This is a genomic window from Flavobacterium sp. CR10, assembly GCF_055814415.1.
Genome location: NZ_CP185985.1, coordinates 4,438,480 through 4,496,150, shown reverse-complemented (window position 1 = coordinate 4,496,150; position 57,671 = coordinate 4,438,480). Strand labels below are relative to the sequence as shown.

Here is a 57,671-nt window from a genome sequence, read left to right as displayed (position 1 = left end):
AACCTGGATTTGTTTTCTTTTTTAAATCATCCAACATTTGATGTCCGTGATCTGGACGCATTGGCAAAGTGCTGTTGTTTCTTTTTTCAACTTCTAAAATTGCTTTTACAACTTCGTACATATCAACGTCGCCTTCCAAATGGTTTGCTTCATAGAAACTTCCTTCTTCGTCGCGTTGTGTACTTCTTAAGTGAATAAAATTCATTTTATCGCCATGACGTCTTACCATTCCAGGCAAATCATTATCAGCGCGAACGCCATAAGAACCTGTACACATTGTAAATCCGTTTGATTTAGAAGGAGCAGCGTTCATTAATTCCATCAAATCTTCTTCTGTACTAACCACTCTCGGCAAGCCTAAAATAGGATAAGGAGGATCGTCTGGATGAATCGCCATCAAAACGCCTTTGCTTTCAGCAACTGGAATAATTTCTTTTAAAAAGTGAAAAAGATTATTTTTTAATGCTTGTCTATCAATATGATTGTAAGCACTTAAGGTTACCAAGAAATCTTCAACAGTATAAGCTTCTTCAGCTCCTGGAAGTCCCGCTAAAATATTTTGTTGCAATTTTACTTTATCTTCTGGAGTCATGGCTTCAAAATAGCTTTTTGCTTTTTGTTTTTGTGCATCAGAATATTCGTTTTCAGCACCTGGTCTTTTTAAAATAAACAATTCAAAAGCTGCGAAAGCATTGATGTCAAAACGTAAAGCTTTAGAACCATCTTCAACCGTATAAGACAAATCGGTTCTAGACCAATCTAAAACAGGCATAAAGTTGTAGCAAACGCATTTGATGCCGCACAAAGCCAGATTGCGAATACTTTCTTTATAATTTTCAATGTATTGAAGATAATTTCCAGTCTGTTTTTTGATGTCTTCATGAACTGGAATACTTTCTACAACCGACCAAGTCAATCCAGAAGCCCCTTTTTTAGGATCACCGTTTTCGTGTTCGATTTCAACTTTACGCTTGATAATTTCATCAATGCTCCAAACTTCTCCATTTGGAATATGATGTAAAGCTGTTACAATTCCAGTTGCGCCAGTTTGTTTGATATCTTGTAAAGAAACAGGGTCATTTGGTCCGAACCATCTTAATGTTTGTTCCATTTTGTATTATGTTGTTTTGTGAGTTAGTTTTTAAATACTTGTTGCGGCAAATCCGCCATCAACTTTTAAGATTGTCCCTGTTACGAATTTTGACATATCGCTGCATAAAAATAAAAGAGCGCCGTCAATATCTTCTGGACTTCCAAATCTTCCCATCGGTGTGTGATCGATGATTTTTTCTCCTCTTGGAGTCAATTTTCCTTCTGGAGTTAGCAATAAAGCACGGTTTTGTTCTCCAATGAAAAATCCAGGAGAAATAGCATTTACACGAAGTCCTTCGCCATATTTTTGAGCCAATTCAACCGCCATCCATTGTGTGAAATTGTCGATTGCCGCTTTTGAAGCAGAATAGCCTACAACTCTCGTTAAAGGTCTTTGCGCCGAAGCTGACGAAATGTTGATGATATTTCCTGATTTCTGTTTAGCGAAAAGCTCAGCAAAAACCTGAGTTGGAAGCATAGTTCCAATAATGTTCAAATCGACAACTTTTTGCAGATCATCACTTTTCATATCATAAATTGCTTGATCAGGCTGAATTGTTGCACCCGGCATATTTCCGCCTGCGGCATTGATTAGAATATCAAGACGTCCGTATTTTTCAACAATAAAATCTTTGGCTTTTTCTAATTCTTCTTTGTTTAAAACATTTGCCTGAACAGCAAAACCTTGTCCGCCGTTTGCTTCGATTGCTTTTACTGTGTTTTCAGCTTTTTCCAATGATTGCGAAACGATTCCGACCACAACGCCTTGCTGTGCCAAAACATCTGCAAATCGGCTTCCTAAAACACCTGCACCACCAGTTATTAATGCAATTTTTCCTTTTAAATTAAATATTGAATCCATTTTAATTTTTAATTTTCAATACTTTAAATCCTAAATTCCAATTTGGAAATAAAGTACATTTTTGTATAATTAATTTTTACTTTTTTTGATTTAGTTAGTCTCTCAGTTCAAACTGGGTTTTCAAATTTGGAATTTATTTTCTGATAGTTTCTATCAAATCCAAAACCCTTTTAGTTTCTTTTTCGATGGTTTCGTAAGCAGCGTATTCCATTACTTCTTTGCTAATTAATTTGCTTCCCATTCCAACAGCAGAAACGCCGGCGTTGAACCATGTTTCAATGCTTTGTTTCGTAGTGTCAACGCCACCTGTTGGCATAAAAATTAAATCTGGAAAAACATCTCTGATACCGCTCATAAAGTCAGGTCCTAATATATTTCCAGGGAAAAGCTTGATGAATTTTATTCCAGCATTTTCAGCAGCAATAATTTCTGTCGGAGTCATACAGCCAGGAGCATATAGAACTTCTTTTGCAATTAAAAACGAAGCTATTTCAGGTACAAATCCAGGACTTATAAAAAAATCAGCACCAGTTAAATAATAGGTTTCTGCCTGTGCTAGATTTTTAATTGTACCGATTCCTAAAAGCATTTCAGGCATTTCAGCATTTCTAACTTCAATCATTTTTTTGAAGTTTGAAAGTGCTTCAGAGCCACGGCTTGTATATTCTACAGCTCTGATTCCTGCATTATAAAGTGTTTTTAGAATAGCGATACTTTTGCTTTCGTCAGCATTAAAATAGAGCGGAAGCATTCCCTGTTTTAAAATGACATCTATAGAGTTCTGAATGGTGCTCATGATTCTATTTTTACTTTAATAACAATTTTTTTCAGTGGACCGCTTCCAATCATAGCAGAATGAACATCTTCTGGAAACAGAATAGCAAATTGCTTTTCTTTTATTTCAAAAAACATATCTGGTTTGTCATGAAAGAAACGAACATCTCTTTCGTCGCTATAATCTCCATTTGGACTGATGCATTTTTCTCTAGGTTTCCATGCAAAGGTTTCTGGACCAATAATAGAAATCTGAATATCGATGTTTTTATCGTGGCATTCAAAACCTTTAATGCTTTCTTCCCTTGTGTTTCCTTCACCAACAATTACGATAAGTTTTAAACCTTCGCCAATTTCATAAGTGCCTTCTTCAAGATTGGCAATATCATTTTGGTTTACATAATCAAAAGCTTTTTTGAAATTGGGATGCAGACCGTAGTATTTTGCTGCATTATGCAATGAATCTATTATCATTTTGTACGGTTTTTATTTTGGTTTTTTAAGGTTATGTGTATATTTGCGTGTGCGTACACGGTATTTTACAAATGTATGCAAAATGTAATGTAAAACAACTTATTTTTGATAAAATAAATTAATTTTACCCAACTGCTTTTATATTTTTAACTTAAAAAGAATCAATATCATAACAATTAAAAAAATTGCCGAATTAGCCAATGTCTCTGCCGGAACAGTAGATAGGATTATACACAAACGCGGACAAGTGGCTCAGGAAACCGTTGACAAGGTTAATGCGATTATTGAAGAATTTGGCTATACGCGAAATATTCTGGCAAGTAATCTAGCGCTGAATAAGAAATTTCATTTTGCAGTTTTCCTTCCAAAATCTGAAACATTAGAATATTGGAAAAGTCAGGCGGAAGGTATTGAAAAAGCAGCTTTGGAGTTTAGCAAATTTGGAATCGTATTGGACTATTTTTTTTACGATTACAATCTGGCATCTTTTAAGGAAACGGCTCAGAAAATAATGAAGTTTGATTGTGACGGTTTGCTATTTGCTCCAATTTTTTATGAGGATTCGGTTCGATTTTTAAAAGAATATGAAAAGAAAAATATTCCAGTTGTAATGATCGATTCGAATATATCTGAAGAAAACGAACATGCTTATGTGGGGCAGGATGCTTTTCAGAGCGGATATTTGGCAGGAAGATTAATCAGTTTTGCTGTGAAAAATGAAAGACAAGTTCTGATTTTTAAAATTACCCGCGAGATTGAAAGCACTTCGGTTTATCAGCAGCGCATCAAAGGTTTTTATTCTTATTTTGAAGATCATAACGAATTAACCAATTTCAAGTTTTCAGAAGTAACTTTAAAAGATTCTGGAATTGATCAGTTGAGTTTGGAAATGTTTTCCGGAATAAATAGTGTTTTTGTGCCTAATTCCAGAGCTTATATTGTGGCTGAATTTTTAAATAAAAACAATATAAAAGGTGTCCGAATAATCGGTTTTGATTTGCTAAAAGAAAATATTGAATATCTAAACAAAGGTGTAATTGATTTTTTAATTAATCAAAGACCAGAAGAGCAGGGATATTTGGGAATCAATTATTTGTATAAAAAACTAGTTCTTCAAGAAGAAACGGAACGAACACATTATATTCCGCTGGAGATTATTTTGAAGGAAAATTATTTTCCAGTAAAGCGATAGTTGGTTTGCCACGAAGACGCTAAGGCGCGAAGATTTTTTAGGCTTTGTGTTTTTTAATCTCACAATCGCGATAGCTATCGGGAGCTGAGGCAAAAAGCTCTTTTTGTTTCACGCAGATTTAAAAGGATTTAAGAAGCAAATTTGTTTAAATTAAAAATCTGAATAATCTGCTGCAATCAGCAATATCTGCGTGCAATAAAATCATTTTAATCTTATAATCTGTGGCTTTAAAAAACTTCGAGCCTTCGCGTCTTAGCAGCAAAAAAAAAATCACTTCTTAACCTTCACAACCAAAGGATTATTGATCTTCTCAGCAAAAGAATTCAAATACTTTTCCCATTCCTGCTTAGTTTGAAACGGACTTCCTTTTTTCCATCCAAAACCAACATAATAAATGGCTTTATTATTTTTTACTGAAATATTTCCATAGAGATTGCTTAAATCTTTTTCATCAGTAATATGATTGTCAAAACTTAACAAAGTGTTTTTTGGAGCAACTAAACCTATTCCAATTTCGGAATCGTCAATGGGTTCCCAATAGCTCAACCAGCCTTCTTTTAGATTTGTGCCAATAGTTCCTTTTTTATCGTGAAGCGTTAATCCAGCAGCAATTTGTTTGGTTCCTGTAATATTGATTTCAAAACGCGAAAGCTGGCTTCCGTAATCTATACTGATTAATTTCGATTCCGTTATTTTATTTCCTTTTGCATCCCAATCTGCATAAGTCAAAATAAAACTGGTTCTGATTGGTCCCGTTGTAATAGTTTTCCAACTGATGAAATTTTTAGAAAAATAATATTTTCCGTCCACATTTACTGCAATTCCCCCCACACCGCGACTGTCGCCAACGTGAAAATTATCCAAACCTTCACCAGTATCTTTATGATACGTTCCTGTTCCGTTAGTGGCTTTTTCGTACCATTTATTAATGATTGGATAATCGACTCTTTTTAGCCACGCATCAATTCCGCTGGTTAGCGTTCCGCCTGGAATTTTATCTTCAACCATTTTTTGAGCTACAGGACCGTAAGTCCTAAATGCGACTTTATTGTTCTCCCAAGCATAATCGTCTGTACGCTCTGGAACAAAACGAGAATAACAGCTGATTACTTTTGAAGCTGAAGGATTTGTTCCAACTAAAACTTCAAAATCCTGTTTTGAAGAAGCTTTTATTTTAGGCTGAAAAAGCAATACATCTGCTTTTCCGTCGCCATCATTATCTACTGTTTGTGTTTCTAAGAAAGTATTGCTGCCAATTTCTTTTACGGCATAATTTTCAAGTTTCGAATCTGCATTTAACCCAAGTGACTTTTTAGTCAATTCGATAGTTTCAAATTCTCTGTCAACTTTTAAATTGTTGGCAACGGTAATGATTTTATTCTGAGAAAAAGCAGTAAAATTAGCTGTCAGAATGGTTATGATAAAAAGATGTTTTTTCAAAATTCTTCGATTTTTAATATTTCAAAAATTAGGTTTGATAGGATTATAAAAGTACAAATCAAAACGGAATTGAAAATACAGAATAGGAGTAATTCTGTACAGAAGTTTGAAAATGAGCAGAAAAGCTTTGAAAATGAAATAGATTATTTTTCGTAATTTACATTTCCTGATTTTGATTTCGGGAGATTATATAATTAAATGAAAATCAACAAAATGGTTAAATGTATTATTTTCGATTGTGACGGAGTATTGGTCGATACAGAAAAAATAGGCAACGGAATATTGCTTTCAATGGCACAGGAACATGGATTTGAAATGGAATTGGAAGATGCTTATCGTCATTTTAATGGTCGAAACTTGAAAGATTGTTTCAGGCATATTGAAGAAGCAATTGATCAGAAACTTCCAGAGAATTTTGAAACAGAATATCGAGAAAAGAGTTTTGAGGCTTTTAAAACTCAGGTAAAACCAATGAAAGGTATTATAGATTTTATCGAAAATATAGAAAAATTAGAAATTCCGTATTGCGTTGCATCGAGCGGACCAGTAGATAAAATTCGTTTGAATCTTGAAGTAGCAGGATTGCTGGATAGATTTGAAAGTAAAATATTTAGTTCGTATCAAATTGACAGCTGGAAACCAGAGCCCGGAATATTTCTTCATGCAGCTGCAATAATGGGGTTTGAAGTAAAAGAATGTATCGTGGTTGAAGATAGTAAAGCTGGCGTAAAGGCAGGAGTAAGTGGCGGATTTAAAGTGTATGGCTTTGCAAATGGTTTCAATAATGAGGATTTAAAAGAAGAAGGAGCGGAGCTTTTTATTTCTTATGAAGAGTTAAGTGAAAAACTTGGAGTTTAAGATGTAATTGTTTTGTTTTAAGTTTTGGGTTTCAAGTTTTAAATTAAACCCAAACAGGTTTTTAAAAGCTGTCGGGTTTGTTTTTACGATTAAATTATTCCGTTAGGAATATTTGGTCGGTAGAAAAATAAAAACGCATTTACATAGTGTCCTGTAGGGACACCTGTTTTTGCGTAAAGAATGTTATACGTATGTTCAAACGTTCCTAAGGAACGTATCGTGATAAATCCAATTAAAAATCTACCAACCAAACGTTCCTACGGAACGTGTAACTCTGAATCTAATTCGAAAATCTACCAACTAGACATTCCTACGGAATGAAGAACATCTTTTTGCACTTTGACAAAGTTTAATTTTCTAATTGCCACATTTCTTAATTATCAAATTCTCTCATTAAAATGTAATTTGTTGCATTAAAATAAAATTTTATATATTTGAGTTTCGACATTCTCTTTTTTGCTTTGATAATAATGAATAATTGTTATTAATACATTTAATAGAAAGAATGTTTTTGTCTAGAAAATGACTTTTCCCAAAGAAGTATTTTCTGGATTGTGATTGCAAAAAATCACAAAACTAACCTACAGACCCGCGACAGAATGATGAAATTTAAAACCAGAATTTTACTTCTATTTCTATTATTTTTTTCGATTACCAACTCCCAAATCAAAAAGATTGGAGTTCCCTTTATAGCCAATTATAGTCCGAAAGCTTATAAAGCTGCATCAGAAAATTGGGATGTTTTGCAAGATTCTAACGGCATGATGTTTTTTGCCAATCATTTCGGAATTATGCAGTTTGATGGTGTTCGCTGGGCGATTGTGACGCAGCCAGAAAATCGAAGCATGGTTCGTTCTATGGCAATTGACAGAAAGGATAAAATATATGTTGGCGCTCAAGGCGATTTCGGATTTGTGATCCAGCTCCCAAACGGGCAATATCAATACACTTCTTTAGTAAAACTGCTTCCTAAATCGGCTCGTAATTTTGGTGATGTGCTGCATACGGTCATTCGAAATGACGAAGTGATTTTTTTCTCCTATGAAAGGGTTTTTATTTATAAGAACAATACAATCAAGGTAATAAATGCAAAAAAAGCTTTTGATGATTTCTTCGAAGTTGGGAAAGAAATTTATGTTTCGGATAACGAGAAAGGATTATTAAAACTAAAAAACGATACTTTAGTTCCAGTAGAAAATGGTCAAAAGTTTGTTGGAATGCAGGTTCGAAAGATTTTTCAAGCCAAAAACGGACTTTTGCTATTCACTCAAAAAAATGGCCTTTTCATTTTCGATGAAAATCAAATTAAACCATTTACAACAGAAGTGGATCATTTGCTGAAGCAGAATCAGATTTCGGCAGGAATTCAGCTTTCTGATGGCTATTTCGGAATCGGAACCCGTCAATCGGGGTTGATAGTTATAGACGGTGAAGGACATTTGATTCAGCATATTGACAAACAAATGGGACTTCAGAATGAATATGTGACCAACTTTAAAATTGATAAGGAAGGCAATTTATGGGTGACGCTCAAAGGCGGAATTTCACTGATTCAGATTTCATCTCCTTTGTCTAAAATTATTGACAGCACTAATTCTGAAACCAAAATCTATTGCAGTCAGATTTACCAAAATAAATTATATATCGGCACGGACAACGGTTTATTTTGGCTGGATTGGGAAGCTTATAAAAGCGGAAAAAGAGAAAACGTAACTTTTCAGCATATTGCTGGAATGTCTGAAAATGTTTGGAATGTGGGAGTTTTTGGCAATTCATTATTGGCTTTTGAGAAAAACGGAATATTTGAAATCAATGGAAATTCCGCGAAAGCGTTGGCAAAAATTGATGGCGCTTGGCAAGGAATCCTAATTCCAAATCATTCAGATTTACTGCTTGTTGGAGGTTATACAGGATTGTATCTTTTGAAAAAAATAAATGGTTCTTGGGTTTTTCAGCATCTTATAAAAGGTTTTGATGAAAGCAGCAGAATTATGGAAACCGATAAACAAGGAAACATTTGGATTGCGCACGGTTATAAAGGAATTTACAAACTTAAATTCAATGAGTTATTTGATTCGGTTATTGATATTCAGTTTTATAACGATAAAAATGGTTTTCCGTCGAGTTTGTTTTTGAATACATTTAAAGTGAATAATCAGATTTTATTTGGAACAACAAAAGGCGTTTACAGACAGGATTTGTCTTCTAAAAAAATGATTCCAGATCCTGTTTTCAAAAAATATCTGGGGTTAGAAAATCATATTCGATTATTAAAACCGGACCATCAGGATAATATCTGGTACATTTCCGGTGAAAATACGGGTAAAATGAGCAGGCAGAAAAATGGAAGCTTTAAGATTGAAGAGCTTCCTTTTCGAAAGCTTCGCTACATATATGTTCCAGGTTTTGAAAATATTCAGACCACAAAAAGCGGTGATGTTTTTTTTGGAACTCAAGAAGGTTTGATCCATTACAGCTCCATTAAAAACAAGAAATATCAAACAAAATATAAAGCTGTTATTTCTGAAGTAAAATGCATTTTTCCAAAAGACAGTCTGTTGTTTTCGAGCCGTTATGATGTTCTGCCAAACAAAACAGGATCTGTAAATGATAAACTTTCGACAGTTTTGCCGTATTCTAATAATGCACTTCATTTTTCTTTTGCGTCACTTTGTTTTGAAGATGCCGATGCGACAAAATATGAATATTGGCTAGAAGGTTTTGAGCCAACTTGGTCAGATTATAGTCTTCAGACCGAGAAAGAATATACCAATTTGCCCGAAAACGAATATGTCTTTCACGTAAGGGCAAAAAATATGTATGATGTAGTGAGCGAAGAAGCTGTTTTTCGTTTTGAAGTTTTGCCCCCTTGGTATAGAACTTTTTGGGCTTACTTAGTTTATTTTGCACTTTATAGCATTGTAATTTATTTAATTGTTAGATATCAGAAATCTGTTGCGGAGCACCAACGCCGTCAATTAATAGAGAATCAGGAAAAAGAATTGCTTCGAAGCCGTGCTGAACTTAACGAACAAAAACTCACATTGGAACAGCAGAATATGGCTATTGTTCGAGAAAATCTTGAAACGACCATAAATCTCAAGAATGCTAAGGTGGCTTCAAATACCGTCAATTTGATTCATTTAAATGAAATTTTGCTTTCGATTAAGGATTTGATTGGACAGATTGATAAGAAAAATGATCCAAATGTAAACTTCAGCCTGCTGACTAAAATCAATAAATTAATTGATCACGAATTGCAGGGAGACAAGCATTGGAATGAATTTGAAGCAATTTTCAATCAGCTGCACGATAATTTTATGCAGCGGTTAAAATCGACTTATCCAGAATTGACTCCGCGTGATATGCGTTTGTGTGCTTATTTGCGAATGAATTTTAATACGAAGGAAATTGCACCGCTTTTAGGAATTTCTGTTCGCGGTGTCGAAGATACCCGTTATCGTATTCGTAAAAAATTACAGCTTCCGTCTGATACTAATATCACCGAATTCATTCTTAATTTTTAATTTTTCTTGTAAAAGTGAAATTTAAAGTGATTTTGTGCATTTCATCGATGATTTGTTACATTTCTTCGATAGTACCGTAGTCAAACCGTACTCCAAAATGTAAGTCTTGCCTGATTTTTTAGTTAATATTGCGCTGTTATTGTCGGAAAATACGATCTGTTTTTTCAAAGATGATGTATTGATGAAATAACATTTACTAACTAAAAACCTATCAAAAATGAAGCAAAATGACTTTTTTTTCGGCCGACCACCGAAAAGCAATTCTTATTTATTTAAACTATTTTGTCTGGCAGTTTTATTCTTACTGCTACCATTTATTAAAGCCCAAGCCCAATGTAATACGCTTGTCTGGTCTGATGAATTTAATGGCACTACGGTAGATTTAACCAAATGGCAAAGCATCTCAGGAAATGGATGTCCATCGCTTTGCGGATTTGGAAACGCTGAGGCACAGCGCTACGACCCGAATCAGGCAACAATTGTAAAAGAAGGAACAAACAGCTACTTAAATATTGAAGCAAAATATGCGCCGAGTTCACAATTTCCAGATCAGCCGTATGCTTCTTCAAAATTGACTACAGAAGGAAAGTATTCTTTAAAATACGGTAGAGTAGAAGCTCGTATGAAATTATCTAACGGACAAGGAGCTTGGCCAGCTTTTTGGATGCTTCCTGTAAATGGAAACTGGCCGTATACTGGTGAAATTGATATTATGGAAGCCAAACACAGAAATCCACAATCTGTGGACGGAACGATTCATTATGATGGAAACGGATATCATTTTACAGGTAGAAGCTACAGTTCGCCAACAGATTTATCTTCCGATTTTCATGTGTATGCGGTAGAATGGGGACCAAACTTTATAAAATGGTTTGTTGATGATGTTTTGTTTCATACAGCAACACCAAATACGACAGTTAACGGCGGATGGCCTTTTAACGATAGTCAGTTCTATATCATTTTAAATCTTGCTGTTGGTAGTGCAGGAACGCCTTACACCAGTGTAAATGGAGCTGGAGTGGCGCCAGTTCCGGGTGATTTCCCAGCTAAATTACAAGTCGATTATGTTCGTGTTTACGATGGGAGTTTTAAATATGCGGTAACAGGCGATAACAAAGTGTACCAAAATGAAACTAGTAAAACCTATTCTGTAAATGCAATTGCGGGGGCGACCTACAACTGGACTGTTCCAGCAGGAGCAACAATTGCATCAGGGCAGGGAACAAATTCGATTACTGTAAATTGGGGAACTTCTGGAGGAGATGTTTCTGTAGCTGCAACAGTTTCGGGTTGTAATGTTAATACCTACAAACTAGCGGTTACAACCGAACCAGCATTACCAGTTGAAAAAATACATGAAGATTTTCAAAGCAATCGAAATGTATTGTATCCTGTAAAAACTGGAGTTTTGACAGAAGCTGTTGCGAATCCTTCTGCTACAGGAATTAACACATCGGCTTTGGTTGGAAAATACGTTAGAAATTCAAGCGAATTGTATGACGTTTTGAATATCAGAAACGTAACGATTACTAATGCGAACGATTATGTTTACGGAAGAAAAAGGCTTTCGTTTGATATTTATACTTCGGCTCCTGTTGGAACAAAAATATCCATGCAATTAGAAAACAGCAATGTAACGACTGCAACCAATTATCCGTTAGGAAGACATAGCGGTTTTAAAGCAACAACAACAGTTCAGAACAAATGGGAAACAATAGAATTTGAGTTCGAAAAAGTAATCGATCCAAATACAAGTGCTTTGGCGATTAATAATGTGGTGATTCTTTTTGAATCGAATTCTAATTCGGGTGCGACTTATTATTTTGATAATTTGCTGACAAAAGCAGCGCCAGAAAAACCGATTATTGCAACAGATGTTCTGCAAAACTATGATGGAGCAAACAAAATCATAAAAGGAACCACTACTGGAACGTATTCTGTTGTGGCAAATCCAGGAACGAATTCGGTTAACTCTTCTGCAAATGTGGCAAAGTACGTTAGAAATGCATCAGAACAATACGATGTTCTTTTCTTTAATACACAAACTTCAATCGAAGATGCTGGTTTATTTAAAAATCAGACCAATAAAATCATGATCGATGTATACACAACAGCACCAATTGGTACGGTTGTAAGCATGAATTTTGAAAATAGCGCGACTTCGCTTCCAGCCAATTATCCGACAGGAAGAAATAGTAATTATGTAGCCATTACAACCAAACAAAATCAATGGGAAACATTAACTTTTTACTATAATTCCAGTCCGGATGCTGGAACTTCAAACTTAGCTGTGAACCAAATGGTTTTATTGTTTAATTCAGGTTCGTACACAAGCGATACCTATTATTTTGACAATATTAGAATTGGTTCGACTAAGCTTCCAGATACTTTTACACCTGGTGTAGTGTATGAAGATTATCAAACGATTCACAATATTACTTTTAGAGATGCGATTGGGACTTATACGCCAAATACAGCAAATCCAAATGCTAGCGGAATCAATACTTCTTCGAATGTTGGAAAATATGTTCGTAAATCAACAGAATTGTATGATAATTTCTCATTCAATACAACATTAAATAACATTGGAGATTTTAAAGCTGGAACAAAAAAGTTTGCAATGGATGTTTATACTTCCGCGCCAGTTGGTTCTATTATTTCTTGGCAAGCAGAAAGCAGTGCTTCGGTTCCGTCCAACTATCCTGTTGGAAGACACAGTATTTATCAGGGAGTTGTAAAACAAAGTAACGCTTGGCATACCATTACTTTTACCTATGTAAGCACACCAGATGCTTCAACACCAGATAATGATGTCAACCGTTTTGTTTTCTTGTTTGAACCGGGAACCAATTCTGGAAATACCTATTATTTTGATAATCTGAGAGCTCTAAATTTAGTCTCTACAGAAACGCCAAATGTGAATTTAGCTTTGAATAAAACAGTAACGGCCTCGACATTAGAAAATACGACTTTTACTGCAAACCAAGCAACAGACGGAGACGGAGGTACAAGATGGGCGAGTTCTTTTGCGAATGCAACCGAATGGATTTATGTGGATTTAGGAAGTAATTATACTCTTAATCGTGTGGTGTTAAAATGGGAAGCAGCTTATGCAACTCAGTACAAAGTGCAGCTTTCGACAGATAATGTTTTCACAGAAAATGAAACCATCAGCACACAAACGACAAGTGATGGAGGAACTGACGATTTAGCGGTAAGCGGAACAGGAAGATATTTACGCATTTTATGTACAGCAAAAGCTTTGGCTCCTTATGGATATTCATTGTTTGAAATTGAAGCTTACGGATCATCATCAACGGCTAGAATGGCTTTGAATGTTGAGGAAGAAGCTCAGACAGAGGAAGCTGTTTTTGCAGTATATCCGAATCCGACAACTAATTATGTTCAAGTTTCATCTCCTGAAAACTTAAACAATAAAGTCATTACGATTTACGACAATACAGGAAATCTGGTTCTGCAAAATAAACCTCAAGGAAATGAAAGTGTAATTGATGTAAGCAGACTTCGTCGAGGAATCTACATTTTAAATTTTAAATCAGACCAAAAAAGCTGGAGCAAAAAGCTTATTAAGAAATAATTTTAAATCCGTTGGGTGCAATTCAAGGAGGGCATACCAGTTGCACCTGGCGGATCATTTAGTCATTTGAAAATGACTTTGGTTTTAGAATCTAATTATTATGTAACCCCAAAATTATTTAGATATGAAAAACAATAAAATTCAAAGATTTTCTATTCTGACCGCACTGTTTTTAGTGTTTTCGACTTTTATGTACGGTCAGGGACCAGTTCCTTTTACGATAAGCAATAATTCCACTTTTGCAGACAGCGATCTTTATGTTGCCATTGTCGGAATCGATTATACTACAGGAAACCATGTTTGGGTAAATGCCAAAACAAGTCAGGTTTTGCCAATGAGCGCTTCTTACAACACGGTTACAGGGCCAACTTATGGAGGAAATACAGGGCCTGGGCAAAACTCAAAATATGCGGCATGTTTTACAAAACTGAGTGAAATTCCAAACAAAACCTTCACTTTGCCATTAATCGCAGGATGCCGAGTTTTTATTTCTAAAGGATCACAATTGTACTTTTACTTTTTTGGAGCTAGCGGAGCGCCTTCGGGATATGCTTCGCCAAATCCGCAGAATGCTACAGATCCAAATCAGGGCATTTTGTATGAAATGATCGAGTTGACCAACAATCAATATGGTTTTTTCGGAAATCCAACACGTGTAGATTCATACAAATATCCAATGGGATTGGAATTGTTTGGGGCAAACGGTTACCAAAAGAAAGTGGGAGATTTGAAAAAACATGCTGATATCGTTGCCGCTTTTAAAGCCAATGTTCCAGCAGAGTTTCAAGGTTGTGTAAACGATGCAACAGGAGAAATTACAGCTCCGTCTAAAACACCAGCTTACGCACAAGGAGGACCATACGAAAACTATTTAAAATCTTATATTGATGCCATTTGGAACAAATACAAAAATGAAGATTTAATTTTCTATGCAGGAGATGCAGGAGTTTTTAAAGGTCGAGTTATTGGAGAACAATTAGAAATGGTTGGGCAATCTGGTGCTTTTGTGGGAAGAACTGGACGTGTTCAAAACCGACCAACAACGCAAGAAGCTCTTGAAGGAAAAGGCGTCTTGGACAGAAGATTGGTTGACGGAGATCTGGATTTAGTAATTCAAGCTCAATTAACGGCTGCGATTAACCGACATGTGGTAAACACTACAACGGCAAATCCAGGGCAGCAAAATTGGTATGATGCTTCAAAATATTATCAAGTAAATCCAACAAACCATTATTCTAAATTTTGGCATTTGCCAGGAATTAATATCGATAATCTAGCTTACGGTTTTGCTTATGATGATGTTGCAGATCAGTCGCCATCACTTCATTCGCCACAACCGACAAAAGTTATTGCTACGTTTGGAGGTTATTACGGACTTACAACACCTTCGGTTCCAGCATCGACAGATGTAATCACAGTTTATAAAGATTGCAATTATACAGGATTCTCAGGCGGCTTAACGATTGGAGATTATAATCTGGCTCGTTTGAATTCGTTGGGAGTTTTGAATGATGATATTTCTTCACTAAAAATTACTCAAGGTTATCAGGCGATTTTATATCAAGATGATAATTTTGGCGGAGCTTCAACGGTAATCAATTCTGATAATTCTTGTTTGAATACGACTTGGAATGATAAAGTGAGTTCGATCAGAGTTATTGCAAATGGAACGGCAACTTTAGGAAATCAGACTTTCTTTCTTCAAAACAGAAACAGTGGTTTATATATGGATGTTTGGAATTCTAGTATGTCAAACGGAGCTGGAATCAATCAAGGCGCTTTGAATTCTGGAAACAATCAGAAATTTACTTTTACGCATTTAGGAGACGGAATGTATAAAATCATTGCTAACCACAGCGGTATGTCAATGGATATCAATAATTTTAATAAAGCCAATGGTGCAAGAGTAGAGCAGTATCCGTACAATGCAACGACAAATCAGCAGTTTATTTTGGTTTCTACGGGAGATGGCTATTATAAAATTGTTGCCCGTCACAGCGGAAGAATTGTTGAGGTTGCAGGAGCAAGTACAGCTTCGGGCGCTATTGTGCAGCAGTGGGATAATAATAACCAGACTTGCGGACAATGGAAACTGGTTCCAGCTACAAGTTCACAAACTTCAGTATTGATTCAAGCAGAAGATTATTCAGCCATGAGCGGAATTCAAGTAGAAGCAACTACAGACACAGGCGGCGGTTCAAATGTTGGTTATACAGAAACGGGAGATTGGTTGGCGTATAATAGCATTAATTTCCCAACAACGGGTTCTTATTTAATTGAATACCGAGTAGCAAGCGCAGTTACAGGCGGAAGATTATCTGCAGATTTAAATGCTGGAGCTATTGTTTTAGGAAATGTTGATATACCAAATACAGGAGGTTGGCAGAACTGGCAAACTGTTTCGCAAACTGTAAATGTAAATGCAGGAACGTATAATTTTGGAATTTACATTCAGAATACGGGAATGAATATTAACTGGATTAAAATCACAAAAGTGGCAGGAACAGCAAGAATGGCGGCAGCTGAAACGGTAGAAGAACCAGAAGAAACGGTTTTAAATGTTTATCCAAGTCCTGTAGAAAACACTCTTTTTGTTACAACAGATCTTTCTGGAGGAACTGCAAAAATTTTAGATTCTCAAACGGGCGCTACTGTAGTTTCACAAAAAATCAACAACAATAGTTTTGATGTTTCGCATCTTAGAAAAGGAATCTATTTTATAGTTTTTGAAAAAGATGGCAAACAAACCATCAAGCGATTCATAAAGAAATAGTTTTAAAAAGTGATCTCAGGCTTTAGATTTAGATCATAATTTACGTAGTGTTAGTTCTGCGAAATTAAATTATAGATCAAATCAAAAATCTAAAGTCTGAAATCTAAAATCAGAAATATTTAACTCAAATAACCGTCCCATGTTTACGAGTTTATTAATCTATTAAAACAATTATTATGAAAAACAATTACCGAAGAATGCTGCAGAAATGCATGATTATTTTAGTGTTGGGTGCTTTTAATTTAGTTTCGGCACAAAAGAAAGTAATAGCTTATGTTCCCAATTGGATAGATTTGAATGCCTTTTCAAGCACAATCCAGTACAGTAAATTGACGCATATTAATATTGCGTTCGAAAATCCTGATGCTAATGGTTATTTAAGCTTTAATTCAGGAAGTAATGCCATTATCAATGCGGCGCACGCCCAAAACGTAAAAGTATTTGTATCGCTTGGAGGAGGTTCTGTTTCAGAAGGCGGAGCAATTCGTGACAATTATTTTAATCTGATTACGCCAGCCAACAGAACGGCTTTTATCCAGAAAATCTACGATTACGTTGTGGCTCATAATTTTGATGGAGTAGATGTTGATTTGGAAGGTCCTGCAATTAATGGAGATTACGGCGGATTTGTAATCGCTTTGGCTAATAAATTGCATGCTAATGGAAAATTGATTTCAGCAGCGCTTTCAGAAGGATATGGTGGTGCCAATGTACCTTCATCAACTTTTGCGGCTTATGACTGGATCAATATCATGGCTTATGATGCAACTGGGCCTTGGGCGCCAAACAATCCGGGTCAGCATTCTCCTTACAGTATGGCAGTAAATCAGTTCAATTATTGGACAGGAAGAGGATTGCCAGCAAGCAAAGCCATTATAGGACTTCCGTTTTATGGCTATGGTTTTGGCGCTTCTGCCAATCAGGGAATTTCTTATGCGAATATTGTAGCTCAATATCCAGGAGCTGAAAACTTGGATCAGGTTGGAAATACAATTTATTATAACGGAATTCCAACCATCAAACAAAAAACAACTTTTGCGATTCAGAACGCAGGCGGAGTTATGATTTGGGAATTGTCTCAGGATGCAACAGGAACAAAATCTTTGTTAAATGCCATTAATCAGGTAATTACTGGAGGTACTTCTCCAGGAACAGGAACTTTAATTCAAGCTGAAAATTACAATACGATGAGCGGAGTTCAAACCGAAGCAACAACTGATACAGGTGGAGGTTTAAACGTTGGATATTGCGATACAGGCGACTGGATGGCGTATTACAATATTAATTTTCCAACTTCTGGTTCTTATCAAATAGAATATCGCGTTTCAAGTGCGGTTACAGGAGGTAGATTATCATCAGATTTAAATGCAGGGACGATTCAGCTTGGCGCCATAAATGTTCCAAATACAGGAGGATGGCAAAACTGGCAGACCATTACGCAAACCGTAAACGTAAATGCAGGAACGTACAATTTTGGAATTTATGTTCAAAATACTGGTTTTAATATCAATTGGTTTAGAATAACAAAATCGGGCTCAACGGCAAGAACAGCTGCGCCAACTACAGAACAATCCATTGCGAGTTTAGAAGTTTATCCGAACCCAACTGAAAGTCAGCTTTTCTTTAGCACAGAGGTTTCTGGCGGAAATGTAAATGTCATCAACACAGAAGGTGGTGCAACTGTTTTTTCTCAAACTGTAAACAATAACAGTATTGATGTTTCTACTTTAAAAACAGGAATTTATCTGATTTCAGTTGAGAAAAACGGAATCAAAACGGTAAGACGTTTTATTAAAAAATAATCATAACCCATTTGCCATAATGGTTTTAGATACATTAAATTTTAGGTTTTAATGTGATAAAGGCTGTCAGAAATGATGGCTTTTTTTTTACCGCAAAGAGCGCTAAGGTTTACGCAAAGAGCGCTAAGTTTTTTTTGAGCTAAATTTTTATAAAATGAAAAGTTCGCAAAGCTTTATCCATATAGCTTTGCGAACTTTGCGTTTTTAAGCGTATTCAAATAATAAAAAAACTTTGCGCTCTTTGCGGTTAAATTACAAAGTTATTTCAAGCTTTTAACTTCACCATTTTTCAAATCAACTGTAAAATGATCTGCTGGAACTTCGTGCATGAATTTATTGAAGATGATAAGAAATAATTTCATCTGTTTTTGCAACGGATTATCTTTTGAAAGATCAGTTTTTGAATCTTCTAAAAATAAATGAGACAAGACTTTATATTCTTTTGCTCTTTCAATTCCAACATCGGCTAAAGCCAATTCATCTGCACTTCTAAATCGATAAAAATCTACTAGAAGATCGTAGCCAGTCCAATTAAAGTTTTCTTTTTTGAGATTGTTTTTAGCTAGAACTTTTTCTGATTTAGCTTCAGCTTCATTCCATTGTTTTTGAAATTGATCTTTGTTTTTAAGAATAAAATCAAAATCTTTATCCGATTGCATATTGGCTAAAACTAGCAAATCTTTTGCAGAAACATTCAATATAAAATCTTTGAAAGCAGAAGGCCAATCGTCTTTTAAGAATCTAAGGCGAACTAATTCTTTCAAATGAAAATCGGTAAAATCATGATAGTTTTTTGTTTTTAAAATATCGATATTCCAAATGTCTTGTGCGTTCTGACTTTCCAAAAACTGATATTCCATTTTATACAAATCAAAAAGTTCGTTGTATCTCGGAACATCATCAATAGTAATAGTTTGAATATCTACAAGATTATCTTTTTTGAAAGTCAATAATTTATAAGCTGGAATATAAGCCGCAAGCGACGGCGTCTGAATATTAACCAAAGTATTTCCTTTTGCAGAAGTTCTCACACCCGTATCGTTGATATGCATATGTCCGCCAAAATGAATTTTTAATCCCGCATCTGCAAAAACTTGTGCTACTTCTTCGACAGGAACACGATTTAACTGCCATTTGTTTGGACCGAGTAATTCTTTTATTTCTACCGAGGCATCATCATTAAAATCAATCATAGGGAAATGGCTGAAAGAGATCAAGGTTTTTCCTTGTTTTTTGGCTTCCGCCGAAATCGTTTCAACCCATTTTATGAGATGTTTTTTGTTAGAAAGCACATTATTGTAACCTGTACTAGCTTCATTGTAATTCTTAGAATCTTTTTCAGCAGAAGCATTTTTTTTCGGCATATAAACATTTCCGTCAATAGCCATTAGCCAAAGTCCGTCGATAGGTTCTACGACATAACTAACATCTGGAACTTCATAACCTGGCGCTACTTCATACACACGATTTGCCAATTTAGCGCTTTCTAAAGCCTTTTCAAATGTATAGTTTTTACTTGTATAAGAAGAAAATGGAGTAGACCAGAATTTGTATTTTTTATTCGGATGAAAACCAAAATCATGAAGCTGATCTGTAATTCCTAAATAACCCATTTTAGCAATATCGGCTGTGACAACTACTGGCTGTTCGATGTTTAAATTGGGCTTATAAAGGCCGTCTTTGCTAAAAATGGGCTGACTTTTACCATCATTTCCTAAGAAATCTTCTTTTCCAGATTCTTGAGCAAAAGGCCCAACTGGATCGTGATTTCCTGTGGTGATGAAGAATTCTATTCCGTATTTTTTGGTGTATTGTTCTAATATTGTGGCTAATCCGCGAACGTGAATTGGTTGTCCGTCATCAGTATAATCTCCGGGAAGCGCCACGTATTTGATTTTTCGCTTTGCGATATCTTCTAAAGCGGCTATAAATGCAAAATAGTTTTCATTGAAAATTCGTGTAGAATGTAGCTGAGATGACATGGTTCGCAATAAGGTATATTGCCCCGTTTTCGGATTCAAAACGCCTTTGTAATCAGAGTCTGAAAAACTGCCGAATAAATCCTGTAGATGTACATCTGAAAGAAATGCGATTTGCGTTCTGTTGAGGTTTTTTACTTTTTGTGCTGAAATCGTATAATTGAAAAAAATAAAAAGAGCTATTATCGTAAATTTTGAATTCATAGGTTTTGTTTTTTACCGCAAAGAACGCAAAGGTTTCTCGCAGAGAACGCAAAGATTTTAAGTATGATTTATAAAATAAATAAGTTCACAAAGCTTTGCGAACTTTGCGGTTAAGAAAAAAATTTAAGGTACGTTTACAGGATTATTTCTAACATAACTTCCATCATCATATTTAATTTGATAAGGAGAATTAAAGAAAGTGCTTGGCAGATAATAATCGGTTGTGATGATTTGCGCGCCTGATTTTTTAGCGGCTTCAAAATGAGAATAATCGTTTTTACGGGCTTCTTTTGTATCTGAATCGGCTCTAGTTCTTATTAAATAGCCTTTTTTAACTAATTCTTCGATTTGCGGATCTTCAGAATTGTTTCTGAACAAAGCTGCTGCTTCAGGTTTTCCTGGTTCGGCGTTAATAAAAACGGCGCGTCCCTTAAGGGACGGATGATTCAATGCGTACAAATCTCTTTTTGCGCCGTTGTTATCTAATAAGAATAAAAATCTTCCTTTTGCTTCTTTTAGGGTTGGCCAATTGTTGTTTAATACTGCTTCTTCGAGTGTTTTATATTTTCCGCGAACCATGTCTGGCGTAATCAATTTGTCTTTTCCTAATTCTTTACGGATTACTTTGTCCATTTCGTCAAAAACAGCAACAGTAAAATCTTCTGGTTTTGTTCCGAAGAAATTGGCATCGCCATCTTTTGGTTCTAAAGTGATGAAAACAGGAACGTAATTCGGATTGGCGTCTGACCATTTTTTCAATTCCTGAAGACAGATTTCGAAAGTATAGCAAGAAGTTCTAAAATCGATATCTGGCATATGAAAAACCTTGAAACCTGTTTTTTTCATTAATCCGTTTGGGTCGTAAGCTTCTTCAGATTTAGCAATATCCAAACCTTTCGGGTGTGCATATTTTCCGCCTTTCGCGTCAGCAAAAATATCAATTTCCAGATTTCGCAAGCCTTTGTTTAATTGATCGGTAATGCTAATGTGAGTGTATTGTAAACCTTTAAGCGAACGAGAAGTATCTCTAGCCTGAATAAGATTGTATAAGTCAGTTTCAATCGCGTGACGATAACTGTTATGCGATCCGATAACCTGAAGCTGGTTAATTTTCAGATTGTCGTTTTGCATTTGAGCACTTAAATTTAAAGTACTGGCAAATAATAAAGTGAATAAAAATGGTTTCATGATTCTAAAATGTAATTAATGTTTGACTGGGACGCATCAAAAGAAAATTCCATTTTTTGAAAGTCACTAAATTAAATGTCATGCTCGATTTTGATGTTAGATTAAAAAAAAGAAATCGCAAAGGCATTCCTATTTCTGCTTGAAAAAAGTAGTATTTCTACATCAAATGTGTTTATTTTTTAATTTAAACATAACATTGACGCAAAAAGTATTGGAGTTTCATTTCCTTATTTTACGATATTAAAAAGCCTGTAATTGCCGTATGAATAATCCTGAAATTTTTGAACAAACGTATAACCAATATTGGAAAAAGCTCAACGCATTTTCTTATACGATGACTCAGGACAAAGACTTGGCACAGAACATTGTTCAGGATGTTTTTGTTGATTTATGGGAGAGAAAAGAAGAGCTGAATATTCATGCGATTGAACCTTTTTTGTTTCGCGCCGTAAAGAATCAGGTTTTCAAACATTATCAGAACAATCGTTTTGATAAGACGATTTTAGAAGAAAAATTTGAAGACTACATTATAGATAATTTTTCGACAATAGATCCAGAAGTGATGGATTTACTTTATTCTCTGTTAGACAAACTTCCAGAAAAAAGAAAAGAAGTTTTGCTGATGTATAAATTTCAAGATATGACAATCGACCAGATTGCAGAAGAACTTGGAATTTCTAAACAAACCGTAAAAAATCAAATTTCATCTGCGGTGAAACAACTTCGCGAAGGCTTAAAAGACTTGGCTTGGCTGGCTCCATTCCTTATTTTCAATCAAAAATTTTAAAATAACTTTCGCTTGATGTTTTCATAATATTTGGCGATAGTACGATTTGTGGTTTCTGGTACTTATTCATAACAATAAGTATTTATGATAAAAAGAATCAAACATAGTTTAGAATATCTGCTGGATAAAAGTTCGCGAGGAAAAACTTCATTGGCAGAAGAAAATTTATTGAATGATTTTGCCTTTAGCGAATATCAGAATTCAAAATGGGATAATGATTTTATGGGAAACCCAGAAATCGAATCTCAAAATATCTATGAAGAAATTCAATTAAGAATTGGAAAGAAAAGATCTTTCCGTCCTTATTTAAAATATATAGCTGCTGCCAGTATTCTTTTTCTGCTTGGTTTAGGATTTTTCTTGAGACCAAATGTTTTAAACCAAAAACAAATCACATTTAAAACGTCATCGATTCCCAAATCTATCCAATTAAGTGACGGTTCGAAAATTTATCTGGCAGCAAACTCATCATTTCAGTATCCTGAAAAATTTGAAGGCGATCAAAGAACGGTTTCCTTACTAAAAGGAAATGCGTTTTTTGAGGTTGCCAAAGACAAACAGCACCCTTTTATTATTCATTCTGGCGAAATAAAAACCAGAGTTGTGGGAACTTCATTTCACATTCAATTATCAAAATTAAACTGTAAGGTAATCGTAGTAACCGGAAAAGTAAATGTTTCTGGAAAAGGGCAGAGTGTTGATTTAATGCCGAATCAGGAAGCTTTATTTGAGTCTCAAAAATTGACCAAACAAATGGCTGATAAAGCTTTTTTGATCAATTGGTATAATGAAGATGTAACGTTGGAACAAACTACTTTAAAACAAGTAATTGCCATTTTACAATATAAATACGGAGTTTCATTTGAGTATGATGACAAACACGTATTAGCAACGCCGTTAACGGTATTCATCAAGAAGGACGCGACATTAGAAAATGTTTTGGAACAAATAAATTATATCACAAACCTAAAATTCAAAGTTTATGGCGAAATAGTAAAAGTGGATTAAAAACAAAAAAAGCAGTTGCGGGAACAACTGCTATTAATAATTAAGCATCGTAAAAACAATTACTTAAATCATGTATTTTAAACCTTCTTATTTAAATCTAAAGAGTTTTGTCTTTTTAGTTCTAGCTTTACTAGCCTTTCAGAGCGGTTATAGTAAAACTAATTTGCTAAAAGAGTCAAAAGTAGCAAATAAAATAGAAAAAGCTACCCTTGTTTCTATTTTTTCAAAATTAACACAACAAACCGATTACAAATTTAGCTACGGACAAGCTGTAATTGCTGATAACACAGCTTATGCGGTAAATTATAGCAATGAGTCTATTACGGCGATTTTGAATGATCTTTCGCAAAAAGCAAATTTCAATTATAACATTAACGGAAAATTGATTTTAATTCAAAAAACAGCTGCGCCAAAAGCAGTTAATACTAAAGCGGTTGACAGAATTAAAGTAAAAGGAAAAGTGGTCGATGAAAATAAACTGCCGATTCCTAGAGCAACAATTACAGAAACAAGTTCGTCAAATTCAACGGTAACTAATTTCGATGGAGAATTTGAAATTACAGTTGGGGAAGGAAAAACGATTGACATTTCTTATATGGGTTATAAAACTAAAACAGTTGCCGTACAAACTGGTTTTATGACGATTCAATTAGATCCAAATACAGCGGAATTAAATGAAGTTTTGGTTGTAGGTTACGGAAAACAATCTAAAAAAGACGTTACTGGTGCGGTTACGCAGTTGGAAGCAGGAAACTTTAAACAAGGTGTAAATGTTTCTGTAGATAATTTAATGCAGGGAAAAGTGGCTGGTGTGCGTGTTGTAAATACAAGCGGTGAGCCAGGAGCGGGAGTAAACGTGACCATTCGTGGAGTTGGATCTATCAGAAGCGGAAGTACGCCTTTGTTTGTTGTAGACGGTGTGCCTTTGTCTAATGATGATGTGAGTCCGTCGGGAAGTAATGTTGGATTTGGAACTTCTTCGGCTAAAAATCCATTGAACTTTTTGAATACAAGCGATATCGAATCGATTACGGTTTTGAAAGATGCATCGGCTTCTGCAATTTATGGAGCGAGAGGATCTAACGGAGTGGTTTTGGTAACGACTAAAAAAGGTTCTAAAGGCGAAGGAACATTAACTTTTGATACTTATACTGGAGTTGCAACTGTGGCTAACAAACTTGACGTTTTAAGCGCAAGCGAATATAGAAATGCCATTAAAGATAAAGCGTTTGATCACGGTGGAAATACAGATTGGCAAGATGTAATTTACAGAACAGCTATTACAACAAACAATTCGCTTTCTTTTTCTAAACAGACAGAATCTGGAAACTACTATGCTTCGATTGCGCAAATGGATCAGGAAGGTGTGGTTCGCAACAGTAATTTCAAACGTCTTTCTGGAAGAATCAATGCGGCAGAATCGTTTTTAGATAACAAACGTTTGAAAGTAAAAATGAATCTTACGGCGAGTGAAACTAAAGATGATGGAGTTCCAACAAGTGATGACGGTGGTTCTAACGGACAATTGATTGTGCATACTTTAATGGCAAACCCGACACGTTCTGTTTTTGATGCCAATGGAAATTATACCAACTTCAATATGAATGCGCATTACAATCCAGCATATTTGTTGAGCATTTACCAAGACCAGACTAGAACGTTGAGAGTTTTAGGAAACTTAGAAGCGTCTCTTAGAATTATTGACGGATTAGAATATAAATTGAACATTGGTGTCGATCGTTCGATGGCGGAGAGAAACACAACCATTTTTCCAAACTTAACCGATTTGAATCCAAAAGGGAAATATGTTCAGAATAATTTAGATTCTAAAAACTCTTTAGTTGAGCATTATCTAACTTACAATTTGAATTTAGATAAACATAAAATTGAAGCTTTAGGAGGTTTCTCATACCAAAAATTTGAAAGATCGGGTACAAGTTTTAGCATTGACGGAATCGCAAATCAAGGCGAGGGAGTTCCACCTTCAATTAATCCTGGCTTTAAAGGCACACAATCTGGAACAACAGGTTATGCGCAGGAAAACGAATTGCAGTCTTATTTTGGAAGATTGAATTACAGTTTTGATAACAGATATCTTTTAACAGCTTCTATGAGAGGTGATGGTTCTACTCGTTTTGGTAAAAATAATAAATATGGTTATTTCCCATCATTTGCCTTAGGATGGAATATTGCGAATGAAAGTTTCTTAAAAGATTCTTCGACATTAAACAATTTAAAACTAAGAGCGAGCTGGGGACAGACAGGAAACCAAGAAGTTGAAAACAAAATTACGCAAGCAAGCTACTCTTTATCTGGAGCTGATGGATATTATTTATACGATGATTTAAATCTAGTGAACGGAGTTTCGGTAAACAGAACGCCAAATCCTGATTTGAAATGGGAAGTTGTAACGCAATACAACGTTGGTTTAGATTTCAATTTATGGAATGATAAATTGTACGGAACATTAGATTATTTCAATAAAACGACTACCGATGCGATTTTAAATGTTCCTTCTCAAGCTTTGAGCCCAACGACTACAATTTGGACGAATATTGACGGTAAAATCATCAATAAAGGTATCGAGTTTATGTTAGGTTCAAAAATTGTGGACACGAAGAATTTCTCTTGGAATATTGATATGAACGGAGCAACGCTTCATAATAAAATTGAAGATCTTCCGGTTTCAGAAATTTTGACAGGAACAATTTCTGGTCCTGGACAATCGGGTGTAAATGCGAATATCTACAAAAGCGGATACGCAGCTGGATCATTCTATTTGTTAGAACATATTGGTTTTGATGCAAATGGAGCAAACATCTTTAAAGACCAAAACGGAGACGGTAAAATTGACAATAGTGACAGAATTATTATTGAAGGAGCTTTACCAACTTTCTATTACGGATTTAATAGTGATATGAGATACAAAAACTTTACATTCTCATTTTCTATCATCGGGCAAACGGGAGGTTATTTGTTGAACAACACAGGTTTAAATGCATTAAATATCAATAACCTTGCATCAGACCGTAACGTGGCAACGGGTTATTATGAGTCTGGAGCAAATCCTGCAAACTCTCCAATCTTGTCAACTTTATTCTTAGAAAAATCAGATTTTATCCGATTGAATACAGCTCGTATTGGTTACAATTTTGACTTAAAAGGATTAAACTGGATCAACGGATTAACGCTTTATGTTACAGGTCAAAACTTAATTACGATTACCAATTATACAGGTTACGATCCGTTAATCAACAGTCCGAAATCAAACGGAGGAAATCAATCTATCGGTATCGATTATGCGAGTTATCCAACTTCTAGAACATTCAGTTTTGGAGCAACTTTAAAACTATAATTATTATGAAGACAAATACAATTTTTAATATTAAAACATTAGCAATATTCTCTTTTATATGGCTTTTTGCAAGCTGTACCAATCTTGACGAAGTTGTTCTGGATGAGGTTTTAGGAGAAGACGCTTCAAACCCAGCTGGAGCTTTGGCTGCAGCTTATGACCGTTTGGGAGATGGAACTTTTGTAGATCATGGCGGTGTTTTCTCTTTACAAGAATATACGACAGATGAGGCTATCCTGCCAACTCGCGGAAGTGACTGGGGAGACGGAGGAAAATGGAGAGACATGCATGAGTTTAGTTGGAAATCGGATAATGCCATTGTGGTAGATAACTGGAATAAATTGACAAACGGAATTACACGTTCATTAACAGCTATTCAATCGGTTGAAGAAAGTTCAATTCCAGAGAAGAAATTGTTTTTAGCAGAAGCGAAAGGACTTTTAGCGTATTATTTATATACCACTTTAGATTTGTACGGACAAGCGCCTTACAGAGATCCGATGAATCCAAATGCGCCTTTACAGATTTTAAAAGCCGATACGCAAATCGATCAATTGATAAAAGATGTTGAAGCTTTACTGCCAGATTTGGCAGAAATGGGAACACAGCAAACGCATCACGGTAGATTTACAAAAGAAGCAGCGTATGGATTTTTAGCGCAGATGTATTTGAATCGTGCTGTTTTTAAAGATCGTTTTAATGCATCTTCAACCTTTAATTTTACTGAAGCTGCTGCAACGGGTACAGGAACAGATATGGATCGTGTAATTTATTATACTTCTTTGCTGATTGATTCTGGAAAATATTCTTTAGAAAGTGATTATTTCAAAAACTTCGCAAGAGACAATGACAAAGGAAAAGAATTGATTTTTGCTATTTCTCAGAAGATTGATTATATCAGAAACGGTTCAAACAGTTTTGCTTATGTGTGTATGGAGCGCAACCAGAGAACTTCTGCTGCAAATAGAGGAACCAATGCGGCTTGTACAACTCCTGAGTTTTTTGCAACATGGGATGGGAATCATGACGATCCGAGATTTCAGCAAAAATATCAATATACTGATGGAACATGGTTTATGAATGATGGAACAGATATTAGTGTTCCAGCAACTGATATTGTACCGAAAAGTGCCAATTTGCCTTGGTTTCATTTTAATAGAGGAATTCAGTATGGACCACAATATGGACCAATCTTATTGTCATCTGGTTCATTGGAAATGGTTAACGGACGTATAAAAGTTTCTCCGTTATACATGGAAAAAAGCACAACAACGAGAATGGATTTTACGCCTTCTTTAACCTTCAAAAATCCAGCTCAAGCAGTTTTTGCTCAAAACGAAATCAATCAAGGAGCACGTGTTTTTAAATATGAATTTGATCCAGAAGGAGGAAACGGAAACAGTAATGTTGATATTCCATTATTCCGTTTAGGAGGAATTTATACCATGAGAGCCGAAGCTTATTTTAGAAAAGGAAATACTGGTGCTGCAATGGATGATTTGAACAAATTGCGTACAAACAGAAAAAGAGAATCTTTATTTGGAAGTACACCAGGAAAAGCTTTGACTGCAATTGATCAAACAGTTTTATACAATGAAATTGGTTTTGAATTGTATTGGGAATTATACAGAAGACCGCAGATGATCCGTTTCGGGAAATTTGATCTTGCCGGAACAGCAAAAGCCGCTTCGCAACCTTACAGAAGAGTTTTCCCAATACCGCAGTCAACAATTGACGTGACAAAAGAATTCAAACAAAATCAAGGATATAATTAAGTTTGTTTTTTAGAGTAACAAAGTGACAGAGGTGCAAAGGCACTAAATCTAGCACTAAATATTAACAATGAATTTTTTAGCAATTAAAAAACTTTGTCACTTAAAAACTTTAAAGTTTGTGTGTTAGTTTATTTTTTATTTTTTTTCAAAAAGCCTGTTTTCAAAAAAAAGCAGGCTTTTTTTTTAGATGCTAAGGTTCTGAGATGCTAAGATTCTAAGTTTTTTTCTGCATGCAGTGTATAGATGCACTGCAGTGCATCTAACCCAAAGTTTTTCCTCTCTAACTAATAAAATTTAAGGCTGTAAAAAGAAACTTAGAATCTTAGCATCTCAGAATCTTAGTATCTTTAAAAAGAACTTAAAAAAATATAATAAACGAATAGTTAAATGTAATCTGTATCTGGTTGATAATAAGTAAATTTGAATTAGAATTTTGCATTTTCAAATGTCTCAAATAAAAACATCATTAATAACTCAAAAAGTATAAAAATCATGATACATCAAATCGATACCACAGATAATATTGTTGCCTTTAGAGCATTGGCAGAAGTGACAAAAGATGATTTTGTAACTGCAGTGGCTCCAGCCGTTGAGCATTTGGTAAAACAGACAAATGAGATTAATTTCTTATTGGTTCTGGATACCGATATTGAGAATTTTACAGCGGGAGCGTGGCTGCAAGATGCTCTTCTTGGTTTGAAAAATCTTGGAAAATGGAATAGGGCAGCAATTGTTACTGATACAGATGAAATCATTTCTTTCACCAATGGTTTCAGCTATATTGTTCCGGGAGAGTTTCGCGGATATAAAAAAGTTGATTTTAATAAAGCATTAAATTGGGTTGAAGGAAATATTTCTTAACCAAATCTTCTCAAAAAAAAGAAAAAGAGCGCTTATAGAAAATAAGCGCTCTTTTTTATGATAGTTTAAAACGATTAGTGATTGTATTCGATACCGCTGCTTGATTGAGCATCAATTTTATCTTTAGATACCTGACTATATTTTTTATAACATGCCGATGCTAAAATTGGCAATGCAAGACTTCCTACAACAGCACTTATTTTTGGATGCCCCGTTTTCTTCAAAACTGCCGATGCTAAAAGAGCACCAACGCCAGCACATACCATTTGTTTTACTGACAGATTTAATGGTTTACTTTCAGGTTTAATTCCGTGTAATAATGGGTCTATAAAATTCAAATTCTCCATAATGCCAATTAATTTTAATTATACTTATTTGTTATTTTTTTAATTTTTACTGTTTTCAGTGTCAGTTTCACTTTCAATTTTCTCAATTTCGACCTTTTCTTTCTTTATCGCTTGACGCAATAAAGCAAAAAGACTCATGTAAACGTTTGCCATAAAAACCAGAGAAAACCCTGCCAAAATATATCCTCTCCAATCATTTAACAAAAGTTTATAATCGCATATAATCAGAAAGGCAATTGTAACATAATGGCTAAAGCAATATTCACATGTGAGAAGATAAAAAAACTTTCTGGATAGGATGTATCTGTCATTTTTAGAATGTCTGACACACCATTCATGCGGTTCTCTAAAAATTTCTTCGTGTGTGACAGTCCAGCTGATACAAGCAATCGGAATTGCTAATACAAAAAGCCAGACAATTTGAACTGCTATAGTCATCAATTTAATACTTTACAATTTACGATAATTTTTGCTATTCTCTAGGGTGGTTTTCTGGATAATGTTCTGCATCAAAATCGTCCAATTCTTCATCTTCATCCAGATCGACGTCATTTTCAAGATCATTTTCGTAATCCAAATCAGGATCATATTCATCATTTAAATCATCTTCAGTGTCATCGTTTGTAATAGCATCATCTTCATTGATGATTCTTTCCTGATTCGGAATGTTCTCTGAACGGATATTTGTATTCGGTTCAAAATCTCCTTTTGGATGCGAAGGATCTTCAATAAACTCTTCCTGATATTGATACGGATCTTCATCACGCGCATAATTGTCATTGTCAATCAGCGTATTTTGTTCATAATAATCAGGATCGCTTTCGCCAAATTCTCGATTGTCATGTTTTTTCAAAACTTGTTTAAACTCGTCTTCATTAGAGTAAGTTCCGTCAACGAGAGTATTTTGTTCGATATAATCAGGATCAAATTGACCATAATCATGGTTGTGTTGCTTTTCCATAATACTATTTTTTAGATTATTACTTTTTTCAAGATTGAATCTTCATAAAGAAGACCTGCAAATTCTTTACAGTTTACTGTAATTGTCTTATCGTAGCTTTTAAAAGTCATGGCATTTTGGCTTTTATATTTTTTCGGATTGTACTAAATGACTTTAAAAAGCTGTATTTACAAATTTACTGCGTTATGAAAAGGAAGTTCTTATAAAAAAATAAACGATAGTTGCATAATTAACAGTTACTTATAATATAAATATTGTAAGAAATTATGTAAGTTTACTATGCTCGAACAATCTACATTTGAGGTTGAAATTAATGTATAATTAAATTTTAAATCAATATGGCGTCAGATAAGGTAACCGCATGCTGTCAGAGTTTAATAGAAAAGAACTTAACAATATCATTTGCAGAAAGCGCTTCAGCAGGAAAAATGTGTTATGAGTTTTCGACAGTTGTTAATTCAGGAAGAATTCTCATAGGAGGAATAGTATGTTATCATTCTTCGATGAAAGAAGATTTATTGCATATTCCGTGGGGAACTATTGAGCAATACAGTGCCGAATCTGCTGAGGTTACCAAGTTAATGGCACAAAACTTTTACCGATATATCAATTCAGATATTTGTGTTGGTTTAACAGGATTAACAACACCGGGAGGAAGCGAAAGCGAGTCAAAACCTGTCGGAACTATTTTTATCCATATCATTGTTGGCGAAAAGCAAATTGCCAAACGTTTTGAATTTAAAGGGACTCCAGAAAGTATAATTGATCAGGCAATAGATGTTGTAGCCGATTTGATTTTGAGGGAGATTTAAACCAATCAAACGTCCCTACGGGACGAAACACCAAAAACATTTTTTTTCTACCGATGAGATGTTCCTAGCGGAACATTTTTTCAAATTCTTTCTATTCCAGAAAAAAACTTTCCTCCGAACATTTTGTCTTAAAATAATACTCTAAAGACTTTTAGAAGGCATATTAAAGGCGATTATTTTTAAAATTCGTATTGGTGAAAAAAGAAATGTTCCGTTAGGAACATCTCATCGGTAGAACTTTAATTAATTATGTTTTTTCGTTCCGTAGGAACGTTTGGTTGGTAATGGCAAATACATACACACAATTGCATATACAATTTGTATTTGCAGTGAAATACAGAAAAGCATTAATTGCAAAGGAGTGGAAAGACAAATTACATCAATATATTACGGGCATAATTCAAGCCAATAGTCATAAAATGTTATGTATTAATAGCATGCCAGATCATATACATATTTTTATAGGAATGCGTCCCACACAATCTATTTCTGCGTTGGTTCAAAATGTAAAAACAGAAACCAGCAAATGGATTAAAGAACAAAAATTGTCACAAGATTTCTCTTGGCAAGAAGGTTACGGAGCATTTTCATATTCAATAAGCCATGTGCCTAATGTCATTCAATATATTCAAAATCAAGAACAGCATCATAAAAAAGAAACATTTTTAGAGGAGTATCAAAAATTATTGAAAGCATTTGAAATAGAGTTCGATTATCAATACATTTTTAAAGAACCACTTTTATAATGTCAAACGTCCCTACAGGACGAAATGAACAATCTCATTTATTTTTTTTACCAATGAAATGTTCCGATGGAACATGTTTTTAATAATTTAAGAAATTATTTTCTAATATATAAAGAACCATTTTTAATCGTCTTTTTATCTAATAAACCTTGCAGATATAATTTCTCTAAAATGGAAGTCGCTTCAGAAGTTGATTTTTCTAATATCACAGCATACTCTTTTGGAGCCAATGTTGGGAAAATCTCGAATAAATCTAACGGATTTTCATTTTTAATATTCTTCTTTTTTGCTTTTGGAAACAACGTTAATAGGGCATTTTCGTAAGAAGAATAAGGTTTAGAACCATAAACTGTTAATTGATTATTATCGGCATCAGCCAAAAATAAAGTCGGAAAACCACGCACGCCAAGAGTTTTTGCTAAGTTTAAATCTTCTTGGAAAAGTTCTTCGGCGTCATCATAATCTGCTTTTAGTTTCTGAACATCTAAACCTGAAATTTTTGCAGCTTCTGCAATGTTCTCCCATTTTGCAATATTCTTTTTATCTAGATATAGCTTTTCGCGAAGAATGCGCATAAATTTCACAGCCTTTTCTTTACTCTGCATTTGGGCTCCTTTCATGGCAATGCAGGAAGGATAAGAAGAATCTAACGGATCTTCAAGCCAAACATTTCCATCAATTGGCATTTCGTAATACAAACTCGCCTCGTCCCAATGATGCGCAACGTCAGAAGGTTTGCTTATTCCGCCGCTGTTATAGCTCCAATCAGGCAATAAACCGCCCATTCGGTAATCAATTTCGAAATAATCGCCGTATTCCAGTTTTAATTTTCTAAGCTGAGGTTCAATTCCCCAACAAGAAGAACAAATGGGATCGGTATAGTAAATTATCTTAACAGGTTTATTTTCTACAGGAATGGCTGTTTTTGCATTCGTTTTTTCGCCAGCAGGCATTTCGCACATTCCATTCACAGGATCGCATAATAGCGGATTTGTTTTTTCTTCACTCATTCTAGAATTCGTTTGTGACTGGCAGCTTACACTGCAAATCAAGATTAATAGTATCGATAGTATTTTCATAGTTATGTTTAAAAGGTACTCTCGAGGTTTTGAATTGATACAAATTTCGAATGAATTTAGCTGCCAGTCAATTAGTCAAAAAAATATGACTAGGAAATACATGTTGGTTTTAAAAATTACCTCTGTTTTAAAAGTGAGATTATCATTACAAGGTGTAATTAATTGTTTATTTTTGCTTTACATAAAATAGAAGCCTCAGATGAATTATATTCAAAAAATTAAACGCCTTTACAACCTATCTGAAAATGAAAACTATGGATTTTCAGAAAAACAGATTCTCGATCTTGAGAAAACATTAAACGTAAAACTTCCTTCAAAACTCAAAGAATATTATTTAGAATTAGGAAAAGAAGAAAACCTTAATTACTGCTTTAACAGACTTTTGATACCTGAAAACGAGATCGGATTTTCTGATGATGATTTTCTGGTTTTTTACGAAGAAAATCAGAACGTCGCTTTTTGGGGAATTAAAAAAGAAGATTTATCACAGGAAAACCCGCCCGTATATGGCAATTACGACACAATAGAAAAATCGGATTGGGAAATAGAAACTGAAACAACAGATAACTTTTTTCTGCTGATGGCAGTTTTCAACGGGACTTTGGGCGGACTTCAATTTAACGGAAATTATTTAGGAGAAATCGATTCTGGAATTGTAAAACTTGTTGAAGAAAACTATGTGCTTGTTCCCGAAATCAGCAGGGAAAATCAAAAGATATATACAGATGATTTTTATGATGTAATTAGTTTGTCATTCGATCAGGAAAACAATTGCACAGGAGCTTTTATTGGATCAAGCGATCAGGAACGATTTGATGCCATTCTTGATCTTGTTGATATTGATTGGTCTTATCTGTCTTATGATGATGAAGAATATGATGAGGACGATGAAGAATAATCAAGTTTAAAAGTGATAATAAAATAAAGAATGAGAGAATTAAATTATTTAGTAAAGATAGAAGGTAACGAAGCGCTTTTAGAAAAATTCATTGAAGCGATTGATAACAATACAGTTAAAATAGATAGAGCATATCCAAATCCTTATGTATTAGATTCGGGTGAAAAATTTCTGCTATCGCCTATAATTGAATATTTTTTCCAGACTAGACCTTTCTCAAAAGAGTTTTATATTTCATTTGTTGAAAAACTAAGAAAGCTTACTGGATTTGAAAGTTACCGCTATTCATTAGGATTACAGGCTGAGGAATTAATTTTTAATAGTTTTGAAAGAGTAAAAAAAGGCAAATACAAGATTTTTATACCCAAAACAAAAGAAGAGCTTCCGAAACCCATATTGACAGAAGAACAAAAAGAACTTTTAAGTTTTATATGTTATATCGCTGTCTCTCATATTAAATACGGTCCAAGTTATGCCACAGTTACTGCAAATGAGTATTTTGATGTGGTGACCGAATTGGGTTCTGATGAAGTAGAACAGCTTAAGAAAAACGGAACAGGCAAAATTCCAAAAGAGCTTACCGAATATAAAGACAAAGATTTTACAGGAAAAGCAAATGATGTTTTCGCCAAAATAAATCTTAAACTGACCACGGAAACAGAAGAAAGCTACGCAAAAGCACTACACTTCGTGAATAACCTTCTAAAATCTGATTTTCCTAAAAGCTTCGAGATTAGTTTTTCATCAAAAGAAAAAGAATTGCTTCCTATAAAAGGACTTCCGAAATGCGGACAGAATTACTTTTTTGCCGGAGCGGTGAAGTATCCAAATCTGCATAAAAGCATTTTAGAATATATTGATCTTACTAAAAAGAAATACGAATGGTACACCAATCTTGAAGCTGAAAATTGTGCGATGCCTTCAACTTTTGCTGTTTTTGCTTTAGGATTACAAGACGAAAAGTATTTTGAAACATTGATAGATTATTATCAAACAATAGATGGTGAACATCAGTCTATTCAGCAGAAATTTACACCTGTGTTTTTGGAGAAATTCGGACTAAATGAAAAATCAATAAAAGTCTATATGAATGCTGTTTTATCAATGCAGGAACATCCGCATAATAAAGCGTTCATTTCTTATTTTACAAATGAAAATAGCTTGAAGTTATTGTTGGACAGTAAAGAGAATTTTGTTTCGTATTATTTTACAGACGAAGATTTAAAAGACTATTCGGATAGTGGTACTAATGTTCAGGAAATGGCAAATTATTGTTGGGAAGGTGTGATGTATACTACGTTTGGACAAAGCAAAGGTTTCTCTAAAATTAGCAAACAACTTACAGATGCAGAAAGAAAAATCTTTGAAAAACTTTTGTAATAAAACGTTATGAATAGGAAAATATAGATTGAAGAATTCAGCAATAATATCTTTTTACTTGAAGTATTATTTCTGATATTTAATAGATTATGATTGAATGAACAAAGGAATATTTATGAAATTACGAAAAGAAATAGAACCTCAATTTGATGTTGCAAAAAAACATTATCCAGAAATTTTAAAACTGATTCTGGATTATACTGACTTTTGTGATGAAAATGGAGATGAAGAAAACCTGGAGTACAAAATACTCGAAGATAAATTACATCGAATATCAGGAAAAGAAATGTCTCAATTTAATCTTTGTGAATGGTGGGAAGAAGAAGGAGCAGAAGTTTTAGCATTTAATATTTCACTTCCAAATCCTGAAAAAACTGAAAATATTTCAAAAGATGAATTATACGAAGTAATAAGAAGACTAAAATCTTTTGAGGAACCAAAAGATCTTTCAGATTTTGCTGTTTCTTTTTATATTAACGTCGTCTCTGGAAACGGCTATTTTATGAAATGGTTACAGATGAATTTTAGCTCATTCAAGTTAAATTTATTTCAAAGAAATAAAGATAAAAAAGGTAAATATTTTGAATATTCAATTGACGAAGTTGTAGAAATTCTTTGGAATAATGGCAAATAAATTGTTATGAATAAACAAATACAAATTGAAGAGCTCAGTAATAACACTTTTTTCTGGAAGTATTATTTCTGCTGGTCACGCGGTTATGATGAAAAAGAAGAACTCAATATCGATGAGGTTCTAGAAGTTGTAAAAATTAATGAAACTGAAGCTTATGAGTGGGAATGGAAGTTTTTCAATCAGAATGATATAGCAGAAAACCCAAGATATGTTGCTGAGAAAATTAATGATGATTTAAACTATGCCGTTGAATTTGCCGAATATGAAATCAATTTTTTTCTAAATGATATTTACATTGGCAATCTGGGAGGACATTTTGAAGCTTGGTTTTTTACTTTGGATGAATTATTGTCTTTTGAAAAATATCCAAATTTGTTTCTTCTTTTTCTTCCAATGGCAGGAATACAAGAAATTGAAAAAGCTATTTTAAAACCCATAATTGTAAAACATTTAAATGCAATTCCAAAGTTTGAAGTACATTCAGAATATATTTCAGATTGTATTTTAAATGGATTAGTGATGCAATCTCCATTTATAGAAGTAAATGACATTGGATTGACAAATACAGAAAATCACAGCGTAAGAAACATAACAGATTACCCACGTTACAAAGAAGATGTATCAGTATTGAATAAAATTTTAGTTTCTTTTATAAATGAGCAACGATAGTAAACTTTGTTCCTTCAACTCTGAACCTTTGTTCCTTAAAACACTCATTAAACTTTCATTAACAAAAAGTAAGATTTCATTATTTTATATTTGTAAGACACAAATTAATCCTAAAGCATTCTTCTCATGAAAATTAAGCCTTTTTTCTATATATTTTTATTCGGTATTATTTCGGTTTCGGCGTATAGTCAGAATGTGAAACTGATTAATATCAATCAGCTTAATGAGAGAATCAAAAACGGAAAAGACAGCACTTATGTCGTGAATTTTTGGGCAACATGGTGTGCGCCATGCATAAAAGAATTACCGCATTTTGAGAAATTGGGAGCAGAACACAAATCAGAAAAACTGGCTGTTTTATTGGTAAGTTTAGATTTTAAATCGAAACTAGAATCAAATGTAATTCCGTTTGTGAAAAGGAAGAATTTAAAGAATGAAGTCTTTTTGTTAAATGAAAGCAGTCCACAAGAATTTATTGATAGAATTGATCCAAGCTGGTCGGGAAGTATTCCAGCAACGCTTTTCATCAAAGGAGATAAAAGAAAATTTGTCGAAAGCGAATTTACCTATGAACAATTATTAACTGAATATAAAAAACTGTAAACCATTATGAAGAAAATAATCTTATTACTAGCATTAGCATTTTCTGCTTTTCTATCTCACGCACAAAATGCAGTTACACTTAAAGCGGGCGATGCGGCTCCAGATTTCAAACTGAAAAATGTAGACAACAAAGAAGTTTCTTTCGGAACTTTTAAAGATGCAAAAGGATATATTGTAGTTTTTACGTGCAATACATGTCCGTACGCAATTGGATACGAACAGCGAATTATCGATTTGGATAAAAAATTCAAATCTCAAGGATATCCTGTAATTGCAATCAATCCAAATGATCCAGAAGCTTCTAACGCAGATACTTTTGCAAAAATGCAAGATTTGGCAAAAGATAAAAAATACTCTTTCCCATATTTATTTGATCCAGGACAAAAAATTACAGATGAGTACGGAGCAAAACGTACGCCTCATATTTTTATCGTTTCTAAAACTGCAAAAGGAAATGTTGTAGAATATGTTGGAGCAATCGATAATGATCCAGAAGGAAATAATCCTCAGAAGATAAAATATGCTGAAGATGTAATCGCATCATTAAAAAGCGGTCAAAAACCTGCAATTACACAGACAAAAGAAATTGGCTGTACAGTAAAAAGAAAAGCAAAAGCTTAAGTTTTTTGTTTCAAGTTCCAAGTTAAACGCAACGGAATGAAACCTGAAACTTGAAACCTGAAATAAAAAAAACAAAATCTTAAAAACACGAAACGCCCCATATTTGGGGCGTTTTTTGGCATGTATAGATGAACAAGTTTACTTTTTATCTATTTTATAAAGTCTTCCTTGATCGGTAACGGCGTATAATGCTTCATCTTTTCCTTGTGTAATATCTCTAAATCTTTGTCCTTCGCCAGCCAATAATCTTTCTTCTCCAACCACTTTATTGTCTTTAAAAGCTAAGCGTACAATATGCATACCGCTTAAAGCGCCTATGAATAAATTATTTTCCCATTCTGGAATTCGTTTTCCAGCGTAAAATGTCATTCCGCTTGGCGAAACTACAGGATCCCAGTAATAAACAGGCTGTTCCATTCCGGTTTGCTGCGTAATACCTTCTCCAATTTTCGTACCACTATATTCAATTCCATAAGTAATTGTTGGCCAGCCGTAATTTGCTCCAGCTTTAATTCGGTTAATTTCGTCACCGCCTCTTGGACCGTGTTCGCTTTGCCATAATTCGCCTGTTGTCGGATGCATAGCCAATCCCTGCGGGTTTCTGTGGCCAATAGTATAAAGTTCTGGCAAAGCTCCCGTTTGTGTAAAAGTTGGATTTCCAGGCGCTGCTTGTCCGCTCGTTGTAATATGAACAATTTTACCCAAACTGCTCGTTACAGATTGTGCTAACGGACGTGTTTCTATTACCGATCTTTCACCGATGCTTACAAATAAATTTCCGTTTTTGTCAAATAAAACTCGGCCTCCGTAATGCAGTGTGCTTGCGTTTGGCGTGTTCGAACGATAAATAACCGTTGCATTTTCAATCGCTTTTTCGTCGTCTGAAATTCTGCCTTTCGTTACAGCGGTAATATTTCCGCCAGCAACAACTTCAGAGAACACCCAGTAAATCATTCGGTTTGTGGTAAATGCAGGATCAAGACAAATTCCAAGCAATCCGCCTTGGCTATCTGGATTAACGGCCGGAACACCAGTTAGTGCATTGCTGATAACACCTGCTTGAGTTACAATTTTAATTTTTCCAGCTTTTTCAGTTACAAGCAGACGTCCGTCAGGAAGATAAGCAACTCCCCAAGGAGCACTTAACCCGTTGGTGATAACTTTAGATTGAATTTCGGTGGTAGTTTGAATGCTTCCTGCGCGTGTTTGTCCTGCAAATGCAGGCTGATAGGTTGTGTTGGCCGTTCCTGTTTCTACAGGTGGCCCTGTTGGTCCTGGATCTGTGCCTCCGTCAGTATTATCGTTATTAGAGCAACCGCCTAAAACAAGAATTCCAACAAGGAGAAAAATACTTTTTTGAATTATCATAATGCTTTCATTTTAATGGTTAAAATTAAATTTTTGCATTATCGAACATTTCGAAAGAGAAGATTTAAGATAGAGGTTTGTTAATTATGAAATGGTCAGTTTCGAACAAACTCTTATTTTCAATTAAGAATGCCTAAATGCTTATGCCATTTTATGTGAAGCAGCAGAATTTCAAAAAAGAGAAATCAAACTTCTTTTTGGAAAAAGCATTTAGTGGGACATGCCTAATTGGAACGGGAAATTGTTATAAAATATTGCCAGTAAGTATTGGATTGTCTTCTTCTTAGCAGAAATTTAACATTCAATATTTTAAAACAAATAAGGCTGAAGCCTTATTTTTAAAGGAGGTTTTAAAGACTCTTTAATTTTTTCATGAAGACGGGAAAAACTTCATTTAATTCGTCAAAAAGAGGGTTTTTGCGATTTTTAATTTTGATTTCACTGAATAATTTTAATCCTAAAGCAAATTGAGTCGCTTCTGAATCATTTGCAAAAATGTTCTTTTGTTTGATTTTTTCTATGATACCGAAAATCTCATCGTGATTGTCAAATTCAATTCCTAGTTCTTTTGCAGGTTCGGTTTCACCATTTGCATATTCCTTAAGACTTAAAGTAAGGTAATATTTGTTTGATCTTTTTTCCATGATTTTGTATTCTAAAATTTATTTAAGCCATTTGTCGACCAATATTTTAAAGGCTTCTTTATATTGCTCTCCAACTGTGATTTCTATTTTGTCAATAAAAATGGAGCTTTTGCTGATGGCGCTTATTTTATCTAATGAAATAATGAAAGAGCGATGCACACGCATAAATTTTGATGAAGGCAATTTTTCTTCTAAGGCCTTCAGCGAAATTAGAGACATCAAGGCTTTTTGAGAATCTTCTAGATGCACTTTTACATAATCTTTAAGACTTTCAATGTATGTGATGTCTTTCAATGAAATTCGCACCCATTGATATTCAACTTTCAAAAAGATAAACTCATCATCTGCGGCGATAGTAGTAAAATTATTATTGGCTTCTTCCGACAGTTGTAAAACTTTGCTTGAAGCGCGTAAAAACTCTTCGTAGCTGAAAGGCTTTAGAAGGTAATCTACGGCATTTACTTTATAACCTTCGATTGCATAATGATTATAGGCAGTTGTAAATATAATTTTGGGTAGTGGTCCCGCCTGATCCTGTATTAATCTTGCCAGTTCCATTCCGCTTAAATTGGGCATATTGATATCTAAGAAAACTAAATCGGGTTTTGTTTCTCTGATAAGCCCCATGGCATCAACAGCGTTGTCGCAAGTAGAAATTAATTCTAAAAACGGAGTCTGCTGTATAAAGGTCTCTACCAATTTTAAAGCCAATGGTTCATCATCTACTGCTATACATTTTAATACTGTCATTGCTCTAAATTTATTTTCAACTTAATTTTATATGTTCCGTGATCGGTAACTCCAAAAGAAATATAGTGATGATTCGGATAAATCAACTGCAATCTTCTTTTGGTGTTGGTCAAACCAATTCCGCCTACATCAGAAACTGCTGTTTTTTCAAAATAAGTGTTTTCTACTTCAAATTCCAGATTGCTTCCATTTTGTGTAAGCTTGATGTAAATCTCACTTTTATCAGTGGCATGAACGCCGTGTTTAAAAGCATTTTCTACTAAAGGTAGTAATAACATTGGAACAATAGGATAATCGTGTATTTTTTCAGGAATATAGGTTGTGATCGTCAGTTTGCTGTTGGCACGAAGTTTCATTAACGCAATGAAATCTCTCATAAATTCAGCTTCTTTCAGTAATGTTGTTTTTTCTTCTGTGCTGTAAAGCAAATAACGCATCATACGGCTTAAGGTGTGGAGCGCGTTTCGAGAATCCTCAATATCAGTGTAAGTAAGAGAATAGATGCTATTAAGCGAATTAAAGAAAAAATGCGGATTGATTTGTGCTTTCAGCATGGCTAACTCAGCCACTGTTTTATCTTGTTCTAATTTCTGTTTATGCTGTGCTGCTTTCTGCCAATGCTGTAACATTGCCCAACTGGTGCTTATTCCAAGAACCAATAATGTCAAAGTAAAAACGTAATTGTCAAAATAGGGATTTTTGTATTTTTTAAAACCAATTGCCTTCATAATCTGATTATGAAGATCGGTTTGCGAGGTGTAGAAATATGCAATTAGCTGCATGGCAATGACAGCTGCAAATGCCCAAAGTAAGAAAGGGGAAGTATTGTCTTTTATGATGGTTTTTGGAACTATAATTTTTGCTGTAGAATAAAACAGAACCATTAGTAAAAATAGTACGATGCTCTGCCAAAGCCAGAATGCTTGCGGAAGCACAACATTCCAAGTCAGTGGAATATAAAACAGCATCAGATATCCTAATAAAGACCAGCCAAGAATGTGCAGCCCGGTAAATAAATAGGGTCTAAAAATATTCGGTGTCATTAATTTGTTGGTTTATTTGGACAATATTACATTTTATTTGAATACAATTTTTCAGCAATCGCCAAACCCCGAATCAGAGTCTCTAAAAAGCATTTTAGAGCCGATAAGACAAAAATTAAACACTTGTTTAATATTTAAAAAAAATCCATCGGTTCTCATCTTGCCTTTATCGATTGTTATTTGCTCTTCGTCTATTTGAAAAATTTCGTGTGTTATATTTTATTTCTTTTGTTGGCATATAATCGATAATTACACATTTTTTACAATGAATAAGCCATCATTTTTAAGCATCCTTGCAGCATCACTTATTATCGCTTCTTGCGGTAAAAATGATAAATCGGCTCAGGCCGGAGGTGCACCGCAGATTAAAGAATATAAGACCGTGATTTTACAGCCAGAATCAGCTACATTAAACAGCGATTTTCCTGCTAGTATTCAAGGACAGCAAAACATAGAAATCCGCCCAAGGGTAGAAGGCTACATAGACAAAATTTTTGTTGATGAAGGAGCTGTAGTAAAAGCTGGACAGCCATTATTTAAAATCAGTGCTCCAGAATATGAACAGCAAGTTCGTACAGCTGCCGCAAGCATTAAAAGCGCTCAGGCAGATGTAAGCTCTGCTAAATTGGCTGTTAACAAAGTAAGACCGTTGGTCGAAAAAGGAATTATCAGTAAATATGATTTAGAATCTGCTCAATATACATATGAATCTGCTGTAGCATCTTTAGCTCAGGCCAATGCAGCTTTAGTAAATGCTAAAGTTAATTTAGGATATACTACCGTTACCAGTCCAGTAAATGGAGTTGTAGGTTCAATTCCGTTTCGTTTAGGTAGTTTGGTAAGTTCTAATACTGCAGAACCTTTAACAACAGTTTCAAGTATTGGAAATGTGTACGCTTATTTTGCAATGAATGAGAAAACTTTACTGAATTTCACAAAGGATGCAGGCGCTTCATTAAACCAAAAACTGAAAAGCATGCCAGCAGTTTCTTTATTGCTTTCAGATGGTTCAACTTATGACCAAAAAGGAAATATTGAAACCGTAAACGGATTAATCAATACAGAAACAGGAACTGTAAACGTTAGAGCGCGTTTTCCAAATCCAAAAGGAATTATCAGAAGCGGAAGCAGCACAACGGTTAGAATTCCAAAAGAAGTAAAAGACGGCATTATTATTCCGCAAAGCGCAACGTTTGAACTTCAGGATAAAATGTTCGCAGTAGTTTTAGGAAAAGATGGTAAAACAAAAAATGCCAATATCACTGTACTTGAAAATACAGCTGGAAATTATTACGTGGTAACAAGCGGTTTGCAAGCAGGTGACCAAATCGTATTAGAAGGGGTAGCTTCTCTAAAAGAAGGAACTGAAATTAAAGCCCAAAAACAAAGTCCGGAAACAGTTTACGCCGATTTAAAATAAAAGAAATGTTTAAAAGATTTATACAAAGACCCGTACTCTCAACGGTAATATCTGTTATTATCGTCATTTTAGGTGTTTTAGGCCTAATTGAGTTACCGATTTCTCAATATCCGGATATTGCACCGCCAACCGTAAACGTTGCGGCAAGTTATACTGGAGCTAATGCCGATGTGGTACTGAAAAGTATCGTGATTCCGCTGGAAGAGCAGATTAATGGTGTAGAAAACATGACTTACATGACTTCTACAGCAACAAATGATGGTAACGCATCGATCAAAGTTTTCTTTAAAGTTGGAACAAATCCTGATTTAGCAGCGGTGAATGTTCAGAACAGGGTTTCTAGAGCAACAAGTTTATTGCCAGTAGAGGTAACTCAGGCTGGGGTTACGGTAACCAAAAGCCAGAGTAGTAACTTATTGATTTTCTCTTTATACAGTGATGATAAAGCATACGATCAGACGTTTCTTCAAAACTATGCAAAAATTAACCTTGTACCGCAAATCCAGCGTGTAGTTGGAGTAGGAGATGTAACGGTTTTTGGTGCAAAAGATTACTCTATGAGAATCTGGCTGAAACCAGATATAATGCAGCAGTATAAACTGATTCCGAGTGATATTTCGGCAGCTTTGGCAGAGCAGAACATCGAGGCAGCGCCAGGTAAATTTGGTGAAAACGGAAATCAGGCTTTTCAATATGTAATTAAATACAAAGGACGTTTAACAAGCGCTCAGGAATTTGAGAATATTGTTATAAAATCGGTTGGAAACGGACAAATGCTAAGGCTTAAAGATGTAGCCAAAGTAGAATTGGGATCTTTAAGTTATTCTTCAACTATCAAAACAAACGGTGTAGAATCGGCAGCGATGGCAATTAGCCAGACTCCTGGATCTAATGCGCGTGATGTAATCATCAATTCTAAAAAGCTGATTGAAGAAGCCGCGAAAAGTTTTCCAAAAGGAATGAAGTACACTATTATGGTGGACGTTAACGAAAACTTGGATGCGTCTATAGAAAAAGTAATTCATACTTTGGTTGAAGCCTTTATATTGGTTTTCATTGTAGTATTCATTTTCCTTCAAGATTTTAGATCGACTTTAATTCCAGCGATTGCAGTTCCGGTTGCGATTGTGGGAACATTTTTCTTCCTAAATTTATTCGGATTCACGATTAACTTATTGACTCTTTTCGCGATGGTACTAGCCATTGGTATTGTGGTCGATGATGCGATTGTCGTCGTCGAGGCCGTACACGCTAAACTGGATCACGGATATAAATCGGCTAAAAAAGCGACTATTCACGCAATGGACGAAATTTCGGGAGCGATTATTTCGATTACATTGGTAATGGCTGCGGTATTTATTCCCGTAACCTTTATTACAGGATCTACAGGAGTTTTCTACAAACAGTTTGGTATTACTTTAGCCGTGGCGATTATTCTTTCGGCAATAAACGCCTTGACTTTAAGTCCTGCGTTATGTGCACTTTTATTGAAGCCACATGCTGACGATCATAAACATAAAAGTTATTTACAGCGTTTTTATACTTCATTTAACGTTGCATTTGATAATGTTACGGCAAGATACAAACGTTCGGTAAGTTTTCTTTCTGCAAAAAAATGGATTGCATTAGTTTCGATTTTAATTGCGGGTGTAGCTTTAGTTTATATGATGAAAACTACACCATCAGCTTTCGTTCCTTCTGAAGATCAGGGAACTGTATTTGCTAATATTAGCTTACCGCCATCTGCTTCTATGGAACGTTCTGATATCATGGCTAAAAGAGTAGATAGTATTGCGAAGACTATTCCAGGAGTAAAAAATACACTTCGTATCGTAGGTCAGAACTTTACCGCTGGAGCAGGAAGTGCTTATAGTATGGTTATCGTGAAATTGTATCCTTGGGATCAGCGTGATCTTAGTGTTGATGATGTAATCGGACAGCTTTTTGCCAAAACAAGCGGTATTCGTGAAGCAAATATTTTCTTCATTTCGCCTCCAACCATTCAAGGTTTTGGACAAAGTGGGGGATTCGAATTCCAGTTGCAGGATAAAGGTGGCCATACAACGGCTGAATTCTATAAAGTTAATAACGAATTCTTGGCAAAACTATCTGAACGTCCAGAAATTCAATATGCGACAACTCCTTTTAATCCAGGTTTCCCTCAGTATATGATGGATATTAATTTAGCAAAAGCAAAAGATGCTGGAGTTTCAATAAATACTATTTTGTCAACCATGCAAGGGTATTATGGTGGATTGTATGCTTCGAATTTCAATAAATTCGGAAAACAATATCGTGTAATGGTTCAAGCAGCACCAGAATTTAGAGCAAATACAGAAGGATTGAATAAAATATTTGTTCGTAATAGTGCAGGAAACATGGCGCCAATAACAGAGTTCGTAAAAATGACGAGAGTTTTTGGTCCAGAATCTATCTCTCGATTTAATTTATTTACCTCAATTGCAATTACGGGAGCGCCAAAACCAGGTTATAGTTCTGGAGATGCCATTAAGGCAATTCAAGAAGTAGCAGCAGAAAATCTTCCTGCGGGTTATGGTTATGAATTCTCTGGTTTGACACGTGAGGAATTGGCATCGGGCGGTGAAACGATTTTTATTTTCATTTTATGTTTAGTATTCGTTTACTTCTTGTTAAGTGCACAATATGAGAGTTACATTTTGCCATTTGCCGTATTATTCTCAATTCCGTTTGGATTAGCTGGAGCTTATTTGTTCTCAATTATTTTCAAACTAAACAGTAATATTTACCTGCAGATTTCTTTAATCATGCTTATCGGACTTCTGGCGAAGAACGGTATTTTGATTGTCGAATTTGCTTTGGATAGAAGAAGAAAAGGGCTTCCAATAGTGCAAGCCGCAATCGAAGGAGCAGTCGCACGTTTACGACCTATTTTGATGACCTCTTTTGCCTTTATTTTAGGATTAGTTCCATTAATGTTTGCTTCTGGAGCAGGAGCTGTGGGTAATAGATCTATTGGTACTGGTGCCGTTGGAGGTATGTTGATCGGAACTATTTTAGGAGTATTTGTTATTCCAGTTCTGTTTATCATTTTCCAAAACTTGCAAGAAAGAATAAGCGGTCCTGCAAAAGATGGTTATGATGATGATGACGATGAAGACGAAATTCATTTAATAGAAGCTCACAAAGAGTAAAATTTAATTACAAAAAAAATGACGAATAGTTCAAATAAATATATTCTATTGGTAATGACAGCCGCACTTATTAGTGCGTGCTCTGTTACCAAGAAATACGAACGTCCCACGACATTAAAAACAGATCAGTTGTATCGAGATCAGTCTTCAACCGATTCTACTACAATTGCTGACATGCCTTGGAATACTGTTTTTAAAGATGAAAAGCTGAATGCTCTAATTCAAAAAGGATTAGATCAGAATTTGAATCTAAAAAATGCTATTGAAAATATTGTTCAAGCCAGAGCTTCTCTGCGTCAGAGCAAATTGGCTTATTATCCAAGTTTGCAATTAGATGCTAATGTAACCCATAACAAACAATCTCAGGCAGGGTTGAACTTTCCAGCAGGAATCAACATCAATACTTTGACAACGACTTATAAATTAGGCGTAAGCACTTCATGGGAAATTGATGTTTGGGGAAAATTAAGCAGTTCCAAAAGAGCTGCTTTAGCGACATATTTAGCTTCTGATGCAGCAAAACAGGCTGTTCAGACACAATTGATTGCTGATATTGCCAATAATTATTTCTTGCTTTTAGCATACGATAAGCAATTAGAAATTACAGAACAGACTTTAAAAACACGTATTGAAAATGTAGAAACGATTAAAGCTTTAAAAGAAGGTGCAATCGTAACAGGAGCAGCTGTTGTTCAGAGTGAGGCTAATCAGCATGCGGCTGAAGTTTTAATTCCAGATTTGAAGCAAAACATTCGTGAAACCGAAAACGCAATAAATATTTTGCTAGGACAAGCTCCTGGACCAATTGATAGAGGTGTTTTAGGAACACAAATTATACCTGAAAAAATTGCAATAGGAATGCCTGCTCAATTATTAAACAATCGTCCAGATGTTCGTCAAGCGGAATTCAATTTCAGAGTGGCTTTTGAGTCGACAAATTTGGCAAAAACGTATTTCTATCCAAGTTTGACACTTACGGCAAGCACAGGATTTTCAAATTTAGAGTTAAACGATTTCTTCAGCCATTCGATATTTTATTCAATTATTGGAGGATTAACACAGCCTTTATTCAATAATGGCCTTAATAAAATGAGATTGACAACAGCTCAGTCGCAACAATTGCAAGCCTACAATAATTTCCAACAAAGTCTTTTAGTGGCAGGTCAGGAAGTTTCAAATGCGTTGTATTCGTATGAAATGGCTGTTGAGAAAGAAGATTCGAGAGCAAAACAGATTGCAGCTTTAGAAAAAGCAGTAGATTTTACTCAAGAACTGTTAGAATATAGTTCGGCAACCAATTATACAGATGTATTAACATCACAGCAAAATCTTTTGGCCGCACAGTTAAGTGGAGTAGCCGATAATCTGCAAAAATTGCAAGCTGTTATTAATCTGTACAGAGCTTTAGGCGGTGGGTGGAGATAGGTTTTATTTCTTAAAATGAAACGTTTGCCGCTGCAATTAGGTCTTTGGTCTAAAATATGTTTCAAATTGTTGCAATGTTTTTACTTTTGAATCATTCAAATGAAGATATTGAGAGTTAGTAGCCGTTCCACATAGATCATACTAGTTCAGTATAATCCCTACAAAACATGACAATAAAACGCCTCAGAAATGAGGCGTTTTTCTTTTCATCAATATTTCTACCTTTTTTTCAGCTATTAATCTTTTTATATCGACCAGCAGAATAAGAAAGAGATAAAATACATCGACTAAAAACCGCTATTCGTCGATTTGTTTACTAAATTTATATACTGGATGCTTAAATATTAAATTCTGGCATCAATTTCGATTAATACCTACTAAAATTAACATTTAAATTCTAAAGACATGAAAAAGTTAGTATTTGCCTCTGTGCTTTTTATGAGTGTATTTTTTACTCAAGCGCAAGTTTCAGTAAATGTAAATATTGGTACCCCTCCAAATTGGGGACCACAAGGATATGATAATAGCAGATATTATTATTTGCCTGACATTGACGTATATTATGATATAAATCAAAGCGTATTTATTTACGACAACAGCGGAAAATGGATGCGTGAAAGAAGACTTCCTTCAAGATATAGAAATTATGATTTATACTCAGGTTATAAAGTGGTTTTGACCGATTATAGAGGAGATGCACCTTATAAGTACCATAAAAAACACAGAGCGGAATATCCGAAAGGTTACCACGGAAAACCTCAAAAAAATAGAGGTGAAAAACCGAAAGATAACAACGGAAACCACTACGGAAATGATAAAGGAAACAAAGGAAATAAGTCAGACAAGAACCACGATCACGGTAATGGCAAACACCATTAATAAACATGACTAAAAGAAAACGCCTCCAATTGGAGGCGTTTTTGATTTTATAGTGTTTGAGTTTTATTCAGAAACCGCTTTCACTTTATGCCCAAAAGCTCCAAAAGAAAGAATGATCAAAAAGCAAACTAAAGGAATAATATATCCTGACTGAATATCATCATGATTCATATCGATTAAAGTTCCCATTCCGTACGGAATAATAGCACCGCCAACAATTGACATTACTAGCCAAGAAGAACCTGTTTCTGTATTCGATTTTAAGCCTTTAATTCCTAAAGAGAAAATCGTTGGGAACATAATTGACATAAAGAACCCGATTCCTCCAAGAGCATAAATTACTGCAATTCCAGAACCGTAAATTGCCACTAGACAAAGCAATGTGCTCATTATGCAATAGATAGAAAGCAAAACATAATCTTTTACAAATTTTAAAAAGAATGTTCCAATAAAACGTCCTGCCATAAAAAGGAAGCCGTAAACTCCTAAATAATATCCAGCTGTTTTTTCATCTAAGCCAGCTCCTTGCTGTGCAATTCTAATAAAGAAACTAGTAATGCAAACTTGAGCTCCAACATAGAAAAACTGAGCGACAACGCCCCAGCTTAAATGTCTGAATTTTAAAACTGAGAAAAATCCAGGCTTGATTTCAGCTTCTGTATGAGTAGCTTTCATTGAAGGCAATTGCACAAAATAGAAGATAACAGCAACTAGAACTAAGATGCTTCCCAATACAATATATGGCATTTTTACAGAAGCCGCCTCACCTAAAAGATAAGCTGCTTTTTCGGCTTCAGGCATTGCAGCCATTTGTTCTGGCGTATGATTGGTTCCTGAAAGAATAAATAACGAACCCACAATAGGAGCAACCATTGCGGCCAATCCGTTAAAAGACGCCGCTAAATTCAATCTTTTGGAAGAAGATTCTGCTGGTCCTAAGATCGCTGCGTACGGATTTGCACTTGTTTCTAAAATGGTTAAACCGCAGCCAATTACAAAAAGAGCAAATAAAAACAATTCATAAGTTCTGGTATTCGCAGCAGGAACGAACAGAAAGGCTCCAACAGCAAAAACTAATAGTCCAGTTATGATACTATTTTTATATCCAAACCTTTTGATAAGCATTCCCGCAGGAATCGCCATAATAAAATAAGCAAAAAATACAGAAGTATCAATTAAAGTAGATTGACGGTTATTTAATTCGCACGCTTTCTTTAAGTGAGGAATTAATACAGAATCAAGATTATGGGCCATTCCCCAAAGAAAAAATAGGCAGGTAACTAAAATAAATGGAAGCAGATATTGTTTTTGATTTCCGCCTTCGGTTGGCACTTCATGTTGATCGCCGGCTTGGTTTGTAATTTGCATTGTTTAGATAGTTTTTAGTTTATTTTTTAAAGGTGGTAAGGTTCTGAGATACTGAGATTCTAAGTTTTTTTTACAACAAAGACACTAAGTCGCAAATTTTTTAAATAACTCGATATCTTAGCAGCAGCAAGTCATCGCGTATTTAAACGTCGTTTGTCGTCGATTGGATAATCTTCGAAAAAAGTTGGGTTGAAATACATAATTTTATTTTTTTATTGGTGATGCTCTTTTAAACAAAAGCTAAAACACTTTTTTTGAAGAGACTTAAATTTTGTTTTTTAGTTTTGAAATATAGTGTTTTAATTACACTTCATCAAAAGAAATTCCGCCGTTTTTACTGCTCACGTAACAGGCTTCCACAATCTTCATTGTTCCTAAAACATCTTGAACGCTTGCAGACAAGTTTTGGTCAGAACCTTCTTTGTAACGCATCAGATTAGACATTGCTCCGATGAAAGCTTCAGGAAACCATGAACCTTCGAGTTTTACTTCTGTCCATTCGTATTCATTTTCATTATCTTTTTTTGGAAGCGCATACTCAAAAACGTCCGGAAGACCGTCAGGATAATTCATCAATAATCCCATTTTTGCTTTAATAGCGCCCTTTGTTCCTTCCCATTTAATATAGCTTTCTTCATGCTTTGGACCAAAATGATGATCGTGATTTGTATTGATTACCACATGGATATTTTCGCCATAATCCAAAATAATCGTAGATCGGCTTGATGATATTTTTTTAAGAGGATGCTTGAATGTTTTCGCCATTACGCTTTTCGGATTTCCCAGAAAAGATCGAATACAGTCAATATAATGAACACTATGGAAAAGAATTTCCAACCTCGGATGTTCTTTAATTAGAGGAAACAGTTCCCAAGGCGTATTTACAGTTACTTTGAATTCTAAATCGTATAATTCGCCAATAATTCCCTGATCGATTAAATATCTTGCGGCGCTTACAAAAGAAGCAAAACGCAACTGGAAATTAATTGCGGCAACTAAATTTTTTCTTTCACAGACTTCTACTATTTCGCGTGCTTGGGCTAAATCATTTCCCATTGGTTTCTGAATTAAAACTGCAGCTCCGTCAGGTAATTGCTCCAGAATTTCAATGTATTGATCGGGCAAAACTGTAATGTCATAAACAGCATTCGATGGCGCATTTTTTACAGCATCTGCAATAGTTTCAAAAACATGATCTATTTTGAATTCTTTCTGCAAATCATAAGCTTTTGAAATTGTTCTGTTGGTAATGCCAAAAACTTTAAAACCAGCCATTTCATAAGCAGGAAGATGCGCATCTTTTACAATACCGCTTGCTCCAATAATTACAATAGGCTGTTCTGTTTGGGGAAGTAGAGGTTTATAGGGAATATTCATTTCTTATATATTTTGAATTTGAGCCTGCCACGTTTAATTTTTGATGGAGCTGTTTCATATGTTCTTAACTAATTCTGAAAATGTAATCGATTGAAATAATAAATGTAAAAAACACAATTACAAAAGTAGAAATAAGATTTAAATAGGCAAGAAATCGTTTCTTTTTAAGAAATCTTTTTTAAATAAATTGATGATTCTTGATGTAATTTTTACAAACCATTTAAAAAATGTTATAAAAATTTAAAGTTTAACTATTTTATTAAGTGGAAAAACAAAATTTATCTCGATATTAATTTTTAAAAAGTATTTTTGTAATTGTAATTTTTACATTTATTAGTTTTGCTTTGTTGTTTTTTGAAGTATCGCAGTGAAACATTAATTGATTAACTTATTTTAAGAACAAGCAGACAAAAAGCTGTAGCATATCAAAAATAAAATTTAAGAAAGTATAAAATGAAATATATTGTTTGCGAAAAACCGCAGGAATTTCTACTAAAAGAAACCAGTATTCCAGAACCAAAAGAGGGTGAAGTTTTATTGAAAATTAAAAGAATAGGTATCTGCGGAACTGATATTCATGCTTTTGGCGGAACTCAGCCTTATTTTGAGTATCCAAGAATTTTAGGTCACGAATTGGCTGCAGAATATGTAAAAGGAAATGCTGCAGGTTTTAAACCTGGAGATAAAGTAACTTTTATTCCGTATTTCAACTGCGGTAAATGCGTAGCGTGCCGAAACGGATTGACGAATTGTTGTGTAAATATTAAAGTTTTCGGAGTTCATATTGATGGCGGGATGGCTGAATATGTTTCGATCCCTGAACAGTATTTATTGCACGGTCAAGGTTTAGATTATGATGAATTGGCTTTGGTTGAACCATTAGCAATTGCTGCACACGGCGTTAGAAGAGCAGCTGTAAAACCAACGGACACCGTTTTGGTAATGGGAGCAGGACCAATTGGAATTGGTTTGATTCAGTTTGCAAAAATCGCGGGCGCAAAAGTAATCGTAATGGATATTAACGATTATAGATTGAATTTCTGTAAAGAACAGTTACAAGCAGACGAAACGATTAACCCGTTGAACGATGATGTTGCTCAAAAATTAGCTGAATTAACCAACGGAGATATGGCAAATGTGGTAATTGATGCGACTGGAAATCAGAAAGTAATGAACAGCGCTTTTAATTATATTTCGCATGGCGGAAGATTTGTTTTGGTCGGACTTCAAAAAGGCGAATTAAGTTTCAGCCATCCTGATTTCCACAAAAGAGAATCGACTTTAATGAGCAGCAGAAATGCTACGATCGAAGATTTTGAATATGTGATGAAATGCCTGAAAGAAGGAAAAATCGATCCTAAAAAATATATCACGCACAGAACTAATTTTGATGGAATGATTGCTGATTTTGGGAATTTGATTGATCCTAAAAATAATGTGATTAAGGCATTGATTGAAATAGAATAACTTTACGAATTACGAATAAACCCGACAGGTTTTTAAAACCTGTCGGGTTTAACTTTAAATACCTAGAAAAAATGGATTTAAACTTAAAAAATAAAATAGTTGTTGTTTCTGGTTCGGCTGGAAAAGAAGGCAGTATCGGAGAAACAATCGTTAATAGATTGGCTGATGAAGGTGCAATCCCAGTTTTAGTTGATAGAAATGCAAGGGGTTTTGAATATGTGGAAAGACTTCAAAAAAGAGGCGTTAATTCCTTGTTTGTGCAAACAGACGTAACAGATCCTGTGGCAATGGAAAATGCTGTAAAAGTAATCGGAGCTAAATACGGAAGAATCGATGCCATAATCAATAACGTTGGCGTAAATGATGGTGCAGGATTAGACGCTTCTTATGAGGAATTTATGGATTCTCTGAAATTGAATGTTGTTAGTTACTTTTTATTAGCTAAATATTCGCTTCCATACTTAAAAGAATCAAAAGGGAATATTTTAAATATCGGTTCAAAAGTGGCTTTAACTGGACAGGGCGGAACTTCTGGTTACGCTGCTGCGAAAGGTGGAGTTTTGGGATTAACCAGAGAATGGGCTGTCGATTTGATTCAGTATGGAATTCGTTCGAATGCGATCATTATCGCCGAAAGTTATACGCCTGCCTACGAAGACTGGATTAAAACATTGCCAGATGGCGAAACGGTTTTAAAGAAAATCAACAAAAGCATTCCGTTTGAAGGAAGAATGACTAAAACAGTAGAAATTGCAGATACAGCTATTTTTATCATTTCTGAAAAATCATCGCATACTACAGGACAATTTGTTTTTGTGGATGGAGGTTACGTACATTTAGATCGCGCCTTAATCAGCCATGTTAATTAAAAAGTTATGAGTAAAAGAATAGATTCACATCAGCATTTTTGGGTGTTTGATCCCGTTCGAGACAGCTGGATCGATGAAACGATGCAGAATATTCAAAGAGATTTTCTTCCTGAAGACTTAGAACCATTATTAAAAGAAAATCAGTTTGAAGGTTGTGTTGCTGTTCAGGCAAGTCAATCAGAAGAAGAAACTCAGTTTTTATTGGATTTAGCTTCTAAAAATGATTTTATAAAAGGAGTTGTAGGCTGGATCGATTTGCGAAATGAGAATATTGGAGAACGTTTGCAATTCTTTTCAGATCAAAAAAAGCTGAAAGGTTTTAGACACGTTGTTCAAGGTGAAGCGGATGATTTTATGGATGGAGCAGAATTCAGAAGAGGAATTACCGCTTTAGAACCATTTAATTATACTTATGATATATTGATTTTTGAGCGTCAATTACCAGCGGCTATTAGTTTGGTTAAAGATTTTCCAAACCAAAAATTTGTAATCGATCATATTGCAAAACCAGATATTAAATCAGGAAGTATTGAAAGCTGGAAAAAAGGAATTGAAGAAATTGCGAAATACAACAATGTCTGGTGTAAAATCTCAGGAATGGTCACAGAAGCCGATTGGAAAAACTGGAAACCAGAAGAATTGAAACCCTATTTAGATATAATTTTTGAAAACTTTTCAATTGATAAATTGATGTATGGATCTGATTGGCCAGTTCTAAATGTTGCTTCAGATTATAATGAAGTAGTCAAAACTTTAGAAGATTATATTTCGAAGTTTTCTGTTGAAGATCAGAATAAGATTTGGTTTGAGAATGCAAATGAGTTTTATGAGTTATAAGTTTTAAGTTATAAGTTATGAGTTAGCTCATAGATTATAAGAGCCTGAAAGGCTCACATCATGAACACGGGGCAACGCCCAGTGACAGCAAATAGCAAGAAGTAAAAAAAGCCCTGAAAGGGCGTAAGCAATTACGTGACAATTAATGCTTACGCCCTTTCAGGGCTTTATGATGCAGGTCTATATCACTTCATAGGGTATTGCCCTATGGTGATGCTTTGAGGCCTTTGGCCTCTTATTAAAATGGTTAAATATAGCTCGTGGTTGAAACCCCGGGGACACAATGAGAGAAATGCAATACGTGACAAAATTACATTCCCGTGGTTGAAACCACGGGCTATACTTGAAAATTGGTTCTAGAATTTAACCGCTTTCTTAGGCACATTTTTATCAATAGTCGTAGTCTTCGAAAAATTGGCAGAAGAACCACTCAAATCAATATTCTTGCTTGCTTCGCCATTAATCGTAATAGCACTTGAAGAGGCAGGATTAAACTCGATATTTTTCAGCGAAAGGTTTTTGGTATTATAAATTTCGAAAGCGTTTTTAGCTTCGATATCCAATTGTGCGTTACTGATTTTAATTCCGTTAGCGTCAATTATAGAAAAGCCTTTTTGTGATTTCGCAATTAGGTTTGAAATTTCAATATTCTCTAAATTCATTTCAGGAAGACCTTGTAAAAATACCGCTTGCTGAGCACCTTTAATCGTAATATTTTTGATAACGATATTTTTAAACTGAGGTGTTTCTTCGTTTACTGGAACCAGTTTTGTAGTTACTGTATTACCGCCTTCAGCCAAAGTTTCAGCGATTGATTTTCCTCCATAATACAAATCAAAAGAAATCGCTTGTGATGGAATATCAGTCATAAAAACATCAGAGATGAAGATGTTTTCTACAACACCGCCACGTCCGCGTGTGCTTTTGAAACGAAGTCCAACATCAGTTCCCATAAAAGTGCAGTTTGAAACATGAAGGTTTTTTACTCCTCCCGACATTTCACTTCCAACGGTAACACCGCCATGTCCATGATAAACGATATTATTTTTTACAATGATATTTTCGCATGGAACGCCTCTGTCGCGTCCGTCTTTATCTTTACCCGATTTAATACAGATGGCATCGTCACCTACATCAAAACTTGAATTTTCAATTACTACATTTTTACAAGATTCCACATCGAGACCATCACCATTTTGAGAAAACCATGGATTACGAACGGTTATGTTTCGAACAATTAAATCTTCAATCAATAAAGGATGAATATTCCAAGCTGGAGAATTTTGGAAAACAGGTCCGTCAAACATTACTCGTTTACTATTTTGAATGCTGACCAAAACAGGACGTAGAAAATCATGAATCGCTTCAAAATCTTCTTTCGTTTTCAAGTCAAGACGAATGTTCTGATCTGCTCCTTTAGCACCTTTTAAATATTGTTCAGAAGGATACCAGCTGTCCTTTTTTTCGTTTAAAACACCGCCAGAAGCGACAATTTTTTTCCATTGCTCGTCTGTCAGTTTGCTTTTTTTGACTTGTCGCCATGCTTCACCAGAACCGTCCCATACGCCATTTCCAGTAAAAGCGATATTCTCTAAGTTTTTTCCGTAAATAGGAGAAATACAACGCCAAGTGTTTAAACCTTCAAAGCTGGTTTCTATAATAGGATATAAAGATTTATCAGTAGAAAATTTAATCAACGCACCTGTTTCAGCATGCAATTCGATATTGCTTTTTAGAATGATTGGACCAGTCAGCCAAATTCCTGGCGGAATAATTAGTTTTCCACCGCCTTTTTTAGACAATGCATCTATGGCATCAGCAAAAGCTTTTGTATTCAAAACATAACCACCGTTTACCGCTCCAAAGTCTTTTAAATTCACGCTGTATTGCGGAATTACAGGTTCTTGAACTTCAGCCATTTTAAACTCAATATTTTTATAAGTATCAGCAGATTTTTGTGCAGAAACTGTATTGAAACTCAAAGCAAAAGAGGCGAGAGCTATACATAAAATGTTAATTCGGTTAGTTTTCATTCTTATTTGTATTATAGTTAAAAGTCTTTCAGGGAAATCAATTTACTATTAAATCCTTTTTTATTCTGTGAATTTTTATTCAATAAATAAAATTACAGTTTTTTAATTTGAAATATTTAATGTAATCGATTACACAAATCTATTAAAAAAATAATATGAAATGACAGTTTTAGTGAGTTTATAACAGATTTTTTATGAATTTAACTTTTTTAATTGGGAAATTAGAAGATAATTAAAAGCCGAATTTTCGAAATGAATGTCTTGAAGCCAATATTACAGGAGGGTACAGGATGCACGTAATTTTATATTCTTTTAAATTGTCCCTGTTATTTGGTAAAAGTGTTAAAAATACAATTATTTGTAAAAATTATAGCGCTTTAAATAAATGCCTCGTAATTTTAGCTGAAGAAAAAAATCAATACTATAAATAATGCGTTTAATTCCTTTCAACAAATTACTGATTGTTTTTTTAATGGTATTCACACTTTCAGCAAGTGGAGCTGAAATCTGGGTTTCGCCATCAGGAAAAGATTCGAATATCGGAACAAAATCAAATCCGCTGGCAACGGTTCACATGGCAATACGAAAAGCCAGAGAACTTCGTCGTTTAAAAGATCCATCAATAAAAGACGGGATTCGTATTATAGTAATGAACGGAACGTATTATTTAAACGAGCCTTTATTTGTGCGCCCTGAAGATTCTGGAACTGTGGACAGCC

45 protein-coding genes (2 of these 45 only partly in view) are annotated in these 57,671 nt (G+C 34.7%); 27 read left to right on the top strand and 18 right to left on the bottom strand.

Features of this window, described 5'->3' with window-relative positions; all coding sequences use genetic code 11:
* The 4 genes from uxuA to ACNRYB_RS18925 all read right to left on the bottom strand — a co-directional run.
* A protein-coding gene (gene uxuA, locus ACNRYB_RS18940; protein ID WP_129748166.1) for a mannonate dehydratase crosses the window boundary here: on the bottom strand, window positions 1-1,111 show its 5' portion. 74 nt of this gene lie to the left of the window's left edge; the window shows 1,111 of its 1,185 coding nt (coding positions 1-1,111); its start codon is at window positions 1,109-1,111; its stop codon lies beyond the left edge, outside the window.
* A 30-nt stretch (window positions 1,112-1,141) separates the two neighbouring features.
* Entirely contained in the window at window positions 1,142-1,954 is an 813-nt protein-coding gene (locus ACNRYB_RS18935; RefSeq protein WP_473728339.1) for an SDR family oxidoreductase, read from the bottom strand.
* 133 nt (window positions 1,955-2,087) lie between these two features.
* Entirely contained in the window at window positions 2,088-2,750 is a 663-nt protein-coding gene (locus ACNRYB_RS18930) for a bifunctional 4-hydroxy-2-oxoglutarate aldolase/2-dehydro-3-deoxy-phosphogluconate aldolase (RefSeq protein WP_473728338.1), read from the bottom strand.
* Window positions 2,747-3,202 carry a NanQ anomerase/TabA/YiaL family protein gene (locus ACNRYB_RS18925; RefSeq protein ID WP_473728337.1) on the bottom strand — a complete coding sequence of 152 codons (456 nt, stop codon included), beginning with the start codon at window positions 3,200-3,202 and terminating at the stop codon, window positions 2,747-2,749. The genes ACNRYB_RS18930 and ACNRYB_RS18925 overlap by 4 nt, the downstream gene beginning before the upstream one ends.
* Window positions 3,203-3,323: 121 nt before the next feature.
* On the opposite strand from ACNRYB_RS18925, the gene ACNRYB_RS18920 reads away from it, so the two are divergent.
* Window positions 3,324-4,394: a LacI family DNA-binding transcriptional regulator gene (locus ACNRYB_RS18920; RefSeq protein WP_473730257.1), complete on the top strand. Its 1,071-nt coding sequence runs from the start codon at window positions 3,324-3,326 to the stop codon at window positions 4,392-4,394.
* A 270-nt stretch (window positions 4,395-4,664) separates the two neighbouring features.
* On the opposite strand, the gene ACNRYB_RS18915 is transcribed toward ACNRYB_RS18920, so the two are convergent.
* Entirely contained in the window at window positions 4,665-5,834 is a 1,170-nt protein-coding gene (locus ACNRYB_RS18915; RefSeq protein ID WP_473728336.1) for a DUF4861 family protein, read from the bottom strand.
* 198 nt (window positions 5,835-6,032) lie between these two features.
* Between ACNRYB_RS18915 and ACNRYB_RS18910 the strand changes: the two genes are divergently transcribed.
* From ACNRYB_RS18910 to ACNRYB_RS18890, 5 genes are all read left to right on the top strand, one after another.
* Entirely contained in the window at window positions 6,033-6,692 is a 660-nt protein-coding gene (locus ACNRYB_RS18910) for an HAD family hydrolase (RefSeq protein WP_242502574.1), read from the top strand.
* 599 nt (window positions 6,693-7,291) lie between these two features.
* On the top strand, window positions 7,292-10,219 hold the full coding sequence (locus ACNRYB_RS18905; RefSeq protein WP_473728335.1) for a triple tyrosine motif-containing protein: 2,928 nt from the start codon (window positions 7,292-7,294) through the stop codon (window positions 10,217-10,219).
* Window positions 10,220-10,436: 217 nt separating this feature from the next.
* Complete coding sequence (locus ACNRYB_RS18900; RefSeq protein WP_473728334.1) at window positions 10,437-13,817, top strand: family 16 glycosylhydrolase; 3,381 nt, start codon at window positions 10,437-10,439, stop codon at window positions 13,815-13,817.
* A gap of 124 nt (window positions 13,818-13,941) precedes the next feature.
* On the top strand, window positions 13,942-16,590 hold the full coding sequence (locus ACNRYB_RS18895; protein ID WP_473728333.1) for a beta-1,3-glucanase family protein: 2,649 nt from the start codon (window positions 13,942-13,944) through the stop codon (window positions 16,588-16,590).
* 176 nt (window positions 16,591-16,766) lie between these two features.
* Window positions 16,767-18,392: a glycosyl hydrolase family 18 protein gene (locus ACNRYB_RS18890; protein WP_473728332.1), complete on the top strand. Its 1,626-nt coding sequence runs from the start codon at window positions 16,767-16,769 to the stop codon at window positions 18,390-18,392.
* 260 nt (window positions 18,393-18,652) lie between these two features.
* Here the strand turns inward: ACNRYB_RS18890 and ACNRYB_RS18885 are convergent, their stop codons facing one another.
* Both ACNRYB_RS18885 and ACNRYB_RS18880 read right to left on the bottom strand, forming a co-directional pair.
* On the bottom strand, window positions 18,653-20,575 hold the full coding sequence (locus ACNRYB_RS18885; RefSeq protein ID WP_473728331.1) for a metallophosphoesterase: 1,923 nt from the start codon (window positions 20,573-20,575) through the stop codon (window positions 18,653-18,655).
* Window positions 20,576-20,698: 123 nt separating this feature from the next.
* Entirely contained in the window at window positions 20,699-21,763 is a 1,065-nt protein-coding gene (locus tag ACNRYB_RS18880; RefSeq protein ID WP_473728330.1) for a phosphatidylinositol-specific phospholipase C1-like protein, read from the bottom strand.
* 262 nt (window positions 21,764-22,025) lie between these two features.
* On the opposite strand from ACNRYB_RS18880, the gene ACNRYB_RS18875 reads away from it, so the two are divergent.
* The 5 genes from ACNRYB_RS18875 (at window position 22,026) to ACNRYB_RS18855 (ending at window position 29,549) form a co-directional block, all read left to right on the top strand.
* Entirely contained in the window at window positions 22,026-22,550 is a 525-nt protein-coding gene (locus ACNRYB_RS18875; RefSeq protein WP_343706770.1) for an RNA polymerase sigma-70 factor, read from the top strand.
* Between the two features lie 84 nt (window positions 22,551-22,634).
* Window positions 22,635-23,558, top strand: a complete 924-nt coding sequence (locus ACNRYB_RS18870) for a FecR family protein (protein ID WP_473728329.1) — start codon at window positions 22,635-22,637, stop codon at window positions 23,556-23,558.
* 70 nt (window positions 23,559-23,628) lie between these two features.
* A complete protein-coding gene (locus ACNRYB_RS18865; protein ID WP_473728328.1) occupies window positions 23,629-26,913 on the top strand; it encodes a SusC/RagA family TonB-linked outer membrane protein in 3,285 nt (1,094 codons plus the stop codon).
* Between the two features lie 5 nt (window positions 26,914-26,918).
* A complete protein-coding gene (locus ACNRYB_RS18860; protein WP_473728327.1) occupies window positions 26,919-28,688 on the top strand; it encodes a RagB/SusD family nutrient uptake outer membrane protein in 1,770 nt (589 codons plus the stop codon).
* A 492-nt stretch (window positions 28,689-29,180) separates the two neighbouring features.
* Entirely contained in the window at window positions 29,181-29,549 is a 369-nt protein-coding gene (locus tag ACNRYB_RS18855) for a SpoIIAA family protein (protein ID WP_129748151.1), read from the top strand.
* A gap of 74 nt (window positions 29,550-29,623) precedes the next feature.
* Here the strand turns inward: ACNRYB_RS18855 and ACNRYB_RS18850 are convergent, their stop codons facing one another.
* From ACNRYB_RS18850 to ACNRYB_RS18840, 3 genes are read right to left on the bottom strand one after another with little or no spacing between them, the layout of a single operon-like run.
* On the bottom strand, window positions 29,624-29,896 hold the full coding sequence (locus ACNRYB_RS18850) for a PrgI family protein (RefSeq protein WP_129748150.1): 273 nt from the start codon (window positions 29,894-29,896) through the stop codon (window positions 29,624-29,626).
* A gap of 39 nt (window positions 29,897-29,935) precedes the next feature.
* Window positions 29,936-30,334 carry a hypothetical protein gene (locus tag ACNRYB_RS18845; protein WP_129748149.1) on the bottom strand — a complete coding sequence of 133 codons (399 nt, stop codon included), beginning with the start codon at window positions 30,332-30,334 and terminating at the stop codon, window positions 29,936-29,938.
* Between the two features lie 34 nt (window positions 30,335-30,368).
* Complete coding sequence (locus ACNRYB_RS18840; protein ID WP_473728326.1) at window positions 30,369-30,857, bottom strand: hypothetical protein; 489 nt, start codon at window positions 30,855-30,857, stop codon at window positions 30,369-30,371.
* Between the two features lie 338 nt (window positions 30,858-31,195).
* On the opposite strand from ACNRYB_RS18840, the gene ACNRYB_RS18835 reads away from it, so the two are divergent.
* Window positions 31,196-31,669, top strand: coding sequence for a CinA family protein (locus ACNRYB_RS18835; protein ID WP_473728325.1), 474 nt, complete (start codon window positions 31,196-31,198; stop codon window positions 31,667-31,669).
* Window positions 31,670-31,953: 284 nt separating this feature from the next.
* Window positions 31,954-32,415, top strand: coding sequence for an IS200/IS605 family transposase (tnpA, locus tag ACNRYB_RS18830; RefSeq protein WP_473728324.1), 462 nt, complete (start codon window positions 31,954-31,956; stop codon window positions 32,413-32,415).
* Window positions 32,416-32,510: 95 nt separating this feature from the next.
* Here tnpA and ACNRYB_RS18825 read toward each other — a convergent pair whose 3' ends face one another.
* On the bottom strand, window positions 32,511-33,425 hold the full coding sequence (locus tag ACNRYB_RS18825; RefSeq protein WP_473728323.1) for a DsbA family protein: 915 nt from the start codon (window positions 33,423-33,425) through the stop codon (window positions 32,511-32,513).
* 268 nt (window positions 33,426-33,693) lie between these two features.
* Here ACNRYB_RS18825 and ACNRYB_RS18820 point away from each other — a divergent pair, with 268 nt between their 5' ends.
* The 6 genes from ACNRYB_RS18820 (at window position 33,694) to ACNRYB_RS18795 (ending at window position 38,299) form a co-directional block, all read left to right on the top strand.
* A complete protein-coding gene (locus ACNRYB_RS18820; RefSeq protein ID WP_473728322.1) occupies window positions 33,694-34,392 on the top strand; it encodes an SMI1/KNR4 family protein in 699 nt (232 codons plus the stop codon).
* 30 nt (window positions 34,393-34,422) lie between these two features.
* Entirely contained in the window at window positions 34,423-35,772 is a 1,350-nt protein-coding gene (locus tag ACNRYB_RS18815) for a DUF6138 family protein (RefSeq protein WP_473728321.1), read from the top strand.
* A gap of 115 nt (window positions 35,773-35,887) precedes the next feature.
* Entirely contained in the window at window positions 35,888-36,406 is a 519-nt protein-coding gene (locus tag ACNRYB_RS18810) for a hypothetical protein (RefSeq protein WP_129748143.1), read from the top strand.
* Between the two features lie 6 nt (window positions 36,407-36,412).
* On the top strand, window positions 36,413-37,075 hold the full coding sequence (locus ACNRYB_RS18805; protein WP_473728320.1) for an Imm19 family immunity protein: 663 nt from the start codon (window positions 36,413-36,415) through the stop codon (window positions 37,073-37,075).
* 126 nt (window positions 37,076-37,201) lie between these two features.
* The gene (locus tag ACNRYB_RS18800) at window positions 37,202-37,678 is read left to right on the top strand and encodes a TlpA family protein disulfide reductase (RefSeq protein ID WP_129748141.1); all 477 of its coding nucleotides are present in this window, start codon (window positions 37,202-37,204) and stop codon (window positions 37,676-37,678) included.
* A 6-nt stretch (window positions 37,679-37,684) separates the two neighbouring features.
* Window positions 37,685-38,299 carry a thioredoxin family protein gene (locus ACNRYB_RS18795; protein ID WP_202004775.1) on the top strand — a complete coding sequence of 205 codons (615 nt, stop codon included), beginning with the start codon at window positions 37,685-37,687 and terminating at the stop codon, window positions 38,297-38,299.
* A 138-nt stretch (window positions 38,300-38,437) separates the two neighbouring features.
* Here ACNRYB_RS18795 and ACNRYB_RS18790 read toward each other — a convergent pair whose 3' ends face one another.
* The 4 genes from ACNRYB_RS18790 to ACNRYB_RS18775 all read right to left on the bottom strand — a co-directional run bounded on the left by ACNRYB_RS18790 (window position 38,438) and on the right by ACNRYB_RS18775 (window position 42,104).
* Window positions 38,438-39,667 (bottom strand): PQQ-dependent sugar dehydrogenase, encoded by a 1,230-nt coding sequence (locus ACNRYB_RS18790; RefSeq protein WP_473728319.1) that lies wholly within the window; start codon window positions 39,665-39,667, stop codon window positions 38,438-38,440.
* A gap of 350 nt (window positions 39,668-40,017) precedes the next feature.
* Window positions 40,018-40,311 carry a DUF3861 domain-containing protein gene (locus tag ACNRYB_RS18785; RefSeq protein WP_129748138.1) on the bottom strand — a complete coding sequence of 98 codons (294 nt, stop codon included), beginning with the start codon at window positions 40,309-40,311 and terminating at the stop codon, window positions 40,018-40,020.
* A gap of 18 nt (window positions 40,312-40,329) precedes the next feature.
* The gene (locus ACNRYB_RS18780; protein ID WP_129748137.1) at window positions 40,330-41,061 is read right to left on the bottom strand and encodes a LytR/AlgR family response regulator transcription factor; all 732 of its coding nucleotides are present in this window, start codon (window positions 41,059-41,061) and stop codon (window positions 40,330-40,332) included.
* Entirely contained in the window at window positions 41,058-42,104 is a 1,047-nt protein-coding gene (locus tag ACNRYB_RS18775) for a sensor histidine kinase (RefSeq protein WP_473728318.1), read from the bottom strand. Before ACNRYB_RS18775 ends, ACNRYB_RS18780 begins: the two co-directional genes overlap by 4 nt.
* A gap of 265 nt (window positions 42,105-42,369) precedes the next feature.
* Here ACNRYB_RS18775 and ACNRYB_RS18770 point away from each other — a divergent pair, with 265 nt between their 5' ends.
* From ACNRYB_RS18770 to ACNRYB_RS18755, 4 genes are all read left to right on the top strand, one after another.
* Window positions 42,370-43,524 (top strand): efflux RND transporter periplasmic adaptor subunit, encoded by a 1,155-nt coding sequence (locus ACNRYB_RS18770; protein WP_129748135.1) that lies wholly within the window; start codon window positions 42,370-42,372, stop codon window positions 43,522-43,524.
* Between the two features lie 5 nt (window positions 43,525-43,529).
* Complete coding sequence (locus ACNRYB_RS18765) at window positions 43,530-46,697, top strand: efflux RND transporter permease subunit (RefSeq protein WP_473728317.1); 3,168 nt, start codon at window positions 43,530-43,532, stop codon at window positions 46,695-46,697.
* A gap of 18 nt (window positions 46,698-46,715) precedes the next feature.
* A complete protein-coding gene (locus tag ACNRYB_RS18760; protein ID WP_343706789.1) occupies window positions 46,716-48,122 on the top strand; it encodes an efflux transporter outer membrane subunit in 1,407 nt (468 codons plus the stop codon).
* 405 nt (window positions 48,123-48,527) lie between these two features.
* Complete coding sequence (locus ACNRYB_RS18755; protein WP_473728316.1) at window positions 48,528-49,001, top strand: hypothetical protein; 474 nt, start codon at window positions 48,528-48,530, stop codon at window positions 48,999-49,001.
* A 63-nt stretch (window positions 49,002-49,064) separates the two neighbouring features.
* On the opposite strand, the gene fucP is transcribed toward ACNRYB_RS18755, so the two are convergent.
* A complete protein-coding gene (fucP, locus tag ACNRYB_RS18750) occupies window positions 49,065-50,369 on the bottom strand; it encodes an L-fucose:H+ symporter permease (RefSeq protein ID WP_473728315.1) in 1,305 nt (434 codons plus the stop codon).
* Between the two features lie 303 nt (window positions 50,370-50,672).
* Complete coding sequence (locus ACNRYB_RS18745) at window positions 50,673-51,746, bottom strand: Gfo/Idh/MocA family protein (protein WP_129748130.1); 1,074 nt, start codon at window positions 51,744-51,746, stop codon at window positions 50,673-50,675.
* Window positions 51,747-52,199: 453 nt separating this feature from the next.
* Between ACNRYB_RS18745 and ACNRYB_RS18740 the strand changes: the two genes are divergently transcribed.
* The 3 genes from ACNRYB_RS18740 (at window position 52,200) to ACNRYB_RS18730 (ending at window position 54,919) form a co-directional block, all read left to right on the top strand.
* Window positions 52,200-53,213, top strand: coding sequence for a zinc-binding alcohol dehydrogenase family protein (locus ACNRYB_RS18740; RefSeq protein ID WP_473728314.1), 1,014 nt, complete (start codon window positions 52,200-52,202; stop codon window positions 53,211-53,213).
* A gap of 71 nt (window positions 53,214-53,284) precedes the next feature.
* Window positions 53,285-54,082, top strand: coding sequence for an SDR family oxidoreductase (locus ACNRYB_RS18735; RefSeq protein WP_473728313.1), 798 nt, complete (start codon window positions 53,285-53,287; stop codon window positions 54,080-54,082).
* Window positions 54,083-54,088: 6 nt separating this feature from the next.
* Window positions 54,089-54,919 (top strand): amidohydrolase family protein, encoded by an 831-nt coding sequence (locus ACNRYB_RS18730; RefSeq protein ID WP_473728312.1) that lies wholly within the window; start codon window positions 54,089-54,091, stop codon window positions 54,917-54,919.
* A gap of 356 nt (window positions 54,920-55,275) precedes the next feature.
* Here ACNRYB_RS18730 and ACNRYB_RS18725 read toward each other — a convergent pair whose 3' ends face one another.
* On the bottom strand, window positions 55,276-56,952 hold the full coding sequence (locus ACNRYB_RS18725) for a glycoside hydrolase family 28 protein (protein ID WP_473728311.1): 1,677 nt from the start codon (window positions 56,950-56,952) through the stop codon (window positions 55,276-55,278).
* Window positions 56,953-57,382: 430 nt separating this feature from the next.
* On the opposite strand from ACNRYB_RS18725, the gene ACNRYB_RS18720 reads away from it, so the two are divergent.
* A protein-coding gene (locus ACNRYB_RS18720) for a right-handed parallel beta-helix repeat-containing protein (protein ID WP_473728310.1) crosses the window boundary here: on the top strand, window positions 57,383-57,671 show its start. 2,228 nt of this gene lie beyond the right edge of the window; the window shows 289 of its 2,517 coding nt (coding positions 1-289); it begins with the start codon at window positions 57,383-57,385; its stop codon lies off the right edge, out of view.

Coding starts and splice junctions, on each gene's coding strand:
- ACNRYB_RS18820 (WP_473728322.1), top strand. CDS start 33,694: ATGAATTATATTCAAAAAATTAAACGCCTTTACAACCTATCTGAAAAT.
- ACNRYB_RS18935 (WP_473728339.1), bottom strand. CDS start 1,954: ATGGATTCAATATTTAATTTAAAAGGAAAAATTGCATTAATAACTGGT.
- ACNRYB_RS18815 (WP_473728321.1), top strand. CDS start 34,423: ATGAGAGAATTAAATTATTTAGTAAAGATAGAAGGTAACGAAGCGCTT.
- ACNRYB_RS18795 (WP_202004775.1), top strand. CDS start 37,685: ATGAAGAAAATAATCTTATTACTAGCATTAGCATTTTCTGCTTTTCTA.
- ACNRYB_RS18790 (WP_473728319.1), bottom strand. CDS start 39,667: ATGATAATTCAAAAAAGTATTTTTCTCCTTGTTGGAATTCTTGTTTTA.
- ACNRYB_RS18860 (WP_473728327.1), top strand. CDS start 26,919: ATGAAGACAAATACAATTTTTAATATTAAAACATTAGCAATATTCTCT.
- ACNRYB_RS18865 (WP_473728328.1), top strand. CDS start 23,629: ATGTATTTTAAACCTTCTTATTTAAATCTAAAGAGTTTTGTCTTTTTA.
- ACNRYB_RS18780 (WP_129748137.1), bottom strand. CDS start 41,061: ATGACAGTATTAAAATGTATAGCAGTAGATGATGAACCATTGGCTTTA.
- ACNRYB_RS18770 (WP_129748135.1), top strand. CDS start 42,370: ATGAATAAGCCATCATTTTTAAGCATCCTTGCAGCATCACTTATTATC.
- ACNRYB_RS18905 (WP_473728335.1), top strand. CDS start 7,292: ATGATGAAATTTAAAACCAGAATTTTACTTCTATTTCTATTATTTTTT.
- ACNRYB_RS18855 (WP_129748151.1), top strand. CDS start 29,181: ATGATACATCAAATCGATACCACAGATAATATTGTTGCCTTTAGAGCA.
- ACNRYB_RS18930 (WP_473728338.1), bottom strand. CDS start 2,750: ATGAGCACCATTCAGAACTCTATAGATGTCATTTTAAAACAGGGAATG.
- ACNRYB_RS18805 (WP_473728320.1), top strand. CDS start 36,413: ATGAATAAACAAATACAAATTGAAGAGCTCAGTAATAACACTTTTTTC.
- ACNRYB_RS18835 (WP_473728325.1), top strand. CDS start 31,196: ATGGCGTCAGATAAGGTAACCGCATGCTGTCAGAGTTTAATAGAAAAG.
- ACNRYB_RS18740 (WP_473728314.1), top strand. CDS start 52,200: ATGAAATATATTGTTTGCGAAAAACCGCAGGAATTTCTACTAAAAGAA.
- ACNRYB_RS18895 (WP_473728333.1), top strand. CDS start 13,942: ATGAAAAACAATAAAATTCAAAGATTTTCTATTCTGACCGCACTGTTT.
- ACNRYB_RS18910 (WP_242502574.1), top strand. CDS start 6,033: ATGAAAATCAACAAAATGGTTAAATGTATTATTTTCGATTGTGACGGA.
- ACNRYB_RS18875 (WP_343706770.1), top strand. CDS start 22,026: ATGAATAATCCTGAAATTTTTGAACAAACGTATAACCAATATTGGAAA.
- ACNRYB_RS18840 (WP_473728326.1), bottom strand. CDS start 30,857: ATGGAAAAGCAACACAACCATGATTATGGTCAATTTGATCCTGATTAT.
- tnpA (WP_473728324.1), top strand. CDS start 31,954: ATGGCAAATACATACACACAATTGCATATACAATTTGTATTTGCAGTG.
- ACNRYB_RS18725 (WP_473728311.1), bottom strand. CDS start 56,952: ATGAAAACTAACCGAATTAACATTTTATGTATAGCTCTCGCCTCTTTT.
- ACNRYB_RS18925 (WP_473728337.1), bottom strand. CDS start 3,202: ATGATAATAGATTCATTGCATAATGCAGCAAAATACTACGGTCTGCAT.
- ACNRYB_RS18885 (WP_473728331.1), bottom strand. CDS start 20,575: ATGAATTCAAAATTTACGATAATAGCTCTTTTTATTTTTTTCAATTAT.
- ACNRYB_RS18800 (WP_129748141.1), top strand. CDS start 37,202: ATGAAAATTAAGCCTTTTTTCTATATATTTTTATTCGGTATTATTTCG.
- ACNRYB_RS18845 (WP_129748149.1), bottom strand. CDS start 30,334: ATGACTATAGCAGTTCAAATTGTCTGGCTTTTTGTATTAGCAATTCCG.
- ACNRYB_RS18785 (WP_129748138.1), bottom strand. CDS start 40,311: ATGGAAAAAAGATCAAACAAATATTACCTTACTTTAAGTCTTAAGGAA.
- fucP (WP_473728315.1), bottom strand. CDS start 50,369: ATGCAAATTACAAACCAAGCCGGCGATCAACATGAAGTGCCAACCGAA.
- ACNRYB_RS18890 (WP_473728332.1), top strand. CDS start 16,767: ATGAAAAACAATTACCGAAGAATGCTGCAGAAATGCATGATTATTTTA.
- ACNRYB_RS18775 (WP_473728318.1), bottom strand. CDS start 42,104: ATGACACCGAATATTTTTAGACCCTATTTATTTACCGGGCTGCACATT.
- ACNRYB_RS18810 (WP_129748143.1), top strand. CDS start 35,888: ATGAAATTACGAAAAGAAATAGAACCTCAATTTGATGTTGCAAAAAAA.
- ACNRYB_RS18730 (WP_473728312.1), top strand. CDS start 54,089: ATGAGTAAAAGAATAGATTCACATCAGCATTTTTGGGTGTTTGATCCC.
- ACNRYB_RS18825 (WP_473728323.1), bottom strand. CDS start 33,425: ATGAGTGAAGAAAAAACAAATCCGCTATTATGCGATCCTGTGAATGGA.
- ACNRYB_RS18735 (WP_473728313.1), top strand. CDS start 53,285: ATGGATTTAAACTTAAAAAATAAAATAGTTGTTGTTTCTGGTTCGGCT.
- ACNRYB_RS18900 (WP_473728334.1), top strand. CDS start 10,437: ATGAAGCAAAATGACTTTTTTTTCGGCCGACCACCGAAAAGCAATTCT.
- ACNRYB_RS18760 (WP_343706789.1), top strand. CDS start 46,716: ATGACGAATAGTTCAAATAAATATATTCTATTGGTAATGACAGCCGCA.
- ACNRYB_RS18870 (WP_473728329.1), top strand. CDS start 22,635: ATGATAAAAAGAATCAAACATAGTTTAGAATATCTGCTGGATAAAAGT.
- ACNRYB_RS18755 (WP_473728316.1), top strand. CDS start 48,528: ATGAAAAAGTTAGTATTTGCCTCTGTGCTTTTTATGAGTGTATTTTTT.
- ACNRYB_RS18880 (WP_473728330.1), bottom strand. CDS start 21,763: ATGAAACCATTTTTATTCACTTTATTATTTGCCAGTACTTTAAATTTA.
- ACNRYB_RS18850 (WP_129748150.1), bottom strand. CDS start 29,896: ATGGAGAATTTGAATTTTATAGACCCATTATTACACGGAATTAAACCT.
- ACNRYB_RS18765 (WP_473728317.1), top strand. CDS start 43,530: ATGTTTAAAAGATTTATACAAAGACCCGTACTCTCAACGGTAATATCT.
- ACNRYB_RS18745 (WP_129748130.1), bottom strand. CDS start 51,746: ATGAATATTCCCTATAAACCTCTACTTCCCCAAACAGAACAGCCTATT.